Here is a 57671-nt window from a genome sequence, read left to right on the forward strand (position 1 = left end):
TGACCGCATTTAAATCTCAAAATGCTTATGACTTGAATGGAGATGGTGTCATTTCTAATGATATTATGGGAGAAACCAATTGCTATCAAAATGAAACATTGATCTTTAATTCAAATGGAACGGGTGCAAATATGTCAACTTCCTATGCTGAAATTTCTTTAGAACTTGTTGCAGGAACGGCAGACCAGTATGAATATTCAGTTGAATGTATTAATGAAAATTCGACAACTGCTTTCACCTGGTCTCAAAATGGGGATACTGTAACAGTAACCGAATCCGGTCTGACAGCATCGGCTGCTCAAGACGGAAACAAATTAACACTTGTAGTTCCTAATGGTTTTGAAATTGAAGTGGAAGACGAAAATGGAATTGCAACGGTGAATGAAAACTTGACTATTGAATATACAAAACAGTAGAATTGTTTAAATTTATGATAATAAAAGCCCCTTGAGACTTCAAGGGGTTTTTTATGGGTTAAAATTTATCATTTACGGGACTATAAATAAACTTGCAATGGCAACTGCCTCATCCCCTGTTAATATTTCATCATACGCCTGAGTGGAGGCGTCAATTGTAAATGGAGAACCATCCCCTAAATTAGTAACATTTACGCCGCCTTGAATTACATTTTCTTCTCCATTATAAACTGGTTGAGTAGCTTCAGGCATTCCTAAACCTCTTTGGTCACGTGTGATCCAACCGTTTAGACCTCTTAGTCTTCTAATTTCAGAGGCATGTCTTGCTTCAACAGAATGGATCTGCAAGGCTGGAGTTAAAAATTGAGATCCTTGGAGGTTTCCTGCTTGCCCTTTGTAAGCTCTTACGCCCGTATCTTCAAAGGCTTGTGAAAGAGCCAAAAGCTGTGCATAAGCGGCTTCTTGACCAACACCGCTATCATTGAATGGGTCAAAAGCACCGCCTGCAGTAAAATCAAAGGTTGGTTTTTCAACCGGTGTTACTCCGGCTCCTTGCAAACCGGCTTTTAAAAACTCAACGTGAGCTGCTTCATGTTGTGAAATTTGTTGGTAAACAATCTGAGATCTACCACTTGGTATAACACCAGATTGTAAGGCCAACTCGTAAAACTCATCCTCTAGATATTCCAGTGTAAGTGCCAATTGCAATGCAGAAACTGGATCGCCGGATGATTGAGCATAGGTTCGGCTTGGCATAGTTGCAAGTCCGAAAGGTATTGCTGCAAGAGCTGCCTTTTTGCCTAGAGAACCAAAAGTGCCAAATATTTCCCGTCGGGAGGTTGTATCAGAAATTAATTTTTCTGTTGTAAACTCGTCTAAAAATTTTATAATATTCATAATATTGTTTTTAAGGTTAGAAATTAGGATTAAGGTAAGCTGTTAGCAGTAAATTCTGTTACTACAAAACCGGTTGCAACAACATTAGATAAAACTTCTGATGGGTCTAATGCCAAATCCAATCCGGCATCTATCGTGACAACATCATCTCCGGCAAAATCGGCAGAATTTGGATTTATTACAGACCTTATTGCAGAAGCATGTCTGGCTTCTACAGAAACTATCTTTCCTGCAAGTACCAAATAATCCGGATTTGATAATAACCTTCCTGCACCATTATATGCTGATACACCTGTATCTTCCAAAACTTTAGCTGTAGCAAGTACCTGGTTACGGTCATTGAAATTTACACTTCCAAAATCAAATTCTAATGTGGGAAGTTTAGCAGCGGTATTATTTCCTACTGCAGCAGAAATTGCTGCACTAAAAAAATCACGGTGGTTTACCTCATGGTTGTATAAATCCAAAAGCAATTGTTTTTCTGTAGGATTTGCACCTGACCAATAGGAGCCATTGACCACCTTGGTATAAAAATCTGCTTCCAGTTGTTCTAATGCAAAAGCATAATTTAAAACACCTAAATCCCCGGCACCTAAATCAAATACATCATCTTCAGGCGGTGTATACACGTCGTCATCATTACTGCAGGCCATAAAAAGACCTGTGCCCACAAGAGCTAAACCACTTAACTTTAAAAACTGCCTGCGTTGGTTAAATTTTCCCCCCTTGGGTTGAATTACTTTAATCACATTTTTTTTCATAATATTTGTTTTAATTAGTAAATTAAATTTGTGAAAGAAGAGAAAATAATTGTTTAAAAAGGGCAGTAATTTAATTTTAAACTATAGCGAACTAAACTTTCTTTAATATATACGAAATATATAAATTAAAGGTTTTAAGGATCTTACATATATCACATAAGTATGTTACATATATCCCATACTATTGTTTTAGTCACTTCTTTTGACATTTCCTCAATAATTTTTTTAAAAACATAAGGGTTAAATACTTTCGGAAACTGAGGTTTTATTTAGGTGAGTTGTTTATCAGTTAATGATGATGATGAAGGATTTGTCATTGAAGATGTCATGAAAATGATTGCGTGAAATCTCAAAATGCTTACGACTTGAATAGCCATGGCTATTAGGATTTCCAGCTGAAATTGAACAGGAAAATAAAACTAAAGTAATAATTGAAAACTTGACTATTGAATATACAAAACAGTAGAATTGTTTAAATTTTTGATATTAAAAACCCCTTGAAATTTCAAGGGGTTTTTTCTTTTAATGCGCTTCCAACCAGTTATTGCCCTCACCCAAATCCACATCCAATGGCACTTCAAGTTTAAAAGCATTTTCCATTTCGGTTTTGATGAGGGTTTTCACTTTTTCAAGTTCAGGTTTGTAAGCGTCAAAAACCAGTTCATCATGCACCTGAAGCAGCATTTTTGTTTTGTAGTTGCCTTCAACCAGTTTATTGTAAATGTTGATCATCGCTATTTTGATGATGTCTGCAGCGCTTCCCTGAATGGGGGCATTTACGGCATTGCGTTCGGCAGCACCGCGCACCACGGCGTTTTGTGAATTGATGTCTTTTAAATAACGTCGCCTCCCCAAAACGGTTTGCACATAGCCGTTTTCCCGGGCAAAATCAACCTGTTCTGCCATATAGCTTTTTAGCTTGGGGTAAGTTTCATAATAGGTGTCTATTAATTCCTTGGCTTCGGTGCGGTTCAGGTCGGTTTGATTGCTTAAACCAAAGGCCGACACCCCATAAATAATCCCAAAATTGACCGTTTTGGCATTGCCACGCTGTTCGCGGGTCACTTCTTCCAAGGGCACATTAAACACTTTTGAAGCGGTGGAAGAGTGAATGTCTTCGCCGTTTTTAAAGGCTTCCATCATTTTGGGCTCCTTACTCAATGCTGCGATGATGCGTAATTCAATCTGCGAATAATCGGCAGCGAGCAAGGTGTATTCTTCATTTCTGGGAACAAATGCTTTCCGTACTTCGCGGCCACGTTCGGTCCTTATCGGGATATTTTGAAGGTTGGGGTTGTTGCTGCTCAATCGGCCGGTGGCGGCCACGGTTTGCATATAGTCTGTGTGCACGCGGCCGGTGACTTTACTCACCTGGTTAGGCAACGCATCAACATACGTGCTTTTGAGTTTGCTCAATCCACGATATTCCAGGACGTCCCTGATAATTTTATGGTCTTTCGCCAAAACGGAAAGCACATCCTCTGCAGTGGAATATTGACCGGTTTTGGTTTTTTTTGGTTTTTTGACCAGTTGCATTTTTTCAAATAGGATTTCACCCAGCTGTTTTGGCGAAGCAATATTAAAGGTCTCACCGGCTTCCTTGTAGATTTCTTTTTCCAAGTGCAAAATGTCTTCATCCAGCTTTCGCGAAAGCGAGTTTAAGAATTCAGCATCCAGCCTGATGCCTTCCAGTTCCATATGTGCCAGCACAGAAACCAAGGGGATTTCAATCTCATCAAACAGTTTTTGGGTATTGGCCTCGCCCAGTTCTTTTTCAAAATGGGCTTTGAGTTGCAGGGTGATGTCTGCATCTTCAACGGCATATTCGGTTTGCAGCTCCATAGGCACATCACGCATCGATTGCTGATTTTTTCCTTTTTTACCAATCAGTTCGGTGATGGAAACGGGTGTGTAATTTAAATAGGTCTCTGCCAGCACATCCATATTGTGGCGCATATCAGGATTGATGAGGTAATGCGCAAGCATGGTGTCAAACAGTTTTCCTTTTATGGTGACGTTGTATTTGGCCAGTACTTTAATATCATATTTTAAATTCTGACCCACTTTTTCAATGGTTTCGGCTTCAAAAAACGGACGCAATTGCTCAATGATTTCCTGTACCTCTTCTTTATTCTCCGGAAAGGGGAGATAGAATCCTTTACCGATTTCCCAGGAAAAGGCAATGCCCACAAGTTCGGCTTCCAAAGGATCAAGACTGGTGGTTTCAGTATCAAAACAGACTGAAGTTTGTTTCATCAGGTTTTGAAGAAACAATTTGGTGCCCATCCCGGGTTGCACAGTCTGGTAAAAATGGTCTGTGTCCTTAATGGTTTTGCGCGAGGAGGTCATGGTGATGTTTTCTGTTGTGCCGCCTTCTGCATCAAAAAGAGAAAACTGGCCCGCTCCGGCAGCATTTCCTTTTGGAGTGTCAGATGAAGAAGCCGTTTTTTTAGTTTCCTCAGCAGGTGTGTTTGAGCTTTCAGAGCTAAACAATTGTAAAAATTGATCCTTCAGCCTTCTGAATTCCAGTTCTTCAAAGATTTCCTGTACTTTTTCGCCGTCAGGCATCGAGAGTTCATAGTCTTTGGCATCAAAGGTCACGTCACAGTCAATGAGAATTTTTGCGAGTTCTTTGGAGAGCATGCCTAGTTCGGCATTTTCTTCTACCTTTTCTTTCATTTTGCCTTTGAGCTTGTCGGTATTGGCCAAAAGGTTTTCCATGGTTTCAAACTCGGCAAGGAATTTTTTAGCTGTTTTTTCACCCACACCCGGAAGTCCCGGAATGTTGTCTGAAGCATCGCCCATCATTCCCAAAAAGTCAATGATCTGTTCGGGGCGCTTGACGCCAAATTTTTTCTGAACTTCAGGAATTCCCCAGATTTCAATACCATTTCCCATGCGGGCAGGACGGTACATAAAGATGTTTTCGGAAACGAGCTGGGCAAAATCTTTATCGGGGGTCACCATAAACACTTTATAGCCTTCCTTTTCGGCTTGTTTGGCTAAAGTTCCAATCACGTCATCGGCTTCACAACCGGGAAGTACCACCACGGGAATGTGCATCGCCTTTAGAATATCCTGGATATAAGGAATGGCAATCATAATGGGCTCGGGCGTGGCATCGCGGTTGGCTTTGTATTCGCTGTAAAGTTCGTTGCGCACATCGCTGCCCCCTTTGTCAAAACACACGGCCAGATGATCCGGCTTTTCCCTTCTAATGACGTCGAGCAACGAATTCATAAACCCCATAATTGCCGAGGTATCCATCCCTTTGGAATTGATCCGCGGATTCTTGATAAAAGCATAATATCCCCTGAAAATGAGTGCATAAGCATCCAGAAGGAAAAGTCGTTTTTGTTCGGCCATGGGTGATTGAATTTTAGCTTATAAAACTACAAAACTTATGCGGGCAATTAAAATGGAAATTGTTTTTTTCAGACTTAAATTGAAGACGGAAGCTTAGCTTCACTTTGTGACTTTGCCATTTAATACGGAAGGGGTGTATCGTGGGATTAGGACTTCCTGGGGGGAGGATTTGGTTGCTATTAATAAATAAATTTAAAATTAATCTATTTACACTCGGCCCTCTCCTTCCGCCTTCACTTCGACAAGCTCAGTGACCGAGGCGGATTCAGGCGGCGAAGCGTCGGTATGACAAATACACGGGGTTTGTCTCAAAGCGCACCGAAACCTACCACTTACACCCTCCTCTCTAACCCCTTAGATGAAGGGGAGATACTACATATATTCTCTCAACCATCTTTCATCTTTCCTTCGAGTTTCTTTCGATAAAAGTCCCTGTTTGCGGGAGAAACTTGAGAAAAACTCGAAGGATTGACGTTTTAGTATAGGGTAATCCCTTGCGATTGCTACAACAAAGTTAGCGAAATATTTGGAAATAATTAGTTAAATCCCTATGTTTGAGTTGTCTAACCTTGTTTTCTTGCTTTGTAAGGCAATGAAAACTCTTAAAATATCTACTGTTATGGCAATAATTACAAACAATCCATTTGGCTCCATGTCCGGGTCGGTCGGGGAGCTGGTGATGAAAACAAACAAACACGGCAAACAAATTGTAAGTGCAAAACCCGATATGAGCAGGGTCAAACCCTCTGTAGTACAAAAGATTCAACGCAATAAGTTGAAAGTGGCGATGGAATTTCTTTCCCCTTTAAGCGGATTGATGAAAATAGCTTATAAGCCCTTTAGAAAAAACACCTCAGGCTTTGATGCGGCCAAGTCCTATTTCCTTAAGGAAGCCCTTATACCTACCGATGACGGGTATATTATTGATTATGGAAAAGCAATGGTCACGTTTGGGGATTTGCGAATCCCGGAGGGGATCCATATGGTCATAGACGAAGATGACGAAGGCTTTGCCATTAACCTCCAATGGGAAGACAATACCCATCAGGCACTGGCATATCCTGAGGATACCTTGCTGTTGGTGCTGCATGTGCCTGAAGACGGCCGCTTTATTTATTACAGGGATATTGCAACCAGGGTCTCCCTGAGTGCTTCGATTTATCTGGAAAATTACTGGAAGACCAAGGAACTCCAACTCTGGATGGCTTTTATGCAGCCCGAAGCGGAAAGGGCGTCGCCCAGTGTGTATTTGGGGGTGGTATAGTATTGAGTACTTAGTATTGAGTAATTAGACTCGAGCGTTAGTGAACAGCTGAAGCAATTGAGTATTGAGACTTTGTCAGTCACAATATACACTACACACCCTACATTATACAAATTACAGCTTACAGCCTACAACCTAAAGCCTACCGCCTAAGGAAGGGGAGGTCTCTACAACAAACTCTTCACCGCCGGTAAAACCTTTACCGTTCTGTGGTCAACATCATAGCAATCCCCGGCGAAAAGCACATGGGTAATCAGATTGGTCATGGTCAGTGGGATGTTTTCTTTGAGGATGGTGATGTTATTGTGGGTCAATTGCCCGGGGCCAAATACAATGACCATTCCTGAACTGATAACCTCCACCTTGTTACCATTTTTGATAATGAGCCCGGTGTCTTCAGCCAATCCTAAACCGATGCGCCCGGGAAAACTGGCAACCGCTTCAGAAAGTCTTCCAAAACATCCGCATTGAATAAAATGGGTGTCGATGATCAGTTCCGGGACTAAGGCTTTTAATATTCAGGCATCACTTTCGGGATATTTGGATTCTGGGAGTAATGTGAATTATACTTTATATATTGCCAAAAACGGAACGGTATTGCCCTCTACCGCAGTCCAAACCAAATTTGGATACAGCGGTAAAACCACAGAACTTATGTGTGTAAATAAAAATTGATTGATTTAATATTGGGTTTTTTAATCATCAAATAAAGTCAGATTATTTTATTAAGAATGCGTTTATCTAAAAAAAACTTAATTTTCTTATTTATAAATATATATTTCAGATATTTGTACTCCTAAGTCAATAAATACTCAAAATTCTAAGTGTTTTTTAATTTTCAATAAATAAATTAAAAAGCTCATGAATGTTACCAAATCTTTATCCTTTAAAGGATTTTTATTTCTTATTATTTTATCTCATTTTAATTTATTCTCTCAAGTTGGCATTGGTACCGTGAACCCGGATCCAGCTTCTGTTCTGGATGTCTCCTCAGACAGTCATGGTATGCTCATCCCCAGGATGACCACCGTTCAACGCGACGCGATCACCAGTCCGCCGGAGGGTCTTAATATTTATAATCTTACTACAAATACCACTGATATCTTCAGCAATGGATACTGGAAGTCTTTGGCTTATGAAAAGACCTCCAATTTGGTGTTTGTTTATTCTATGGATGACCTTCCGGAACCCACAGGAAATGCAATAACCCTTGATGCCACTAAAATGTATATCTTTTCCGGAATTGTGGATATTTCCCCAAACTATATAGTAATGAATGGAGCGGGCTTGCGGGGTGTAGACCCCCAAAAAGATGGTGTGATGTCGACCGTGGGTGGTGCTGTACTTAGAAGTATTGATACTGGCATATTCATTCAAAACCTTGCGGTGATACCTGCAAGTGGCTCTACAATGGCGTATGAGTTTTCAGATGCTACAGGCACTAAATTTTGTAATATATTTTCGGGGGCTTCCGTAGTTGAAGTCGGTATACCTTCACTTGGAGTGGGAAGTATTACTGGGTTTAAGGCTGTTACTATTGTAAAGAATTACTGGAATGTTACCGATGGTTTAAAAGTGGGTGGTAATGTGGGTAAATTTGCTGCAACTTTAAATTTTATTACTGGAATATCTGCCGGTGCCGGATTGGAATTCAGTAGTGATTTGGTAATCGATGATATTGATCTTACCAGTAATTATTTTGTATATAGCGGGCAGACCGGAATTAAGGTCAATGCCGGTGTCACTGTTGACCGGGCAAGGTTAACCACTAATATGTTTCGGGATGTTGTGACACCATTAACAGGTGTAGATTCTTATTCGCCGGGATGGAGTATGCAACAAAATACCAATATTCCTGATTCAAGAGCCTACTCATATATATATTTCAATAACAATACAACCTCGACAGACTTGACTCTTGTCAATAATTTTTACAAAATCGCCGGAGCAACAACTGTGATTAATCAACAGAGGTTTATAGCGGGGAATAACAAACTCACATACACAGGAAAAGAACCTATAGTTGGAAGAGTCACGGTTATAATAGGAGCAAAAGCCCCGTCAAATAGCGTAGAATTTTCAATCGCTCTGGCAAAGAACGGAGTTGTAATTCCTGTTCCTGCTGCATCCATGGGTGCAGCGACAAATAATCAGGCTTTCCAGATTACTCTAAATACAGAAGTTGATTTGGTCACCAATGATTATATAGAGGTGTTTTTGAGGTCTAATAATGCTGGTGCAGCTTCACTTACAGTGTCTGATATGCAATTTAGCGTCACAGATTAATACCTGGTTAATGAGTCTTTGAATTTGGCCAAAAGATTCTATGATTGTTAGAATACCTATCTTGACAAGATACAATCCGTTAGGGAATTATTATATGATTATTAAAAATTCCCTAAAAATCACCACATTTCACCATAAATACTATATTTGTATAACTTAAAGAGGTTGTACTATGTCAAAATTTGGTGAATTAATCAGTGCTCCGGTTCCTGTTTTACTGGATTTTTATACAGAATGGAACGAACAGTCCACAGCGATGCACCCCGTGTTGAGAGATGTGGCGGCTGCTCTTGGCGATAAAGCCAAAGTAATCAAAATTGATGTTGAAAAAAACAAAGATCTAGCCGAAGCATTAAGAATCAAAGGCCTTCCCACACTCATGATTTACAAAAACGGCGAGATGAAATGGCGCCAAAGTGGTGAGCAGGATGCCAACACGCTCATAGGGCTTGTCAATGAATATGTTTAAATCGCTTTAAACACAAAACCCTTTTCTGAAAAATGCCTTAATACTTCCGGTAAGGCGTATCTTAAGTTTTTTTCTGCTTTCAAGCTGTCGTGAAAAATTACGATACTGCCATTTGTTGCATTAGATAGTACGTTTTTCAGGCAAATTTCAGGGGAAATAGACTGGTCAAAATCTGCACTCAATACATCCCACATTACAATTTGATACTCACTGTTTATAAGAGCCTTTGCTTTTTTTGAATCCAACTTTCCATAAGGTGGCCTGAAAAGTAACGGTTGTTTAAAATAAACTTCCGCTTTTTTAGTGTTTTCCATATATTCATCAAAACTCGTTTTTGAAGCATTGAGGTGATTGAATGTATGGTTACCCAACTGGTGTCCTTCCGCTTTAAGTTGAGCAAATAGTGCCGGATGCTTTTGGATGTTATGACCTATGCAAAAAAAAGTTGCTTTGGCATTGTATTGCTTTAATTGTTGTAATACCCAGGGAGTGACATCAGGAATGGGACCATCGTCAAAAGTTAAATACACCGTTTTTTGCTTACGCGAAAAGTGCCAGATCCGTTTAGGAAACAAGTAGCTTATAAAAAACGGATTTTTTACAACATAGTTTTTCACTAACTTATTGATTCATTGAACGCTCCATAGAGTCAATCATTCTTAAAATCTCATCTTCATCTGGATATTCAAGTCCGGATGTGTCTGGTTCTTCCTCAAATGATTCCTCCTCGATATCGTTGGCATAAAAATGTCTGAACTCTTGCAAATAAGTGTTGAAAGTTTCTGCTTCTTGTTTGAGTAATTCTTCGTTTTCGCTGTAAAGCAAAGTGCCAACAAGACTTCTGTAGCGCTCTACTTCCATCAAAATGGTTTCTATAAACCGCATTTGCAATCCATAATCCATGGTGCTGAAGTAGTCCATCTTTTCCTGGTATTTCTTCGATACCTCTTGATACAATGCAACCCCTTTTGCTTCATTGCCAACTTCAAAATAGCCAGTAATGTAGGGTTCCAGTAAGGTGTAAAACCCATAATATTCAACGGGCATATGTTCCATGGCGAGATCTAAAACTCGTTCAGCTTTTTCAAGCTTTTCTTCCTTTAAAAGTTGCTCTGCCAGACGCGCCAGATTACTTCGGTAACTGATTGCATTTTTTCTGGTTTCGGGGTCGTGGTAGATATCTGGACTACCCGAATTTCCCCAATCCCAATCCATTACAATGGCAAACATTTTTTCGCTGTCAATGCGTCCCATATCAAATGGGTTTTTCTTGTCTATGGGTGTTTTAATGGGCACAAGTTTATAAGCCATACCATCCAATTGCAAATAATCTTTCAACCATAAATATTCTTCATCGTTAAAAGCACCACCTGTAAAATAAATGGGACGTTCCCAGTTGTTGTTGGCTATGATGTCAAACATCATCATTCTGTTTTTATACAGAATATCAGCTTTAATATTTACATCTATATAAGGGACAATGAGGTGAGCGTCTTTTTCATCCACTATGCCATTTCTTAAAACAGCTTCTTTATCAACAGGTATTCTTATGTTTTTTGATGGAAAAGTATGCACCATTTGTCCGCTTTGCATTTCAACTTTTAAACGTTGATCACTGTCATTTCCAATCCAATCCATCCATTGGTTGATTGGAATGGTATCATCTGCTTTTATTTGCGGATGTTTCATGATATAATCCCGTGTTCCATATCTATACTGCTTATGCGTGAGCTGTGAAGGGATTGGCGCACTTTCAAAAGCAGCCTTTTTCATATCATCAATGTACCAGTCTGTATTAAAAAGGCTGGTGTTGATAGGCCTTACGTCTCTTCTGTATTCTTCAATTCCCTGTGCATACCAGATAGCAAAGGTATCGTTGTCGCCAATAGTAAATATAATTCCATTGGGATCAACAGATGCAAGGTATTTTTTTGCCATTGCAGTGGCTGTATATCGATTGGAGCGATCATGGTCATCCCAGTTCTGACTTGCCAGCAATACCGGTGCAGCCAGCAATCCTGTTGCAATGACTAATGGCACTGCAATTTTGGGCTGAATGTATTTTTTTAGGATATCAAAAAGCGCATATACGCCAAAACCCATCCAGATTGCAAATACATAAAAGGAGCCCACAAGAGCATAATCACGTTCTCGCGGTTCAAAGGGCCGTTCATTCAGGTACACTTTTAACGCCAGCCCCGTAAACAGGAAAAAAACCATTAAAACCCACCAGGAGTTTTTGTCTTTTTTATAGTGGAACACGACCCCCAATAAGCCTAAAATTAAAGGAAGGAAGTAATAGGTGTTTCGTGCCTTATTATTTTCAATGTCTGAAGGCAAATTAGTTTGAGGGCCTAAGCGTGCTTCATCAATAAAATTAACACCACTGAGCCAATTTCCATTAAAGATGTCATTTTTCCCTTGAATATCATCTTGCCTTCCGGCGAAATTCCACATAAAATAGCGCCAGTACATATACCCGAACTGGTATTCAAAAAGGTAACGCATATTTTGAGTAAAAGTGGGTTTTTCTATATCGAGAAATTCGCCAAACTGCTGTAAGAAATTATGATAATCCTCACTGTCTAATTGACCTTGCTCATACTGACTTTTAAATGCTGCCACTTCACTTACTAAAGCTTGTTCGCCCTTGTATTGTCGTTTAACATCAAATTCCAAACCACCGGTTATTGCCAGATAGTTGGCTGCGTGTTCTGTGCTCCACATTCTGGGTAAAAAGGTTTTGTGGGCATCATCAAGGTTCATTCTTGCATTTTTATAGTTGTTTATTACAACATATTGTTTTGAATCTTCATCGCGCTCATAGTTTGGTTTATCATCAGTGTAAGGATTGTTTTGATCAATCCCGGCATACATTTCTGTAAACTGAGGCCCATAAAGTAAACTTTGCTCCCCATATTGTTCCCTGTTGTAATAGGCTAATAATTCTTGTGCATCACTGGGTTTGTTTTCATTGATGACAGTGCCTGCATTGGCTCTGATGGGCAACATGATCCAGCTTGAAAAACCAACAAAAATAAACATTATGCACAGCACTAAGGTGTTTAATTTTACATAGCCCTTTGAACGTGTGTATTTTAAAAGTAGCACAAATGCTGCAATCATGATCAAGCCTGCAATGATAGTGCCTGAATCAAAAGGCATACCCATGGTGTTTACAAAAAACAGTTCAGATGCTGATAAAAAGCGCATCGTCATTGGTAAAAGGAATAAGAAAATAAACAAAAGGACACCCACCACGACTAAATGTGCGACAATGAAATTTTTAATAGTAATGGTTTTGTAATTTTTAAAGTAGTATAACAATCCCATTGCAGGTATTGTAAGCAAGCCCATAAAGTGAACTCCAAAAGAGAGCCCAATTAAAAATGCAATTAAAATAACCCAGCGGTTTCCTCTGGGAGTGTTCATGTCTCTTTCCCACCTCAGCGCTAGATAAAAGAGAGCAGCCATAAGAAAAGATGCCATGGCATACACCTCAGCTTCAACGGCACTAAACCAAAAGCTATCTGTAAATGTAAACCCTAACGAACCTACAGCAGCACTTCCTAAGATTAAAATTTCTTTTGATCTGTCAATAGTTTCGTTTTTGGAAATAATGTTTTGAAGAATGATTGTAATGGACCAAAACATAAATAAAATGGTAAATGCACTTGCAAAAACTGACATGAGGTTTACCATCAAAGCAATTTGAGTAACCTCTGAAGCAAATATGGAAAAAAATGCTCCCAATAACTGGTAAAGTGGTGCTCCGGGCGGGTGTCCTACCTCAAGGTTGGATGAGGTGGTAATGTATTCGCCGGCATCCCAAAAGCTTGCTGTGGGTTCAACAGTTAGCCAATAAGTGGTTAGTGCGATTAAAAAAACAAACCATCCACTGATGACATTCCATTTTTTAAAGTCAAAGTTTTTCATCCATTCCAAGGTTTAAAGTGGCGAATTTACACATAATTATCGTATTCTCTTTATTGAAGATAAAAACTAAAAAAAACACTTTTTATTTTTTAAAGCAGTAATTTTTTAATAAATAGTTTGTAGAAGAAAAAGTTTGTTATAAATTTGCAACCGCTAAAAAGCACTGGCTCATGGTGTAACTGGCAACACGTCTGGTTTTGGTCCAGAAGAGTCTAGGTTCGAGCCCTAGTGAGCCAACTTTAGTAAGCCGGTCTGTTAATCACAGGCCGGTTTTTCATTTCTATTGGGTTTAGGGCGAGAAGCATGTCCCGAGCCTGTCGAGGGGAGCACCTAGTGAGCCAACAAAAAAACCGATTAGAACATTCTAATCGGTTTTTTTAATTTATATGGATATGATGTCAAATTTTAAAAGTAATGACGGGTCTCTTAGCGTGATTTACTAAATCTTCACTCACGCTTCCGTTAAAGAAATGAGAAAGCCCTTTTCTGCCGTGCGTGGCCATTCCAATGAGATCTGCGTCAATTGCCTGAGCATAATTCAAGACCCCTTTTTCTACGGAAGTGTCGTTGTAAATATTTAATGAATGGTTTTTAATTTCAATACCGCTTAAAAATTTGTCCATTACTTCTTTTGCTTCAATTGTTGTCAAGAAGTTGGTAGCGGTGTTTATAAATAACAAGTGCATTTTAGCGCCTACACTTTCGGCAAATTTTATGGCTTGTTTAAAAGGCTTTTTGCATTCTTCAGAAAAATCGGTTGCAAAAACAAAATTGTCAATTTTAAATTCTTTGAGTCCATTTTTGATTACTAATACCGGTATATTTGAGGTTCTGACTACTTTTTCGGTGTTACTTCCAATAAACATTTCTTTAAAACCGCTGGCACCATGAGAGCCCATAATGATAAGATCTACTTCATTTTCTTTGGCAACTTCAATAATGCCGTCAAATGCTTCGTGGAATTGAACGGTTTCATACACTGTAATGCCTTCAAGGTAATCAGACTCCAACACTTCTTTGAATCGTTTGTGTGCCAGTTTCATAAAAAACAAAGCTTCGGGTAAACTACCCCCTGAACTTGAATTTGCCTGGTCAATTAAGTTTAATGGAAGTTCTAACATATGAAGCAAATAAATTTCACTTTCGTGTTTTTTTGCCAATTGTGCTGCAACCTTAAGTGCCTTTTCGGCTTGAGGAGAAAAGTCTGTTGGGACTAAAATTTTTTTCATTGAATTGTATTTGAAGAGGTTTAAAATTTAAGTTAAATTACAAAAAAAATTCAACTTCCATCCTTTTTTTTTAATGAGAATTAATTCTTATATTTGCGCCATTGAAAAACAAGGTATTAGGTGAGGGGACGGCGAGTCCCCTCTTTTTATAGATTAAAATGTTGAAAGAAAAAGTTCTGCAGCTATTGGATATAGCATTAGAAGAGCATCCAAAATTGTTTTTGATTGATTTTAATATTGACTTAAATAACGATATTAAAGTAATACTGGATGGAGATGAAGGAGTTTCATTGAGCGACTGCATTGCAGTGAGCCGGGCTATTGAGCACAACATTGACCGCGATGAATTTGATTTTTCACTTGAGGTTGCTTCAGCAGGTGCATCATCACCTTTAACAATGCCACGACAATACAAAAAAAATATTGGCAGAATTTTAGAAGTTAAAACCCTGGATGGTCAGACAGTTGAAGGAACACTCACAGAGGTATCAGAAAATGGAATCAATTTGCAATGGAAAGCAAGAGAACCGAAACCGGTTGGAAAAGGAAAAATCACTGTTGATAAATCACTTGATATCCCCTTTGAAAATATAAAAGAGAGTAAAGTAAAAATAATATTTAACTAAGTACAGATATGGAAAATATCGCATTAATTGAATCTTTTTCAGAATTTAAAGACGATAAATTTATCGATAGGGTAACTCTAATGGCAATCCTTGAAGACGTATTTAGAGCTACTTTGAAAAAGAAATATGGTGACGATGATAATTTTGATATTATCATAAACCCTGACAAAGGAGATTTGGAAATCTGGAGAAACAGAACTGTAGTTCCCGATGGTGAAGTAGAAGACCCAAACCAGGAAATCTCTCTTAGCGATGCAAGAAAAATTGAACCCGATTTTGAAGTGGGAGAAGATGTTCCTGAGGAAGTTAAATTGGTCGACCTTGGAAGAAGAGCAATTTTAGCACTACGCCAAAACCTTATTTCAAAAATTCACGAACACGATAACACCAATATATACAAGCAATTTAAAGACCTTGAAGGCGAGCTTTACACTGCTGAAGTTCATCACATAAGACACCGAGCAGTAATTTTGCTTGATGATGAAGGCAATGAAATTATTTTGCCAAAAGAAAAACAAATTCCCTCAGACTTCTTTAGAAAAGGAGACAACGTTAGAGGTATTATTGAAAGTGTAGAGCTTAAGGGAAATAAGCCTGCCATCATAATGTCAAGAACAAGTAATAAATTTCTTGAGAAACTTTTTGAACAGGAAATCCCCGAAGTCTTTGACGGATTGATTACTGTCAAAAATGTTGTGAGAATTCCCGGCGAAAAAGCCAAAGTATCTGTAGATTCTTATGATGATAGAATTGACCCCGTTGGAGCTTGTGTTGGGATGAAAGGATCAAGGATTCACGGGATTGTTCGTGAACTCGGAAATGAAAATATTGACGTGATTAACTATACTGCAAATACAAATTTGTATATTTCACGCGCTTTAAGTCCCGCAAAAATAACTTCAATTTCAATCAATGACGAAACCAAACATGCTGAGGTAACCCTCAAGCTTGAAGAAGTCTCAAAAGCAATAGGCCGTGGAGGTCACAACATTAGACTGGCAGGACAATTAACCGGCTACGAAATTGACGTGATCAGAGAAGGTGTTGAAGAAGAAGAAGATGTTGAATTAAGAGAGTTCTCAGATGAAATCGAAGGATGGATAATTGATGAATTTTCAAGAATTGGGCTTGACACAGCTAAACAAATATTAGAGCAAGACATTGATGACCTGGTTAAAAGAACCGATCTCGAAGAAGAGACTATCAGAGAGGTGATTAATATCTTAAAAGAAGAATTTGAATAAAAAACACAACAGAAACAATTTCTGAAAATAAAAAAGTAAACATACTTTATGGGTGAAGTAAACACAATGAGGTTAAACAAAGTTTTACGCGAATTCAATATTTCGCTGGATCGCGCCATGGATTTTCTAAAAACAAAAGGTGTAGAAATCGAAGCACGACCCACTACAAAAATATCAGAAGAAGTGTATCAAATTCTCTTTGATGAATTTCAAACTGATAAATCTAAAAAAGTAGCCTCAAAAGAAGTTAGCGAAGAAAAGAAAAAAGAAAAGGAAGAACTTCGCCTGGCTCGAGAAAAAGAACAGGAAGACAAGCAAAAAGCTGCCGAAGCCAAAGAAAAAGAAGTCGTCAAGGCACAATCAAAGCTTGATGGTCCTAAAACTGTTGGTAAAATTGATTTGGACAAACCCAAAAAAGAGCAAACTCCAAAAGAAGAAAAACCTGCTGAAGAAAAACCTGCTGAAGAAAAAATAGCAAAAGAAGAAAAACCTGCTGAAGAAAAACCTAAAGAAGTTGAAGAGCCCAAACCTTCTAAAAAGGAAGCTAAAGAAGAACCAAAAAAAGAAGTAAAAAAAGCAGAACCAGAAACTCCTGCAAAAGAAGAACAGGATGGCTCAGCACTCACAGAAACCAAATACACCAAGTTGGATGGCCCCAACTTTACAGGCAAAACGATAGACTTAGAACAATTTAAAAAGTCAAAAAAGAAGCCCGAAAGACCAAAACCAAGTACCGGTGCTTCTAAAGACTCTAAAGACTCGAAAGATTCAAAAGGCAAAAGGAAAAGAATTACAAAAGAGCCAGCAAGAGGTGGTGCGGCATCGGGCGGTGCTTCCAGGGGCAAAACTTCCAAAGGACGTGGCAGGCAAATAACACATAAGGAAGAGCCAAGCGAAGAAGAAGTGCAAAAGCAAATCAAGGAAACGCTTGAAAAACTTCAGGGAAAATCCTCCAAAGGAAAAGCCGCAAAATACAGAAGAGATAAAAGAGATACACACCGTCAAAAGTCTGAAGATGAACTTGCAAGCCAGGAAGCACAAAGTAAAGTGCTTCAGGTAACAGAATTTGTATCTGTTAACGAACTTTCAACCTTAATGAACGTTCCTGTTACTGACATTATTTCTGCTTGTATGACACTTGGAATGATGGTGACGATGAACCAAAGGCTCGATGCAGAAACATTAACTATTGTAGCAGACGAGTTTGGGTTTGAAGTTAAATTTGTTACGGCCGATTCTGAGGATGCTGTTGTTGAAGAAGAAGTAAACCCAGAAGACCTTGAACCAAGAGCACCCATAGTAACTGTAATGGGACACGTTGACCACGGTAAAACATCTTTATTAGATTACATTCGTCAGGAAAACGTTATTGCAGGAGAGTCCGGGGGAATCACACAGCATATTGGTGCCTATGCAGTTCAGCTTGAAAATGGTCAGAAAATCACATTTCTGGATACACCGGGTCACGAAGCTTTTACAGCTATGCGTGCCAGAGGTGCCAAAGTAACTGACCTTGCCATTATTGTTGTTGCTGCAGATGATGATGTGATGCCTCAAACAAAAGAAGCAATCTCTCACGCCCAGGCTGCAGGAGTGCCCATAGTGTTTGCAATCAATAAAATTGACAGACCCGAGGCAAACCCAGAAAAAATTAAAGAAAAACTTGCCGGAATGAACCTTCTTGTAGAAGATTGGGGTGGAAAAATTCAATCTCATGATATCTCTGCAAAACAAGGAACCGGTGTAAAAGAACTTTTAGAAAAAGTACTCCTCGAAGCCGAGTTACTTGAATTGAAAGCAAACCCAAATAAACCTGCTACAGGAACTGTTGTTGAAGCATTTCTTGACAAAGGAAGAGGGTATGTGTCTACAATTTTAGTGCAATCAGGTACTTTAAATATTGGAGATTATATCTTAGCAGGTCAACATAGCGGAAAAGTAAAAGCGATGCATGATGAACGTGGTCATAATATTAAATCTGCCGGACCGGCATCACCGGTTTCAGTTTTAGGGATTGATGGAGCACCTCAGGCAGGTGATAAGTTTGCTGTTTATGAAGATGAAAGAGAAGCAAAGGCTATTGCAACAAAACGCACCCAATTACAAAGAGAACAATCAGTTAGAACACAACGCCATATTACACTTGATGAAATAGGAAGACGTATTGCTTTAGGCGATTTCAAAGAGCTGAATGTTATTTTAAAAGCAGATGTGGATGGTTCTGTTGAAGCATTAACAGATTCTTTCCAGAAATTATCAACTGAAGAAATTCAAATCAACATTATACACAAAGCGGTTGGTCCAATAACTGAAAGTGATGTATTATTAGCTTCGGCTTCTGATGCTGTGATAATAGGATTTAATGTGCGCCCAATGGGTAATGCCCGACAAATTGCAGATAAAGAAGAAATTGACATCAGAATGTATTCCATTATTTATGATGCGATCAACGATCTTAAAGACGCGATGGAAGGGATGCTGTCACCGGAATTGAAAGAAGAAATTACCGGTACTGCTGAAGTTAGAGAAACATTCAAAATCTCAAAAGTTGGAACCATTGCAGGTTGTATGGTAACTAGTGGAAAAATCATCAGAAATACCGGTATCAGGATTATTCGCGAAGGTGTTGTAATCCACACAGGAACTCTTGCTTCACTAAAACGCTTTAAAGATGATGTGAAAGAAGTTTCTAAAGGCTATGACTGTGGGATCCAGATTAAAAATTACAATGACCTTGTAGAAGGTGATATAATTGAAGGATTCCAAGAGGTTGAAGTCAAGAAAAAACTAAAATAATATATTTAAATAAATCTAAAATAAAAATGCTGTTCAAAACTGAACAGCATTTTTTATGAGCCATCATTTTAGTTTAAAATTTGTAACATTAAAAAAAAGAACCCGTCTTTTACTTAAAGATCTCATTGATGAATAAATTGTTTACGCGATTATTGCTTTCGGTTTTAATTTTAAGCTGCATTCATAGCAGTGCTCAAACAACAGATAGCATTTTTAGAAAAAAAATAGTTGTTTCAAAAGTTTCAACGGCTCCAAAAATTGATGGAATTTTAGATGATAAAGTGTGGGAATCAGCTCCGATAGCTTCAAATTTTATCGAAAGACAACCCGTAAACGGAAAACCAATTCCTGATAGTTTAAAAACCGAAGTAAAAATTATTTACGACGATTTAGGTATTTATTTTGGAGCTGTGATGTATGACCCTGAACCTGATAAAATATTAAAAGAATTAACAGAAAGAGATGAAATTGGCAATGATGATTTCTTTTTTATTCTTTTGAATGGATACAATGACCGGCAACAAAGCTTGCAATTTATTGTTACAGCCGCTGGAGTGCAATATGATGCAAAAATGACCAACGACTCTGAAGATTCTTCCTGGAATGCCGTTTGGTTTAGCGAAGTAAAAATTAATGATGATAATTGGGTTGCTGAACTATTTATCCCCTATTCTGAGCTGCGTTTTCCAAAAAAAGAGGTTCAAACCTGGGGTCTAAATATGGAGCGGGAGTTTAGAAGAACTCGCACTCGTTACAGCTGGAATTATATTGATAATTCAAAAGGCGGGTTTTCTATTTATGACGGCGAAATTCACGGGATTGAAAACATCAAAACACCGGTAAGACTCTCTCTACAACCTTACCTGTCTACCTATGTTAATAGTTTTGACGGTGACTCAGAAGTTGTTTTTAACGGTGGAATGGATTTAAAATATGGAATCAACGATGCATTTACCCTTGATATGGTATTAATCCCTGATTTCGGACAAACAAAATTTGATGAAACCGTTTTAAACCTTTCTGCATTTGAAGTGCAATATGCAGAACAACGACCCTTTTTCACAGAGGGGACAGAGCTTTTTTCAAAGGGCGGCTTGTTTTACTCAAGAAGAGTAGGAGATGCACCTAGTGGTTATCCAAATTTAAATGAAAATGAAACAATCAGTTCTTTTCCATCAAAAGTTGATTTGGTCAATGCCACAAAAGTTTCAGGTAGAACCTCTGGTGGATTGGGAGTAGGTGTTTTCAATGCTGTTACAAAAAATGCATATGCAACCATCCAAAACAGCGAAACTCAGGAAAACAGAGAAGAACTGGTTGAGCCGCTCACAAATTATAATGTATTGGTGCTGGACCAGCGTTTTGGTGACAATAACTCGATTTCGGTTATTAATACCAATGTTTTACGTGAAGGCAGTTTCAGGGATGCCAATGCGACTGCAGCATTACTTAGCATAACTAACAAAAATAATACTTTTAGATATAATGTTGAAGCTAAAAGTAGTTGGGTGCTGACCGATTCTACAAAATTTGGTATGGAAGGGAGAGCACAAGTGGCTAATATTAGTGGTAAACACAGATTCACTACGGCAATAAATTTTAGAACTATTGATTATGATATTAATGACCTGGGCTTTTCTTCAAATACAAACTACATAAATTATTATGGATATTATGGTTATCGATATCTCCAGCCGAGGGGTTTTTTAAATAACTTAAATCTTAATTTTAATCTCAATTTCAATCGAAGACTCCAACCTGACCTTTATTATGCTTACAATTTTAATTTTAATTCAAACTTTGTAACTAAAGACTTTTTAGCATTTGGTGGGGGTTTTGAAATGACTCCCTTTGGAGTAAATGATATTTATGAGCCAAGAGTAAAAGGGTGGTATGTGAAGCAACCGGCATATTATAACCCTTGGGTTTGGATTTCAACAGATTACAGAAAAAAGTTTGCGGTAGATTTAAATACAGATTTTCAAAAGTTTGATGAAAAAAACAGACAGATAGCAGAATTTAGGTTTTCACCAAGGTTTAGGTTTTCTGATAAGTTAAAACTAATCACCAGTGTGTCAGCAATTTTTTCATCAAATGAACAAGGGTTTGTGAGCTTTGATAACAGTCAAATTATATTTGGGCAACGCGATCGAAATACATTAATTACCTCACTGGAATCACAGTATATATTTAACAATAAAATGGCGGCTAATGTCTCCTTTAGGCATTACTTTTCTGAGGTAGATTACCATCAATATTACACCCTTCAACGCGATGGTTCATTAGAGGATAACAGTTTCTATACCAATCCACATGATACAACTTATAATAGCTGGAATCTGGATGTGCGTTACAGCTGGTGGTTTGCTCCCGGTAGTCAATTAACCTTTTTGTATCGAAATTCGATTGAGAGTTTCTTTGAAAATTCAGGATTTAGCTTTTCTGAAAATTTTGACAATCTTTTTGAAAAACCGCAATTCCATAGTTTTTCAATTAGAATTAGTTACTTTTTGGATTATAACAGAACTAAAAATTATTTCAGTAAACCACAGAAAGAGGAGCGTGTGGGGCTTAGATTTCCCCCTAAAATGACATTGGGTAATAACCAAAAAGGTTAATTACGCCTGTCTGGCCTAAAAACAAAGGCATTAGGAAATTCTTTCTGAATCTCCAATAAAGCTCTGTCTGCTTCTAGTCGTGTTACAAAATTTCCAACCCATACTTTATAGTTAGGAGTTTCATATTCAATGGTTGCTTTCCAGAGCGCCCTACTTTTTTGATAATCTTTGATAATGGTGTTTGCTTGTTTTAACTCACCGTAATACAACTGAATGGTAAAGCCATCACTGAGCTTATTTTCCTTTGAAAGCATTGTTTTAAGTCTCAAAAGTTCAGTGATTTTATCGTCTTCATAAATTTCAACAGTGCCTTGTTGTGCATTTGTGACATTGAGGTTAAACACAAATAAAATTAAGGTGATATAAAGTGAATATTTCATATTTGGTAAACTCATTTTTTATTCGTTACAAAGCTAAATCATTATAACTGATTCATGCATAAAATTATTATTTAGAATTAATATAAATTATCTGTTAACGCATAGTTTGAATTCCTAAAATGGACTTAAAATGTTACTTTTGTCCAGTTATTTTGAGGGAAATTTGCTTAACTCTTTTTTTATGAGCACATAAGCTAAATTCCTTCCAATTTTTACACGATAATACATTACAAAGTATGAAAAAGGTGAAATACCCAAATCTATTGTTTAAATTATCTTCCTATGTGTTAGCAGCTATGCTGTTAATTTTCACAAACAATCTTAATGCTCAAGAAGAAACTGCTCAAGATACTACAGAAGTTGTATCAGAAGATACAACAGAAACTGTAGCAGACCTGGGGGGTGATCCTGTGGCCGGAAGACAATTGTTTAATAGTAATTGTGCTGCCTGTCACCAGCTAGACCGCAAAGGTGTAGGTCCAGCTTTAAGGGGCGTGGCTGAAAAGTATGAGAAAGAGTGGTTGTACAGCTGGATTAGAAATAGTCAAGCCTTAGTGAAAGCGGGTGATCCTACGGCAGTTGCTTTGTTTGAAGAATGGAACCAGTCTGTAATGCAGGCATTCCCACAATTGTCAGATGAAGATTTAGATAATATTATAGCATATACAAGCGCGCCCAAAGCTGAACCTGCATCAGCAACGGCAGATACTACCGGAGGGGGAACAACTTCTCAAGATTCTGGGATATCAAATAGCCTGATTTTAGGAGTATTGGCTATTGTGATGTTGATGCTTGTGATTATGCTGTTCCTTGTAAACAATGTTCTTAAGAAGATTGCCGTAGCAAACAAAATAGAATATGAAAGGAAAGAAAAATCAACACCCCTATGGAAGGCCTTTGTGCAAAACCAGTTTTTGGTTTTAGTAACAGCTGTGTTTCTTTTGTTGGCAGGAGGGTATTATGCTTATGGCTTCTTTATGCAGGTAGGAATAGATCAAGGTTATGCACCGGTACAACCCATTCACTTTTCACATAAAATTCACGCCGGTGACAATCAAATTGACTGTAATTTTTGTCACTCTTCTGCCAGAAAAAGCAAGCATTCAGGAATTCCTTCATTAAATGTGTGTATGAGTTGCCACGAAAACATTTATGAGTACAATGGCGAAGAAGATATAGAAAATGGCTACACAAAAGAATTTTATGATGCTGAAATAGCAAAACTATATGATGCAGTAGGTTGGGATGCTGAAGAAAGAACGTATTCTGGTGAGGAGCAGCCCGTCAAATGGGTGAGAATTCACAACCTCCCGGATCTGGCTTACTTTAATCACTCACAACACGTGAATGTAGCTGGTATTGATTGTCAAACCTGTCACGGTCCAGTTGAAGAAATGGAAATCCTTTATCAATATTCTCCCTTAACAATGGGGTGGTGTATTGATTGTCACCGAACAACCAACGTTGATCTGGAAGGAAATGAATACTATGAAAAAATTCACGCTGAACTTTCTAAAAAGTATGGTGTTGAAAAATTAACAGCTGCTCAAATGGGTGGGCTGGAATGTGGTAAGTGCCACTATTAAAATTTAAATAAAGATAAATTTCAATCTAAAATATGGCATCAAGCAAGAAATACTGGAAAAGTGTTGAAGAGCTAAACGAAAATAGCTCAATTGTTGAGACGCTAAAGCAAAATGAGTTTGTTGAGGAAATTCCAACTGACGAATTCCTTGGTAACAAGGAAGCACTGGAAACTTCAACAACCACTCGTCGTGACTTTTTAAAATATGTCGGGTTTACCACGGCAGCTGCATCATTGGCAGCGTGTGAAGGACCTGTCGTTAAGTCCATTCCTTACGTTATCCATCCGGATGAAATTGTGCCCGGACTTGCAAATTTCTATGCAACCACAATTGCAGATGGTTTTGATTTTGCATCTGTATTGGTTAAAACTAGAGAAGGAAGACCCATCAAAATTGAAAACAATACACTCGCCAACACCAAAGGTGGTGCGAATGCAAGAGTCCAGGCATCTGTTTTGTCACTTTATGATAAAAACAGGCTTCAAGGTCCGCTAGCTGAAGGAGAACAAGTAGACTGGGATTATTTCAACCCGCTGGTTGCTTCCAGACTAGACAACCTAGCTGCAAACGGAAGCGAAGTGGTTTTGTTAACTCAAACTTTTGCAAGCCCTTCTACCAGTAAACTTATTAAAGAATTTACAGAGAAATATTCAAACATTCGTCATGTTGTTTATGATACAGTTTCATCTTCTGAAGCTCTTGATGCTTTTCAAATGAAATATGGTGTTAGAGGATTGGCTGATTTTGATTTTTCACAAGCTGAAGTAATCGTTTCAGTTGGTGCTGACTTTCTGGGAGATTGGCAAGGTGGAGGCTATGATGCAGGATATGCCAAAGGACGCATTCCTAAAAACGGAAAAATGTCTCGACACATTCAATTTGAGTCTCTAATGACACTTTCCGGTGCAAATGCTGATAAACGAGTGCCTGTAACGCCTGCACAACAAAAAGAAGTATTGAAGGCATTGGCCGGAAAAAATGCTGATTTACCACAGCATATTCAGGATGCAGTTTCTAACGCAAAAAGACAACTTCAAAAAGCTGGTTCAAAAGCTGTGGTTGTTTGTGGACTGATGGATGTTGAAGCTCAATCAATGACGCTTGATTTGAATGAGTCACTTGGAAGCACTTTATTTGATACAGAACGACCAAGACTAATCAGACAAGGAAACAATCAGGAAGTACTAAATGTTGTTCAAGGTGTAAAATCCGGAGCAATAAAAGGACTTATCACAATGGGTGTAGATCCTTTATATTCTTTACCCAAGAGTGAAGAGTTTTCTGAAGCATACAAAAATTTAGACTTTACCCTTGCATTTGCTATGCGTGAAGATGCAACTGCTTCTGAAGCACAATTAGTTGCTGCCATTCCACACTATCTTGAATCCTGGGGCGATATTCAAATAAAGAAAGGCCACTTTGCACTTTCGCAACCCACCATCAAGCCTTTATTCAACACCCAACAATTTCAGGAAACCTTACTTGCAATTCTTGGAAAAGAACAAAGCTATTACGACTACATTAAAGAAAGTATAGAACCCATACTCGATGGAACTAACTGGAATCAAGCGCTGCACGATGGTGTGTTTGAAAGCACTGCCAGCCTGATGCCTGAGACTGAAGTTGTTTCAGGAACGATGGAGGCTTCTGAATCAAATGGCGCATTTGTAAATCCAATGAATGCTGAAGGTGAGTTTGACTTGATATTCTATACAAAAACTAATATGGGTGACGGGCAAAATGCAAATAACCCATGGCTGCATGAAATGCCCGACCCAATAACAAGAACTTCCTGGGATAATTACCTTACTGTTTCAGCTTCAGATGCAGAAGCATTAGGACTTGTAAACAAACACGTTGCCAATGGAGGTTTGAATGGAAGCTATGTTAATATAACCACAAATGGCACAACGCTTGAACGTGTTCCGGTTTTAATTCAACCCGGCCAGGCTAAAGGTACTGTGGGTCTAGCATTTGGTTTCGGTAAAACTCACAATATTCAAAATGAAATGCAAGTGGGCGTAAATGCCTACACTCTTTATCATAACTTTAAAGGAGTTCAACGCGTTTCACTTGAAAAAGCAACTGGCGAACACGAATTTGCTAGTGTACAGTTGCACAACACTATGATGGGTAGAGACATCATTAGAGAAACCACACTTGAGGTTTTTAACACTGTGGATTACAAGGAGTGGAACCCTAAGCCCAAAGTTTCTTTAAATCATGTCAACACACCTGTAGATTCACCTGATGTAGATTTATGGGAAAGTTTTGATCGTTCTATCGGTCATCACTTCAATCTGTCTATAGATTTAAACGCGTGTACCGGTTGTGGTGCCTGTGTTATAGCATGTCACGCCGAAAACAACGTTCCGGTTGTTGGAAAAACTGAAATTAGAAGAAGTAGAGATATGCACTGGCTGCGAATTGACAGATATTATTCATCAGAAGAAAGTATACTTTCTGATGCCGATAAGAAAAATGCAATTTCCGGTTTAGGAGAATCTCTGAGTCAGTTTGGGGAACTTGAAAATCCTTCAGAAAACCCTCAGGTAGCATTCCAGCCTGTAATGTGTCAACACTGTAACCACGCTCCCTGTGAAACAGTGTGTCCTGTGGCAGCAACATCACATGGACGTCAGGGTCAAAATCAGATGGCCTATAACCGTTGTGTGGGAACAAGATACTGTGCTAACAACTGTCCTTACAAAGTGCGTCGTTTTAACTGGTTCTTGTACAGCCAAAATGATGAGTTTGATTACCACATGAACAATGACCTGGGTAGAATGGTTATCAATCCTGATGTGACCGTGCGCTCACGTGGTGTAATGGAAAAGTGTTCATTTTGTATACAAAAAACACAAAAAACAATCCTTGATGCCAAGCGTGACGGAAGACAGATTACAGATGGTGAATTTCATACTGCCTGTTCAGCAGCTTGTGATAAAGGTGCAATGGTTTTTGGCGATATCAATGATGAAAATGCTGAGATTGTCACCAAATTAAAAGATAAACGTAAGTATCACTTGATTGAGTATTTGGGAACCAAACCAAATGTAATGTATCAAGTGAAAGTAAGAAATACAGAAGAAGTATAATTAGAAACATTTAAAAAAGGATATGTCTCATTACGAAGCACCTATAAGAAGGCCATTAGTTTTAGGAGAAAAAACCTATCACGATGTAACTGTTGATGTAGCCGCACCTGTTGAAGGTAGAGCTAATAAATCTTGGTGGATAGTTTTTTCTATTGCCTTAGTCGCGTTCCTTTGGGGGGTGGGCTGTATAGTATATACCATAGCAACCGGAATTGGCGTATGGGGATTGAATAAAACTGTTGGATGGGCCTGGGATATTACAAACTTTGTTTGGTGGGTAGGTATTGGTCACGCCGGTACACTTATCTCAGCTGTTCTCTTGTTATTCAGGCAAAAATGGAGAATGGCCATTAACCGTTCTGCTGAGGCAATGACAATTTTCTCTGTGATGCAAGCAGGTCTTTTCCCACTCATTCACATGGGACGCCCTTGGTTGGGTTATTGGGTGGTTCCAATTCCAAACCAGTTTGGTTCACTATGGGTGAACTTTAATTCACCTTTGCTATGGGACGTATTTGCAATTTCAACATATCTTTCGGTTTCGCTCGTATTCTGGTGGACAGGATTGCTTCCCGATTTTGCTATGATAAGAGACCGAGCTATAACACCATTTACAAAAAGAATATATAGTATCGTTTCCTTTGGTTGGAGCGGAAGGGCAAAAGACTGGCAGCGATTTGAAGAAGTATCATTGGTCTTAGCCGGTTTGGCAACACCTCTTGTACTTTCTGTTCACACCATTGTATCCTTTGACTTTGCTACTTCGGTAATACCGGGATGGCACACCACTATTTTCCCGCCATACTTTGTTGCAGGAGCGGTATTCTCAGGTTTTGCGATGGTAAATACCTTGCTCATTATCATGAGAAAAGTATCAAATTTAGAAGACTATATTACCATCCAGCATATAGAACTGATGAACATCGTTATTATGATTACGGGTTCTATTGTGGGTGTTGCATATATAACAGAGTTGTTTATAGCTTGGTATTCAGGAGTGGAGTATGAGCAATATGCGTTTCTGAATAGAGCAACCGGTCCTTACTGGTGGGCATACTGGTCAATGATGTTTTGTAACGTAATATCACCACAGGTAATGTGGTTTCCAAAATTGAGGAGAAGCATTATGTTCTCATTTATCATCTCCATTGTGGTAAACATAGGGATGTGGTTTGAGCGTTTTGTAATTATCGTGACCTCGCTTCACAGAGATTATTTGCCCTCATCCTGGACCATGTTTTCACCCACATTTGTTGATATAGGAATCTTTATTGGTACCTTAGGGTTCTTCTTTGTGTTGTTTTTATTATATGCACGAAGTTTCCCTGTAATAGCTCAGGCAGAAGTAAAATCGATATTGAAATCTTCCGGGGCAACATACAAAAAATTAAGGGCTGAACATGGAGATGATGTAGATCATTCAGTTGTTATAGTAAAAGATAATACTAAAAATAAAAACAAAGAATAGCCATGGCATCAAAAGTTATTCATGCAATATATACAGACGATGATGTTTTAATGCAAGCCGTAAAGGATGCTAGAAAGGCACATTATCACATAGGAGAAATCTATACACCATTTCCGGTTCACGGTCTGGACAAAGCAATGGGTCTGGCACCAACGAGACTTGCCATAACTTCATTTATTTATGGGATTATAGGATTGGCAGTTTCTATTGTGATGATGAATTATATTATGATTGAGGACTGGCCTCAGGATATTGGGGGAAAACCCAGCTTTAGTTATATTCAAAACATGCCGGCTTTTGTTCCGGTAATGTTTGAGTTGACCGTGTTTTTTGCAGCTCACTTAATGGTAATTACTTTTTATATGAGAAGTAAGCTATGGCCATTTAAAAAAGCAGAAAATCCGGATGTAAGAACAACAGATGATCACTTCCTTATGGAAATTGATGTTGAAAACCATAGTGTTGAAGAGCTTTCCAAGTTCCTTCAAAATACCGGTGCAATTGAAGTTAATTTAATAGATAAGCAAGAATAATTCCAATGAAAAATAGCGCTTATATATTCGTATTTCTAATCGTTTTAAGCTTGACATCTTGTTCAGACAGCAAGAGCCCAAACTATCAGTTTATGCCTAGTATGTATGAGTCTGCGGCTTATGAGGCATATAGTGAAGGGGAACTATTTGTGAATAACCAGTCAGCAAAACTTCCTGTTGAGGGCACTATACCTAGAGGACATAGTGTTTATGAATATGAAGACTCCCTTGAGGGGCTTACAGACGCAAGAGAAAATTTAAAAAATCCTCTTCCTGTAACTGAAGAAAACCTTGCTGCTGGAAAAGAACTGTATGGATATTTTTGTGCTGTTTGTCACGGAGATAAAGGTGACGGAAAAGGAATTCTTGCTCAACGCGAAAAGTTTTTGGGAATACCCAGCTATGCCGACCCGGGAAGAGTCATTACTGAAGGAAGTATCTACCACGTTCAGATGTATGGACTCAATGCGATGGGTTCATATACAGCTCAAACAACACCTGAAGAACGCTGGCAAATAACCATGCACGTTCAAAACCTAAAGGCTGAACTGGAAGGAAATCCTAAATTAGCAACCATTTCTGAAACGGAAAACGCATCTGCGGAATCTACTTCAGAAAGTGAACAAATAGAAGACTAACAGTAGATTTAAAGAGATAGTTAAAGATATGTACACGCTACCTAATAAACTTAAACTTTTTGCAATTGTATTTATGGTCATTGGTGCCTTAGGTATGGTTGCCGGTTTTGTAAATGCTCCTGGTTCACAAGAGGAAGTAAAAGAAATGTTGGCTCACCATGATGATCACGGAGCAACTGCTGATAGTGAAACAGCTCAACACGATGATGAACACGTTGAACATGTATACCATCAATTACAAAACAGACCTTGGTCTGCCGTATATGTTGCAGCATTTTTCTTCTTTATGATTGCTTTGGGTGCATTAGCGTTTTATGCGATACAACATGTGTCTCAAGCCGGTTGGTCTCCGGTACTCTTCAGGGTTATGGAAGGGATTACCGGTTATCTTGTTCCCGGTTCAATCATTATGTTTTTACTTTTAGTGCTTTCGGCAATGCATGTTAACCACATTTTCCATTGGATGAACGCTGAATTGTTTGATCCTGCAAGTGAAAAATATGATGCCTTGGTTGCTAATAAATCAGCTTGGCTAAATGAAACCTCTTTTTTAATTAGAGCAGCGATTTATTTGCTGGGATGGAATGCATACCGTTACTTATCAAGAAAATATTCATTGAAGCAAGATGAAGAGGGTGGAATGCATTGGTTTAAAAAGAATTTTAAACTTTCTGCCGGGTTCCTTGTGTTTTTTATTGTAACAGAATCAATGATGTCCTGGGACTGGATTATGGGATTTGATCCTCACTGGTTTAGTACATTGTTTGGTTGGTATGTTTTCTCGGGGATGATTGTTTCTGCAATTACTGTGATCGCCATGGTTGCTGTTTACCTGAAATCTCAAGGGTATTTAGAACATTTAAACAATAGCCATATCCACGATTTAGCTAAATTTATGTTTGGATTCAGTATTTTCTGGACCTATCTGTGGTTTTCACAGTTTATGCTGATATGGTATGCCAATATACCTGAAGAGGTTACCTATTTTGTTTCGAGAATTGAAGACTACAACCTCTTGTTCTTTGGCATGCTGGTCCTGAATTTTGTTTTTCCACTTTTATTATTAATGAATAGTGACTTTAAACGTGTTAACTGGCTAGTTATAGGAACCGGAATTGTCATCCTTGTAGGACACTACATCGATGTTTTTGTTATGGTTATGCCTGCAACAGTTGGGGAGTCATGGTTTATTGGCATTCCTGAAATTAGTGCTTTATTGTTCTTTTTTGGACTCTTTATTTATGTGGTGTTTTCTACACTTGCAAAAGCACCCCTTCTGGCAAAAGGAAGTCCGTTTATTGAGGAGAGCAAACATTTTCATTATTAATTAAGAACTGTAAAGAACCAATATAAAAATGACAGTATTTTTAGTTTTAGCCGTATTAGTACTTTTTGCTGTAGCGATTTGGCAAATGAATAAAATATTCCAATTGTCAAAAGTTGGAAAACAAGATAATTCTCAGATAGCGAATGATAAAGACAATAACTTTCAGGGAAAGTTAATGGTCTGGTTTATGGTGTTTTTCTACGTGTTCTTAATCTATGGATTCTGGGAGTGGAGTGATGTTCTCCTTCCTGATGCAGCTTCTGAACATGGAAAAGACATCGACCAGTTAATGTTAATTTCAATGGCTATCATTATGTTGGTGCTGGTAATAACACAATTTTTATTACACTATTTTGCATTTAAATACAGAGGAAGACAAGGTCAAAGAGCTGTTTTCTTTGCCGATAATGATAAGTTAGAATTTATCTGGACAATCATTCCGGTTATTGTCTTAGCAGGCTTAATTATCTATGGATTGTTTACCTGGACAGACATAATGAATGTTAGTGAAGATGATGATCCCCTTATCATTGAACTCTATGCAAAGCAGTTTACTTGGGAAGCCCGTTATGCTGGTGAAGATAATATTTTGGGAGAAGCAAATGTTCGCTTTATTGAGGGAGTAAACACCATTGGTGTTGACGCTTCAGATCCTGATGCAATGGATGATATCGCAACACGTGAGCTGCATTTACCGGTAGGCAGAAAAGTTTTATTTAAAATGCGCTCACAAGATGTGTTACACTCTGCATATATGCCCCACTTTAGAGCACAGATGAACACCGTTCCCGGAATGATTACTCAATTTGCATTTACACCTTCAATTACTACAGAAGAAATGCGTAAAGATCCTGAAGTAATCGAAAAAGTCGAAAACATCAATGCATTGAGAAATGAAAAAAATGTCGAGTTGGAAGCATTAGGTGAAGAAACACTATTGCCATATGAGTTTGATTATTTGCTGCTATGTAATAAAATTTGCGGAGCATCTCACTACAATATGCAAATGAAAATTATTGTTGAAACTCAAGAAGAGTTTGATGCCTGGTTAGCAGAACAAAAAACCATGGAGCAAACACTCAATCAGTAAAATTTAAGATTAAGAAACATCAGATATGTCAACAGAAGCACACAACAATACAGCAGATCACCACGAAGATCACGGGCATCATCATCATAAAGACACCTTCATTACTAAATATATATTTAGTATAGATCATAAAATGATTTCAAAGCAATATCTGCTTACAGGATTGTTTATGGGAATTATTGGTATTGCAATGTCAATTTTGTTTAGAATGCAACTGGCCTGGCCAGATAAGCAGTTTACAGTTTACGAAATTTTCCTTGGAAAATGGGGAGCAGAAGGCATAATGGATCCCAATGTTTACCTGGCCTTGGTTACAATCCATGGAACCATCATGGTTTTCTTTGTTCTCACTGCAGGTTTGAGTGGTACCTTTAGTAACCTTTTGATTCCGCTTCAGATTGGGGCAAGGGATATGGCCTCAGGATTTTTGAATATGATTTCTTATTGGCTGTTTTTCTTATCGAGCATTATCATGTTGATGTCTTTATTTGTAGAAGCAGGACCTGCAGCAGCCGGTTGGACAATTTATCCGCCACTTAGCGCATTGCCACAAGCGATGCCGGGTTCAGGTGCCGGGATGACACTTTGGTTAGTGTCTATGGCAATATTCATTGCTTCCTCATTACTGGGGTCGCTAAATTATATTGTTACTGTAATCAACTTGCGAACAAAAGGTATGTCAATGACGCGTTTACCACTAACGATATGGGCGTTCTTCGTTACTGCAATTATTGGAGTGGTTTCGTTTCCGGTGCTTTTTTCTGCAGCTTTAATGCTTATAATGGACAGAAGCTTTGGAACATCATTTTTCCTATCTGATATTTATATTGCCGGCGAAGTATTACACAACCAGGGAGGTTCGCCTGTACTCTTTGAACACTTATTCTGGTTTCTAGGACACCCTGAAGTTTATATCGTTATTCTACCGGCATTAGGAATTACCTCTGAAATTATTGCAACAAATTCACGAAAACCAATCTTTGGTTACCGTGCTATGGTTGCTTCAATTCTTGCAATTGCGTTCTTATCAACAATTGTTTGGGGTCACCATATGTTTGTTTCCGGTATGAATCCATTCTTGGGCTCAGTATTTACCTTTACAACATTATTGATTGCGATACCTTCCGCTGTAAAAGCATTTAACTATATCACAACTCTCTGGAAAGGAAATCTTCAGTTTAATCCCGCTATGTTATTTTCCATCGGATTGGTTTCTACTTTTATTTCCGGAGGTTTGACAGGTATTATTTTGGGAGACAGTGCACTTGATATCAATGTCCACGACACCTACTTTGTGGTAGCCCACTTCCACCTTGTGATGGGTATTTCAGCGTTGTATGGTCTTTTTGCAGGAGTGTATCATTGGTTTCCTAAAATGTTTGGCAGGATGATGAACAAGAACCTTGGTTATGTTCATTTTTGGGTGACTGTTATTGGTGCCTATGGAATATTTTTCCCAATGCACTTTATTGGAATGGCAGGACTCCCCAGAAGATATTACACAAATACAGCATTCCCTTATTTTGATGACCTCGCAAACATAAATGTGGTAATCACCATTTTTGCTATCATCACAGCAGCCGTGCAGTTGGTGTTCCTCTATAATTTTATTAGCTCCATATTTTATGGAAAGAAAGCGCCACAAAACCCCTGGAAATCCAATACTTTGGAATGGACAACACCAGTAAAACACCTTCATGGAAACTGGCCGGGAGCGATTCCACACGTTTATCGTTGGTCTTATGACTATAGTAAACTAAACAAAGAAGGTGATGATTATGTCATAGCAGGACAGGATTTTGTTCCACAAAACGTTCCACTTCAGGAAGGTGAGGAAGAATTAAACCATTAAAATGACTCTTTTATAAATATGAAAAGCCCTTTGTGAATTCAAAGGGTTTTTTCTTTTTGAACCAAATAAGAGTCGCTTCATTTTTCCCTATCTTTGTTTTTATGAATGAAAACTTAGACCCAACGGGAGAAAATTTCTCTCCTGAAGAAATGGACATTGAACGTAAACTACGTCCGTTAAGCTTTAGTGATTTTACCGGTCAGGAACAGGTGATTGAGAACCTTAAAATATTTGTGCAAGCTGCAAATTTAAGAGATGAAGCTCTTGACCACACCTTGTTTCATGGTCCACCGGGTCTAGGAAAAACTACCCTTGCACATATCCTTGCAAATGAACTTGAAGTGGGTATCAAAATCACTTCAGGACCAGTCTTGGACAAACCGGGTGATTTAGCAGGCTTACTTACTAACCTTGAAGAACGTGACGTCTTATTTATTGATGAGATTCACAGATTAAGTCCCATAGTTGAAGAATACCTCTATTCTGCAATGGAAGACTATAAAATAGATATTATGATTGAAACAGGACCCAATGCCCGTACAGTTCAAATCAATTTAAACCCCTTTACCCTCATTGGAGCCACAACACGATCTGGACTTTTAACAGCACCTATGCGTGCTCGTTTTGGAATTGCCTCTAGATTACAGTATTACAATACAGAACTTTTAACGACAATTGTTCAGCGAAGCGCCGAAATTCTAAAAGTTAAGATTGGAATGGAAGCAGCTATTGAAATTGCAGGCAGAAGCCGTGGTACACCACGTATTGCCAATGCACTTTTGCGAAGGGTGAGAGATTTTGCACAAATAAAAGGTAATGGAGCTATTGATATAAAAATCGCAAAATATGCCCTGGAAGCATTAAATGTTGATCAGTTCGGTTTGGATGAAATGGACAACAAAATTCTCACCACCATCATCGATAAATTTAAAGGAGGCCCTGTTGGGATTACTACCTTGGCAACCGCAGTGAGCGAAAGTGCTGAAACCATCGAAGAAGTGTATGAACCTTTTTTAATTCAGCAGGGATTTATTGTGAGAACACCCCGCGGACGTGAAGTTACTGAAGCAGCCTACAAACATCTTGGAAAACTTAAAGGCCCTGCTCAAGGTGGTTTATTTTAAATCAGTTTCCTAAGATTTACTTTATCAGGGTTTAAACAATACCAAAAAATTTAATTAATTGTATTTAGAATTTTTTAAATGAACGTGAAAGAAACCCATACTTCACTTATAAAAATGGAAGCCAAACGTTTAGGGTTTTTATCCTGCGGAATCAGTAAAGCCGAATTTTTAGAAGAGGAAGCACCCCGCTTAGAGCAGTGGCTGAAAAAAAACAGGCACGGTACAATGCACTATATGGAAAACTATTTTGACAAACGCCTGGACCCAACAATACTGGTTCCGGGAGCAAAAAGTGTTGTTTCATTATTGCTCAATTATTTTCCTGACAAAGTGCAAAATCAGGATAGCTATAAAATTTCAAAATATGCTTATGGTATGGACTATCACTTTGTAATTAAAGATAAACTAAAATCTTTGTTACAATTTATTAATCAAGAAATTGGAGAAGTGGGAGGAAGGGCGTTTGTAGATTCTGCTCCTGTGTTGGACAAAGCGTGGGCAGCAAAAAGCGGCTTGGGATGGATAGGCAAACACAGCAACTTGCTATCTAAAAAAGCCGGGTCCTTTTACTTCATTGCAGAACTCATTATTGACCTTGAGCTAAATTATGATACACCAGTTACAGATCATTGTGGCTCGTGTACCGCATGCATTGATGCTTGTCCCACACAAGCAATTGTTGAACCCTATGTGGTAGACGGCAGTAAATGCATTTCTTATTTTACCATTGAGTTAAAAGATGCTATTCCAAATGAGTTTAAAGGAAAATTTGAGGATTGGATGTTTGGCTGCGATGTCTGTCAGGATGTGTGCCCCTGGAATCGGTTTTCTACACCGCATCAGGAACCCTTATTCAATCCTAAACCTGAGTTATTAGCAATGACTAAAAATGATTGGAACGAAATCACCGAAGAAGTATTTAAAAAACTATTTAAAAATTCAGCTGTAAAGCGCACCAAATTTGATGGATTAAAAAGAAATATAAAATTTATAAGAAGCTCATAATTCCTCATCTATTTATCACTCATAAAGATTAACAATTAAATTTTTCAGATTTCGTGGATAAACTTACCTTTGCTTGTCATACTAACTACAAAACCTTATGAGCAAAGAAAGCAGAAGAAGAGAAGCTTTAGTATATCACGCAAAACCAAAGCCGGGGAAGATACAGGTTGTACCAACAAAAAAATATGCATCTCAGAGAGACTTGTCATTGGCATACTCCCCGGGAGTTGCCGAACCTTGTCTGGAAATTGCAAAAGACAAAAATAACGTTTATAAATATACCACCAAAGGAAACCTTGTTGCAGTTATTTCAAATGGAACAGCAGTTCTAGGGTTAGGGAATATTGGTCCTGAAGCATCCAAGCCGGTGATGGAAGGGAAAGGCTTGTTGTTTAAAATATTTGCTGATATTGATGTTTTTGATATTGAAGTAGATACTGAAAATATTGATGCTTTTATTGAAACGGTTAAAAATATAGCACCCACTTTTGGGGGTATCAACCTTGAAGATATCAAAGCTCCTGAAGCATTTGAAATTGAAAGGCGCCTTAAAGAGGAGCTTGACATTCCAGTGATGCATGATGACCAGCACGGCACCGCAATTATTTCAGCAGCTGCGCTTATCAACGCTTTGGAACTGGCAAATAAAAAAATTCACAAAGTAAAAATAGTTATCAGCGGAGCGGGGGCAGCTGCTATTTCTTGTACCCGTTTGTATAAAGCATTTGGGGCAAAAGCTGAAAATATAGTAATGCTAGACAGCAAAGGTGTGATAAGAAAAGACCACCCCAATTTGAGTCCCGAAAAAGCAGAGTTTGCCACTTCAAAAAAAATAAACACTCTCGAAGAAGCTCTTAAAAAAGCCGATGTATTTGTTGGGCTCTCTGTTCAGGATATCGTAACTCCTGCTATGTTGAAATCCATGAGCAAAAACCCCATAGTTTTTGCGATGGCAAACCCCAATCCTGAAATTGATTATGACCTTGCCATAAAAACCAGAGACGACATTATCATGGCTACAGGAAGGTCAGACCATCCCAATCAGGTTAATAACGTACTTGGATTTCCTTATATTTTCAGGGGAGCACTAGATGTGCGAGCAACAAAGATTAATGAGGAAATGAAAAAGGCTGCAGTTTTGGCCCTCGCCGAATTAGCCAAAGAACCTGTTCCTGAACAAGTTAATATTGCTTATGGCGAAACAAAACTGAATTTTGGAAGAGATTACATCATTCCAAAACCATTTGACCCCCGCCTGATAGCAAAAGTACCACCTGCTGTGGCAAGAGCAGCTATGGAATCTGGGGTTGCGAAAGAACCCATTGTTGACTGGATCAAATATGAAGACGAACTTTATGAACGTATGGGTGCCGATAACAAGATTGTGCGTTTACTTGTTAACAGGGCCAAAACAGATCCCAAACGTGTTGTCTTTGCAGAAGCAGATCATCTGGATGTGTTAAAAGCTGCTCAGATTATATATGATGAAAAAATTGGAATACCCATACTTTTAGGTAGAAAAGAAGTCATTTTAGAATTGATGAATGAAATAGATTTTGATGCACCTATCGAAATTATTGACCCAAAAGCAGACGAAGAAGACACACGGAGAAATCATTATGCAACTAAATATTGGGAAGCTAGAAGGCGCAGTGGAGTGACACTTTATGAGGCCAAAAAATGGTTGCGAGAGCGCAACTATTTTGCAGCTATGATGGTTAATGCCGGTGATGCAGATGCTCTTATAACAGGTTATTCACGCTCTTACCCCTCAGTTTTAAAACCTATGCTGGAAGTAATAGGGAAAATTGAAGGCGTAGATAAAGTAGCAGCCACAAACTTGATGGTCACCAAAAGAGGCCCGATGTTTTTGTCTGACACTTCCATCAATATTGACCCCACTGCAAAAGAACTTGCCAAAATAGCTCAAATGACTGCATTCACGATGAAAATGTTTGGTATGACACCGGTTATGGCTATGGTTTCTTATGCTAATTTTGGTTCTTCAAAACACGAAAAAGCTAGAAAAGTCAAAGAAGCCGTTTCACTCCTGCATAGAACAAGTCCCGATTTGATAGTAGATGGAGAAGTTCAAATGGATTTTGCGCTCAATATGGAATTGCATAAAAAGAATTTTCCATTTTCAAAATTGGCAGGAAAGAAGGTAAATGCATTGATATTTCCAAGTTTAGATTCTGCAAATAGTAACTATAAGCTTTTAAAAGAATTGAACAATGCTGAATCAATAGGGCCAATAATGTTGGGAATGAAAAAACCGGTTCATATACTTCAATTGGGTGCCAGTGTTGAGGAAATTGTAAATATGGCCGCTGTAGCAATTATTGATGCCCAGCAAAAGGAAAAAAGAGCAAACAGCCAAAAGTTAAAACGAAAGAAACGTTAGTGTTTCAAATAGAAAGATTTGTCTTTTTTTAAAAAGGGATTGATAATAAAAATACTATATTTGACGTTTAACACTAAGTTAACAAATGATAGCACACATTAATGGACGGATGGTTGAGAAAAGCCCAACGGGTGTTGTGATTGACTGTGGAGGAGTAGGCTATCAAATACATATTTCATTGCACACATTTTCGACCCTTCCCCAAACTGAAAATGTTAAATTGTACACCCATCTTTTGGTAAAAGAAGATGCCCATACACTCTATGGATTTGTTGAGCAATTTGAGCGTGAAATATTCAGGCTTTTAATATCTGTTTCGGGTGTAGGAGCGGGAACAGCAAGAACAATGCTTTCTTCTTTAACCCCTAACCAGATAAAAGAAGCAATAGCTCTTAATGATGTTGCTACCATTCAGTCAATTAAAGGGATTGGGGCAAAAACAGCACAAAGAGTTATTTTAGATTTGAAAGACAAAATTATAAAAGTATATGCTTTGGATGATGTTTTAAGTCAATCAAGCAATACCAATAAAGATGAAGCGTTATCTGCATTGGAAACGTTGGGGTTTTTGAGAAAACAGGCTGAAAAAGCCTGTGATAAAGTGTTAAGAGAAAACCCTGAAGCCACTGTAGAGACAATAATAAAATTAGCGTTAAAAAACTTGTAAAAAATTGGGCACAAAAAACTATTCTAACAAGAAATTTCAGGTCTTCACCAGTATATTTTTAATAAGCTTTTTCCTATTGAGCATCGCAGCTACTGCTCAAGTTCCAGATCCTGAAGAGAACAATCAAACAGAACAAGACACACTTAAAACCGGCTTTTCGATGGGGCAAATGGATTTGCCTAATCCACCAAGCATAATAGATCTGTATACATATGACCCTGTTTCGGGTATGTACATTTACAATCAAATGTTGGGAAGCTTTTCAATTTCTTACCCGATGGTTCTGACACAGGAAGAATATCAAGACCTGATATTGGAAGAAGAAATGAAAAGCTATTTTAAATCCAAAATCGATGCTGCAGACGGAAGAAAAGAAGGAACTGAGGAAGAACAGAAAAACCTCTTACCGAGCTTTTATGTAGATTCCAATTTGTTTGAAACCATTTTTGGTGGTAATGTAATTGAAGTAATCCCTCAAGGTTCTGTTGAAATGGATCTTGGTTTGCTTTATACAAAACAGGACAACCCTTCCTTTTCACCACGAAACAGAAGTAACCTTACTTTTGATTTTGATCAACGCATCAGCCTTAGTTTATTGGGTAAAGTAGGTGAACGATTGCAGATCACAGCCAATTATGACACCCAGTCAACCTTTGATTTTCAAAATCAGATTAAACTTGAATACACTCCCACCGAAGATCAAATTATTCAAACCATCGAAGTTGGTAATGTGAGTATGCCTTTGAATAGTTCATTAATTCAGGGAGCACAAAGCCTTTTTGGAGTTAAAACCGAATTGCAATTTGGTAAAACAAGAGTAACCGGTGTGTTTTCTGAGCAAAAGTCTGAATCTCGTAGTGTTGTTGCTCAGGGAGGAGGAACCGTAAATGACTTTGATGTTTTTGCACTCGAGTATGATGAAGACCGTCACTTTTTCCTAAGTCATTATTTTAGAGATAAATATGATGATGCACTTGAACAATACCCCTTTGTCAACTCCAATGTGCAAATTTCCAGAATAGAAGTATGGGTAACAAATCTAACCAACACAACTGATAACGTTAGAAATATCGTTGCACTTCAAGATATTGGTGAATCAGATCCCTCAAATATAGGATTGAGTTTTCCTCCGGGAGGTTTTGTAAACCGCCCACCTGGATCATATCCTGACAATGGGAATAACGACTTCAACCCCTTTGGCATTGAAGGCGGTGCACAATCTGTACTCAATCAAAATATACGAAATGTCTCAACAGTTGAATCCGGTTTTGGAGGTGTTCAAGTCTCCCAAGGAAGAGATTACGTAACTTTGGAAAACGCTAGAAGATTGATGCCTAACGAATATACCTTAAACGGACAATTGGGGTATATATCTTTAAATCAAAGACTTAGCAATGACGAAGTGCTTGCTGTAGCTTATCAATACACAGTAAATGGACGCGTTTATCAGGTGGGTGAATTTTCAAATGATGGCATTGAGTCTACACAAGGTGGAAATATTGGTGATCCAAACCCAGATCCAAATCCAGACCCAAATGCTCCACAACCAGGGGAATCACAAAATATCGTGGTTAAAATGCTCAAGAGTAACATTGTAAATGTGAACCAACCTATCTGGGATTTAATGATGAAAAACATCTACAGTCTGGGTGCATTTCAATTGGAGCAAGAGGATTTTAGATTGAATATACTATACACAGATCCATCACCTTTAAACTATATTACTGCCGCAGAAGGAAACTCAGAGTTTCCTGCTACACCACTTCCTGAAGATGTTGATCAAACTACTTTACTAAAAGTTTTTAACCTAGACCGATTGAATTATAATAACGATCCACAACAAGGTGGTGACGGATTTTTTGACTTTTTACCAGGATTGACTGTTGATACTCAAAATGGAAGAGTAATCTTTACAACTGTGGAGCCTTTTGGTGAGCATTTATTTGATGAATTAAGCACGTCTGGAAGTAGTGAAAATTATGACGTTCCTGCAACATACAACGCCAATCAAAATAAATATGTGTTCCGATCACTGTACCGAACAACCAAAACAGTTGCTGAACAAGAGGACAGTGATAAAAACAAATTTCAGTTAAAAGGAACTTATAAGTCATCAGGTGCAGATGGAATTTCTATTGGAGCCTTCAATATTCCACAAGGTTCTGTCACGGTTACCGCAGGTGGTAGATTATTGGCTGAAGGAGTAGATTACACTGTGAACTATCAGCTGGGAAGAGTGCAAATTTTAGATCAAGCACTTTTAAATTCCAACACTCCAATCCAAATCACGACTGAAAACAACACCGTTTTTGGACAACAAACCAAACGATTCACAGGGTTGAATGTGGAACACCAGTTCAATGAAAACTTCCTTATTGGAGCCACTTATTTAAATTTAAACGAGAGACCACTCACCCAAAAAACAAACCTGAGCTCTGAACCAATAAATAACACCATTTTTGGTTTCAACGCTAATTATTCAACTAAAGTTCCATTTTTAACAAGACTGGTTAATAAGCTGCCAAATATTGATACTGATGTTGAGTCAAACCTTTCCCTAAGAGGAGAATTTGCATACTTAATGCCGGGATCCCCCAAAGTAGCAGACTTTGACGGAAAAACCACTGTATATGTTGATGACTTTGAAGGTTCACAAACAATGTTGGATGTTAAAGCCCCTTTATCTTGGCATTTAGCAAGCACTCCTGTTGATTTTGGAGGAGAATTAGAAAACAATAATCCGGCCTATAATTTTAATAGGGCCAAATTAGCTTGGTACACCATCGATCCAATTTTTTATAGCACTCAAAGACCTAACGGTATTTCAAACGACGACCTGTCTTCCTATAAAACAAGACGTCTTTTTATAAATGAAATATTCCCTGATACTGACATCGTTCAAGGCCAAACACAAGCGGTATTTTCATTGGACCTGTCTTATTTTCCTTCCGAAAGAGGTCCTTACAACTATAACCCTGAAACCGGCGGAACAAACGATCTGCCAAACCCATCCTCAAGATGGGCCGGAATTACGAGAGAGCTCAATACAACAGATTTTGAAAAATCGAATGTTGAATACATTCAATTTTGGGTATTGGATCCGTTTATTTATGACGAAAATGCAACTAACAACGGTGGTCAATTGCGTTTTAATTTAGGAAGCATTTCTGAAGACATTCTTAAAACAGGAAGAAAGCAATATGAAAATGGCTTACCCCCTGATGGTGGAACTGAAGGCACAAGAGAAACAGTTTACGGAAAAGTGCCTACCAACCAGTCACTGGTATATGCTTTTGATACCCAAGGACAACAACGAACCAATCAGGACATTGGACTAGATGGAGCGAATGATGCAGAAGAAGCCTCTTTATTTCCATTATTTGGCGGTCTGCCAGATCCAGCCGGTGATAATTATACTTACTTTCTGCAGGCTGAAGGCGATATTGTAACACGTTATAAAAATTACAACGGTACACAGGGGAACTCTCCTGTTGAGGTCACAGATACAAACAGAGGTTCAACTACACTTCCCGATGTTGAAGACTACAACCGAGACAACACAATGAACACGGTGAATAGTTATTTTGAATACGAAATTGATTTGTTTCCGGGAATGAATGTCGACAACAACCCCTACATTACTGATGTAAGAGAACTAGAAGTAAACCTTCAAAACAATGAAACACAATCAGTGAGATGGGTACAATTTAAAATTCCGATTAGTAGTCCAGACCGCGCTGTAAATGGAATTACTGATTTCAGATCCATTCGTTTTATGAGAATGTTTTTAACTGATTTTGAGGAGGATATCACTTTCAGGTTTGGAACACTTGATCTTGTAAGAGGAGATTACAGAAGATACACGCAAAGTTTAAATCCAGCCGGGACGTTACCCGCTAACAGTAACACAACTTTTGAAGTAGAGTCTGTCAGCATAGAAGAAAATGCGGGAAGACAGCCCATTCCTTACGTATTGCCTCCCGGAGTTGAGCGGGAAGAGTTGATCAATAACAATTCAAACATTCGTCAAAATGAGCAGTCACTTGCTTTAAGAGTTTGTGGCTTGGAACCGGAAGATGGGCGTTCAGTTTATAAGAACTACAACATAGACATGCGCCAGTACAAGAACCTGGAGATGTTTATTCACGCAGAATCTCTTGTAAATCAAATTGCGCTAAACGATGGTGATTTGGTAGCTTTTATGCGACTTGGGAATGACTTAAACCAAAACTTTTATGAAGTTGAGATTCCACTAAACCTTACAAATTTTGGAGCAACATCACCCGAAGAAATATGGCCGGTAGAGAACCGAATGAATCTTCCTCTTAAACTGCTTCAGGAAGTAAAGTCTATTGTATTGGGAAATCCAGAAGCCTATGATTTAAGTGAAATAGTTTATTTTAATGAATCGGAGTTGGAGGGAAGTCTTGGTGGCCCCGAAAATGATATGCGAATAGGTATCAAAGGAAATCCCAGTTATGGAAATGTTAGAACCATCATGATTGGAGTTAAAAATGCTACAGATGCAGAAATTTGCGGAGAGGTTTGGGTAAACGAGCTTAGATTGACTGAACTGAATAATGAAGGCGGCTGGGCTGCTGTAGCCAGCATGGATGTAAACCTTGCAGATTTTGCAAGTGTTAGTGCAATTGGAAAACGCACGACTGTTGGTTTTGGCTCGATTGAGCAAGGGCCTAACGAGCGAAGCCTTGAAGACGTGCAACAATATGACGTAGTTACCAATGTAAATGTAGGTCAGCTATTACCACAAAATTGGGGAATCCAGGTTCCATTTAATTATGCAATTGGTGAAGAGTTAATCACACCGCTTTATGACCCGGAATTCCAGGACATCGAACTTGATGCACGAATTGATAATGCCGAAAGCGCTGAAGAGCGGGATCAAATCAGGGATCAATCAGTTGATTACACAAAGCGCCAAAGCATTAACTTTATAGGAGTAAGAAAAGAAAGAACCGGCGATAAAAAGCCACAACCTTATGATGTTGAAAATATCACCCTTTCATATTCTTACAATCAAGTTGACCATAATAGCTTTGAAATAGAAGAGTCCCTCGAACAAAATATGATGTTAGGTGCTACTTATGATTATAGCTTTACACCAAAACCAGTTGAGCCATTTAAGAAAAACGACTCACTTTTCAGAAGTAGTTATTTACAACTTTTAAAGGACTTCAATTTTAATTATTTACCTACCAATATCTCTGCTAGCACAAATATTACAAGACAATATAACGAACAAAAATTCAGGGAAATTAACTTGCTGCCCGGAAACATTGGATTACCAACCTTGTATCAAAGGAACTTTTTGTTTGACTGGCAATATGCGATGAATTATAATTTAACTAACTCATTGCGATTCAATTTTAATGCATCTAACAATAGAATTGTAAAAAATTATATAGACGAAAACGGAATTATAAATAACGAAATAGGTGTTTGGGATGGTCTTTTTGATGTGGGAGAACCTAACCAACACTATCAAACATTACAGGTAAATTATGATTTGCCGTTTAATAAAATTCCTTTTTTAAGATTTATTAGAGCCACTTATTCATATACCGGGAATTACCAATGGCAAAGGGGAAGTGATTTATTTAGAAATATCGAGCTTGAGCTTGAAGATGGAACTACAGGTGTTTTTGATTTAGGAAATACCATTCAAAACTCAAACACACATCGTATTAATTCTACTCTGGATATGAACAACCTGTATCGTTATATAGGTTTGACAAAGCGAAGACCCACTAGAGCATCATCACAAGGGGCCGGAGAAGAAAGTGGTGCAGGTGACAGAGGAGCAGGATCTAGAGCAGATCGCGGAAGAGGTGGTGATGAAAAATCAAATGGTGATGAAAATGAAAGCGGTGAGCAAACTGTTGGCTTTTCAAACAGAGATGGGGAAAGTGGAGCAGGTGGTGCTGCTGGACAAAGAGGACAAGACGGAGCACCTCGTTTAAGTGGAGGCGATAAGACATATAACACTTTAATTGGATTGCTTACATCGGTAAAAAGATTCCAGTTTAATTATCAGGAAAACAACGGTATTTATATGCCGGGTTATTTACCATCAGTTGGATTTATGGGATCATTAAGACCTTCGGCAGGATTTGCTTTTGGTGGTCAGGGTGAAATCAGAGATTTGGCTGCAAGAAAAGGATGGCTCACAATTTACCCTGAGTTTAATGAACAATATACTGAGGTGGAAAATGTGCAGTTTGACTATCAATCAAATATTGAATTGTTTCCTGATTTCAAAATTGACTTAAATGGTAGCAGAACTTATTCAGAATCTTTTGCTGAAAACTATATTGTGAGAAATGATCAGTACAGGTCATTGGCACCACGCACGTTTGGAAACTTTAATATTTCAACCATACTTATTAAAACTGCCTTTGCAACCAGTGATGAAAACAGTTCTGAAACTTTTCAGGATTTCAGGAATAACAGATTACTTGTAGCAAACAGACTTGCAGAAGAATTTTATGGAACTTCAGATTTCCCAGTAGCAGAAGATGGCTATCCTGTGGGCTTTGGCAAAAATAATCAAGCTGTGTTATTGCCGGCATTTATTTCAGCCTATTCCGGAACCGATGCCTCAAGTGTAAAAACGGGAATATTTAGAGATGTACCAATACCTAATTGGGAGTTGAGATACACAGGTTTGATGCGATTGGGATGGTTCAAACAAAACTTTAAGCGTTTCTCTATTCAACATGGTTATCGTGCTGATTATACTGTGAACCAATTTGAAACGAATCTTGATTATGACAGAAATGACCCTACTCAAGTTGACCAAAGTGGAAACTTTAAAAATGAAACACTGCTTTCAAATGTAAACTTGTTAGAACAATTCAGTCCGTTGATCAAATTGGATTTTGAAATGCAAAATTCAGTTCGGATTTTGACAGAAATTCGGAAAGACAGAGCGCTTTCATTAAGTTTTGCCAACAACTTACTAACTGAAATTCAAGGAATGGAGTATATAGTTGGTCTGGGTTACCGCATCAAAGACTTGAGAATAGGAACAAGCTTTGGAGGAACACAGCAAATTTTGAGAAGTGATTTAAACTTTAAATTAGACCTTTCGCTTAGGGATAACAAAACAATTATCAGATATCTCGATGTAGAAAACAGCCAGGTTACAGCAGGACAAACTATTTATGGAATTCAATTTACGGCAGATTATGCTCTTAGTAAAAACCTAACTGCTTTGTTTTACTATGATCATACTTATTCTGAATATGCTGTTTCGACCGCTTTTCCACAAACAACTATTAGAGGAGGAATCACATTAAGATATAACTTTGGAAATTAAAATATAAACTAAATAATACAATACAGAATGAATATTCCAGTAAACCTAAAGTATACCAAAGATCACGAATGGGTGAAAATTGATGGCGATATTGCAACTATAGGCATTACAGATTTTGCTCAAAAGGAGTTGGGCGATATTGTTTATGTTGAAGTAGACACAGTAGATGAAAAAATGCAAATAGAAGACGTGTTTGGTACAGTGGAAGCTGTAAAAACAGTTTCCGACTTGTTCTTGCCTTTATCAGGACAGATCATTGAGTTTAATGAATCACTTGAATCTGAACCAGAAAAAGTAAATTCAGATCCTTATGGTGAAGGTTGGATGATTAAGCTAAAAATTAATGATCATTCAGAACTTGAAAACCTGATGGATAATGAAGCATATAAAAAGCTTATTGGCGCCTAAGCTCTTATTTACAGCAGCACTTTTATATACTTGTTTTATAGCCTATGGGTCATTAGTTAACACTGGTTCATTGCCTAAGCTGGATTATGCAGTTTCTGATAAATTAATTCACGCCCTTAGCTACTTTTTACTCTTCATAGTTTGGTTCTTTTATTTGATTTTTAAATCAAATAAAATATTTTATTTTAAAAAAACAACATTCCTTTGTGTTATTGTTTTTTGTTATGGTATAGTTATTGAGGTTCTTCAGGGCACAGTAACAACAGTCCGGGAAGCTGATTATTATGATGTTATCGCTAATGGAGTCGGTATTCTTTTCGGTTGTTTTGTAGTGATTCTCAGTAAGAATAAAATATTAAAGTTAAAAAATAGTATTTAGCTTTAATATAAAACAGATTTTACATATTTTAGCAACAATTAATTAAGGATAATTATGGAGCCTAAAAAAAATCCAAAAGCCGATTTAAGCAAACGAAGCATATTTTTCTTCCAGATAGGATTGATTATTATGCTTTTTATTACTTGGCAGGCTATTGAATGGAAAACCTATGATAAATCACTTGTTGATATAGGTCAATTAAATTTAGATGATGAAGATGAGGAAGAAATTCCAATCACAGAATTTATTCCACCACCACCACCGCCGCCACCACCACCACCTGCACCTGAAATTATTGAGGTTGTAGATGATGAAGAAGAGATAGAAGAAACAATTATCGAATCTACAGAAACAGACCAATTTGAAGAAATTGTAGAGATAGAAACAATTGAAGAAGCTGTTGAAGAAATCGATGATGTTCCTTTTGCTGTAATTGAAAATGTGCCAATCTATCCGGGTTGTGAAAACATGAAAAATAACCAGCAACGAAAAGATTGTATGTCTGAAAAAATTCAATCATTTGTAACAAGAAAGTTCAACACTGAGTTGGCAAATGACCTAGGGCTTTCTGGAAGACAACGAATTTCTGTGCAATTTAAAATTGATAACAAAGGAAACGTTGTTGAGGTATTGGCTCGAGCTCCACACCCGAGACTTGAATCTGAAGCAAAAAATGTGATCAGTCAGTTACCAAAAATGACTCCCGGAAAACAAAGAGGAAAAGCAGTAAACGTTATGTACAGCTTACCAATACTCTTTCAGGTAGAAAATTAAAAATATAATACATTCAAAATCAAGCCGTCAAACATTATTTGACGGCTTTTTTTATTTCTGGCATTCTTGTTGATTTATGAATTGTATAATTTTAAATCAACTATTATGAAAGCAATTAAAAAATTACTGGACATTTTTAGCAAGAATGAAGAAAATACTCAAAAAAGCAAGAAAGATGCAAATTTAAAGTATAACGGAACACTTGTATTTCAATTCAGTCTTATGGTTTCTATTATTACTGTTGCTTTAGTTATCAACGGTTCATATGGAGTTGAAACAAAACAAATTGCAAACCCCTTGCCAGACGATCCTGAAGTGATTTGGATAAGTGATTTTGTAATTGTTGAACCCAAAAAAGAAGCTCCGGAAGTGAAGGAACAACCGGTAAAAAAAGTAAACCCCACAATTGTACGTATAGTAGAAAAACCCATCGTAAAAGATATTGAGATTGAAACCGATCCTGAACCAAAGGAGGTTTATACTGATAAACCTGTTGACATAATTACTCAACCTAAAACTCCTGTTGCTGATACAGATGTAGTTCATTCATTTTTGGGAGTAGAAAGAGTTCCTGTGTTTCCCGGTTGTGAGTCTTTGACAGACAATGCAAGTCGAAGAGACTGTATGTCTTCTGAAATGGGAAGGTTTATCAATAAGCATTTCAACACTGAAATAGCCAACGACCTTGGATTAAATGGTACTCAGCGAATTTATGTTAGCTTTGTCATCAACAAAAATGGCGATGTAGATCAACTCCAGGTTAGAGGTCCGCATCCACGACTTGAAAAAGAAGCGGGACGGGTGGTCAATCAAATACCAAAAATGCTTCCCGGGATGCAAAACAATAAAGAAGTTGATGTGCGCTTCTCTTTACCAATACTCTTTAATGTAGTTAACTAATAAATATCAAATAAATTTTTAAAACCCGAAAGAATTCTCTTTCGGGTTTTTATTTGCAGCTGTTTTAAAAATCATAAAAAAACGTATCTTTCACTCTCAAAGAATCCAATAAATTGGGCGTTTGGTTTATTCATCTTTATCAACTCAGAAGTTGAAATATAGACGGCCTTTTAAATTAGTTTTAAATGAAAATAAAAGTTTTTTTAATAGGTGCTTTGTTAACGACATTTCTGGCGATTAGCCAGCAAACAAGCACCGAGTTTGAAAAATACCCGGTTTTTACTGAATGTGAAAACACAGAGATTGAACAACTAAAATCCTGTTTTCACAATACCCTGCAAGCATTTATACTCAATAATTTTAAAACACCTCAGATAGTATTTGATGAGAATTATACCGGTCAAATGGTGGTGTTTTTTGAAGTAGATAAAGAAGGAGACTTTAAAACCTTATATGTCGATGCTTTATATCAGGAATTAAAAGATGAAATTGAGCGGGTGTTTGAAGCACTACCGAAAATCAAACCTGCTACATACAATGCCCGCCCCACCTATGTTCAATTTACCATGCCCATTCAAATTCCACTGGAGCAGGGTAGTTTTGAAGTTCCTGTTATGGAGCAACAAAATCAAAACCTGGCTAAAGACAATTCAAAGGAATATGATGAAATTCAGAACCTTGGATATTCCAATAAAAAGTATGAGAGCAGCATCAATATACCTTTGTCACATCAGGAATATGCACGATTTGACTACTATATGAATCAGGTGGGAAACAATGCACATACAGCACAAAAGCCCTATTTATACAAAGATGTAAACAAGTATTTTGATATGCACGCCCGGGACACTTTGTTGTTTAAAAACAAAACTTCTTGGTTTGGTAAAAAACTTTGGAATGAACACATGATAAATTTCACGGGTAAGGGTTATTGGTTTACAATCGATCCAGGAGTGGATTTGCAACTGGGAATGGAAACAGATAGCGATTTTGATTATACCTATAACAATACCAGGTTGGCGGTAGTTCAGGGAGGATTAGGCGAAAAATTAAACTTTCATGCTGTAATTTATGAAAGTCAAGGTCGTTTTGCAAACTATTTTAATCGCTACGCAGAATCGATTGCTGCAGATGGTGGTGGAAATCCGGCCATTATTCCCGGTTTTGGAATTGCAAAAGAGTTTAGGGAAACTGCCTATGATTACCCATTGGCTACAGGATATTTATCATACAGTTCCGGTGAGATGTTTAATTTCCAGTTTGGACATGGAAAAAACTTTATCGGTGATGGTTACAGGTCGCTTTTTATGGGTGATGCTACTAGCCCAAGTCCATATTTCAAAATCAACACTACCTTTTGGAAATTAAAATATACAAACACCTGGATGTCTCTGAGAGATGTTAGACAGGAAGCCACTGAAGACGGTGCTTTTACCACCAAGTACATGGCCACACACTATCTGAGTTATAACATTACCAAACGCTGGAACATCGGTTTGTTTGAAAGTGTTTTGTGGGATAACAGCAATGACCGTGGTTTTGACCTCAACTATTTAAACCCTGTAATATTCTATCGGGCAATTGAATTTTCAACAGGACCTCGATCAGGGAATGCACTGATAGGGATTAGCTCCAAATACAAGTTTTCTGATTCATTTGTAGCCTATGGTCAATGGATTATCGACGAGTTTTCATCAGGAGATATTTTTGGTGGAGAAAAAAGCTGGAAAAACAAACTGGGATATCAGCTTGGCGTGAAATACTTCAGACCCTTTGGAATTAACAATCTCTTTTTACAGTTTGAATACAACCAGGTGCGACCCTATACCTATTCACACAACACTATTGTGTTAAATTATGGACATAACAATCAATCGATGGCGCATCTTTGGGGAGCTAATTTCAAAGAAATAATCACCATTGCCCGTTATGAAAAAGGCCGTTTTTTCGGAAGTGCTAAATTGATTTATGGCGAAAGAGGGTTCGATTTTAATGATGAAGAGGACACCTTTAATTATGGGGGAAATATTTACAGAGACGAACGTGACAGACCAACTGATTTTGGAATTGAAATAGGGCAGGGTAATACTACTACAGTATTCCATGGCGAATTTCAAGCAGGTTATCTCCTCAACCCTTCGACTAACTTTAAGGTGTATGCCAGTTTGATTTATCGCGACTTTAACCCACAGGTAAATACCGCTACAGAGTTTAAAGATTCAACTACCTGGTTTAATTTTGGACTTCGTACAGATCTCTTCAATTGGTATTATGATTTTTAAGTTATCTAGAGGTTTAGTTAAATTAAAATAATCTGTATTGAACTGTTGCGTAGCCTTACTCCTTGAAGTATCTTTGCACCGTTTTACGGAAGCTTGATATTTTCGTAATGGAAATTCATAAAAATTTGGAAACCAAAAATTTGGAGGTTACTTCTCAGCCCTTTTTTAAAGACTTTTTAGCGCTTACAAAAGTGAGGCTTTCGGTGAGTGTTGTGTTTTCATCTATTGCCGGTTATTTGCTGGGTGCAGAAGAGGTGAATGCAGTGTCTATTTTATTGTTAACAATGGGGGGTTATTTTATGGTGGGTGCTTCCAATGCATTCAATCAAATTATTGAAAAGGATTTGGATGCTTTAATGAAGCGCACTCAAAACCGTCCTATCCCTTCCGGAAGAATGACGCCAAATACAGCGTTTGTCATTGCGGTTCTATTTACGGTCCTTGGGATTGCTATTTTATATGCTATCAATCCAAAAACAGCAATGTTTGGTGCTATTTCGATATTTATGTATGTGAGCTTATATACACCATTGAAAACAAAAACACCACTTTCAGTTTTTGTGGGGGCTTTTCCGGGTGCAATCCCGTTTATGTTGGGGTGGGTAGCAGCTACCGGAAATTTTGGCATAGAAGCAGGAACCCTTTTTATGATTCAGTTTTTTTGGCAATTTCCCCATTTCTGGGCCATAGGCTGGTTTCTGTATGACGATTATAAGAAAGCGGGTTTCTTTATGTTGCCAACTGGCAAACAAGACCGGGGGACTGCAATTCAGGTTGTGCTTTATACAGTCTGGACATTGTTGGCTTCACTAATTCCGGTGTTTGGTGTAACGGGAGCATTTTATATCACTCCGCTTACGGCAATTGGAGTTGGCTTGTTGGGAATTTGGTTTTTATATCATTCAGTAAAACTTTTTAGGGAGAAAACACTTGCGGCTGCACGTAAATTGCTCTTTGTGAGCGTGGCATACATTACTTTAATTCAAATACTTTATGTTTTAGATAAATTCATACGATAATGGCTTATACAGACGATACACAGGAAACAAAAAACAGACGCGCAAAAAAAATGATGCTCTGGTTTGCAATGATTAGCATGACAATGAGTTTTGCCGGTTTAACCAGTGCTTACATTGTAAGTAAAAGCAGACCTGACTGGCTCACAGATTTTACAATACCTCAGGCATTTTATGTGAGTTTAGTTTTGGTGCTGGTAAGTAGTGTAACTATATACCTTGCAAGAGTAACCATCCAAAAAGAAAAACATTCTGCTGGGATGGCATTGTTGATTGCAACTTTTGTACTGGGGGTTTTATTTGTCTATTTTCAATTTTTAGGATTTTCACAATTTATTGCAGCAGGCTACTTTTTCACCGGAAGCGAAAGCACCATCACAACTTCATTTATTTATTTAGTAGTGTTGTTGCATGTGGCTCACATTATTGGTGGATTAATAGCGCTTTTAGTTGTAATTTATAATCATTTTAAACAAAAGTACCATAAGGGTCAAACCCTTGGAATTGAACTCGCTGAGACCTTTTGGCACTTTGTTGATTTCTTGTGGATTTATCTGTTTTTATTTTTATATTTCGTTAGATAATAAAAATGCTTATTTTTGACCCTTATTTAAAACTGATATAACTTTATGGAAGCTACTGTTGTTAAAACAGGTACTGAAGGAAAAACCTGGGGTGGAGGTCAAAACCCACCATTAAAAGCAAGTTATGGTAAGTTAATGATGTGGTTTTTCATCCTCTCAGATGCATTGACCTTTTCAGGATTTCTAGCCGCATATGGTTTTTCTCGCTACAAATTCATTGACTCATGGCCTGTTGCTGATGAAGTGTTCAATCACTTCCCGTTTTTGCATGGTGTAGATGCGCCGATGTACTATGTGGCTTTAATGACGTTTATTTTGATTTTCTCTTCTGTAACCATGGTGCTTGCGGTTGATGCAGGTCATCAAATGAAAAAAAGCAAAGTAGTTTTTTATATGTTTCTTACATTGATTGGAGGTATTATCTTCTTAGGTTCACAAGCCTGGGAATGGAAAAACTTTATCCAGGGAACCTATGGTGCCGTTGAAACAAGATCAGGAAACATCATTCAGTTTTTAGATACAGATGGCAAACGGGTTGCATTAAGCGATATTGCTTTAGAATCAACTCAGCGCGCTGTACATGATAGAAGTTCTGGAATCTGGTATACCACAGACGAAACCTTATCTACTTATACCATTGACGACATCAAAAGTGGTTTTGCAGAAAAAGAAAACCTTTTAGTGAGAATTCAAAAACTGGACGAAAATGGTCATCCCATTGTACTTTCAAGAGAAGAATCAATAGCTAAACTTAACGACTCCGGAATTAGAGTTGTTGAGGGAGCTAATTTATATCGTAACGAATATGGACATCCACTGTTTGGAAACTTTTTCTTCTTTATTACAGGGTTTCACGGTTTCCACGTTTTTACAGGAGTACTGATTAATTTAATAATTTTCTTTAATATCCTGTTAGGAACCTATGAGCGTCGTGGAAGTTATGAAATGGTTGAAAAAGTTGGTCTTTACTGGCACTTTGTAGATTTAGTATGGGTATTTGTATTTACCTTCTTCTATTTGGTTTAATAAAATAAAATTTTAGATATGGCACACGGAGCAACACATGAAAGTTCAACTAAACGCATTTGGTATGTGTTTACATTGCTTTCTATTGCAACAATTGTTGAAGTAGTTTTGGGGATTATTAAACCTCAGTTTCTTGTTGAAACCAAGTTTCTTTCCATGAAATTACTCAACTGGATATTCATTTTACTTACAATTTATAAAGCTTACTATATTACCTGGGCATTCATGCACATGGAAGGTGAAACAAAAGGATTGAGACGCGCTGTAGTTTGGACTGCAGTATTTCTAATCTCTTACCTGGTCTTTATTTTGCTCGTAGAAGGTGATTATATCTATGAAGTTTATAAAAGTGGTTTTGTTAAATACAACTTTTAATCTTAGTTAAATATATAGTTAAAAGCCCTCAGTTTTGAAGGGCTTTTTTTTATTTTTGTACTCCAATATATTATACCCCTTTATTTTGAAAAAAATTATTGTCTTAGTTGTTTTGTTTGTCCTTCCAATAACGATTTACTTGTTTTTTTCTTCCGGCAAGAATCATTTTGCAAAACTACCAGTCCTCACTGAAAATGTAAGTGAATTGACGAATCTAAAATCCCTTAACGGTGAAAAGGTCCAGCTTGAAGGCAACATAACTGTCCTCAGTTTTTTTGGGAGTGACATCAAGTCCAAATATGGCAATGTATTTAATCTAACACATAAAATTTATAAACCATACCATCAATTTGAAGACCTTCAATTTGTTTCAGTTCTTGAAAGTGGCAATGAAAAATTGGTAGAAGCTTTGTTGGTTGAACTCAACAAAATTACCGACGCCGATAAATGGAAATTTGTCTATGGTTCGCCTGAAGAAATCAAGGCGCTATTTAAGTCTTTGAATTCAAATATACAACTGGATGCCAAACTGGGAGCATCAGAAGTATTCATTATTGATAAAGACCGAAACTTAAGGGGAAGAATTGATGATAAAGACACAGGCACACTTTATGGGTTTGATACATCCTCAGTTGCAGAATTAAACAATAAAATGGAAGATGATATTAAAATCATTCTTGCAGAATACAGACTCGCTTTGAAAAAAAACAATAGAAATTAGTATGAAAAAATATTCTTACGTAGGCATATCTTTTGTAATCCTGATTTTTGGAATCTGGGCAGTCAATGAATTGAGTAACCGACTCAGTGGGCCTGATTTTTATGAAGGAGAAACAGTTCCCGATTTTTCATTCACTAATCAACACGGACAAACAATTACAAACAAAGACTTTGAAGGAAAAGTGTATGTACTGGAATTCTTCTTTACAACCTGCCCTAGCATTTGTCCCATTATGAATCAAAATATGAAAAAAATTCAGGACTCATTTTATGGTAATCCTGAATTTGGTATTGCTTCAATAACTATCGACCCCCAACACGACACTCCTGAAGTCATGAAAAAATATGCTGAGAACTATGGGGCCAAACACCCTCACTGGCATTTTTTAACAGGTGATAAAGAAACAATTTATAAACTCTCCAATGAAGGTTTTAAACTCTATACTGCCGAAGAAGAAAGTGCGCCCGGTGGTTTTGAACATTCTGGATTGTTTGCACTCATTGATAAAGATGGAAATATTCGCTCGCGTTATGATGAATTTGGAAATCCAAAAATTTATTATAACGGCCTCGAAGACAACGAGATTGAAATGCTAAAAGAAGACATTAAAAAACTGCTTAAATGACAAATACATTAGCTCAAAAAGAAAAAATATACAATAGATGGATAGTGGCACTTTCTATATTGATTCCAGTAGCAGTAGCCGTTTTATTTACTGTAAAAGTTGAAATTCCCGGTGTAGACCGCTTGGGGTTTTTACCACCCATCTATGCTACCATCAATGCATTGACAGCAATTATTTTGGTATTGGCTGTCATTCAGATAAAAAAGGGTAACCGCAAAACCCACGAGAATCTGATGAAACTAGCCATTGGTCTTTCAGCACTGTTTTTGGTGATGTATGTCATTTACCATATGACCTCCTCTTCCACTCCATTTGGAGGTGAAGGAAACATCAGAACGATTTACTTTTTTATTCTGATTTCACATATTTTGCTATCAATAGCTGTTATACCGCTTGTGTTAATTAGTTTTGTGAGGGCACTGTCACAACGTTTTGATAAACACAAAAAAATTGCAAAAATCACCTTTCCCATTTGGTTGTATGTAGCCGTTACCGGAGTAATAGTTTATATAATGATTTCACCTTATTACTAATGAAAAAACAATATTTCATAACCCTGATTTTAATGCTCTTTTTCCTGCCGGAAATCTACGCACAATGTGCCATGTGTCGTGCTGTCTTGGAATCTGACGCAGATGGGTCAACTGCAGAAGGCATCAATAACGGCATTTTATACTTAATGGCTTTCCCATATCTTTTGGTAGGTGTGATTGGTTATATGATATACAAAAGCAGACAAAAAGCAAAGAAAGAAGAACGTGTATAGTGTTCTTTTTAGCTTTTTTATTAACACCACTTTCACATATTTTTATGTAACTATCTATAATATTGTAGACTACTAAAGGCAGCTACCAACATTTTAACATTTCATAAATATGATTGAAATAAAATCACTTCATAAATCGTATAAAACCGGCAGTACTTCTCTGCATGTTTTAAAAGGTATTGACTTTAGTGTAAAAGAAGGAGAAATGGTTTCAATTATGGGTTCCTCAGGTTCAGGTAAATCAACACTCTTAAATATATTAGGTATACTCGATGAAGCTGATGAAGGCACATACACTTTAGACGGTGTTCTCATAAAAAACCTCAATGAAAAAATTGCAGCCCGCTATCGTAATAAATTCCTTGGATTTATATTTCAGTCTTTCAACTTGATTAATTATAAATCGGCTCTTGATAATGTAGCGATGCCTCTCTATTATCAGGGTGTGAAACGCGCTGAACGCCTAGATAGAGCCATGCACTATCTCGAAAAAGTAGGACTCGCAGAATGGGCTACTCACTTACCTAATGAACTTTCCGGAGGTCAAAAACAACGGGTGGCCATTGCGCGTGCACTGGCATCAGACCCAAAAGTACTATTGGCAGATGAACCTACAGGAGCACTGGATAGCAAAACGTCTTATGAGGTGATGGAAATCATTCAAACCATCAATGATGAAGGTAAAACCATTTTGCTGGTTACCCACGAAGATGATATTGCACATATGACAAAGCGTATCGTGCATCTTAAAGATGGAATTATAATAGATGATTCACCGGTAAAACAACAACGCGCCAAAACTGCACTCCATGTTTGATTTAGAACGCTGGCAGGAAATATTTGAAGCCATCCGTAAGAATAAGCTTCGTACCTTTTTAACGGGACTTTCGGTAGCCTCCGGAATCTTTATTCTGGTAATTCTACTTGCTACCGGAAAAGGAATTGAAAACGGTGTGGCTAAACAATTTGAACGCGATGCTGCCAGCAGGATTAGTGTATGGACTGGAGTGACTTCACAAGGGTATAAAGGCTTAAACCCCGGAAGATTTATTCAGTTAAAAAACAACGACTTTGATCAAACGGTTTTAAAATATCAGGATCAACTGGAGTACAAATCTTCTATATATCGTATTTGGTCAGGCTTGACTACTTACAACAATGAAAATGGCAGTTACCGTATTGAAGGGGCACTGCCCGACTATCAGTTTTTGGAAAATGAATCAATGACTGCGGGTCGGTTTATAAACAACTATGACCAAGAGAACTACGAAAAAGTAGCCGTGATTGGTCAAAAAGTTTATACAGATCTATTTAAGGGAAAGAAAGCCATTGGAGAATATATTGACATAACAGGAATCAAATTTAAAGTAATTGGCGTTTTTACAGATCCGGGAGG

Annotated in this window: 45 protein-coding genes and 1 tRNA gene (2 of these 46 running past the window's edge); 38 read left to right on the forward strand and 8 right to left on the reverse strand. The window is 37.8% G+C overall.

Features of this window, described 5'->3' with window-relative positions:
- A protein-coding gene (locus IEV69_RS01870; protein ID WP_188438881.1) for a hypothetical protein crosses the window boundary here: on the forward strand, positions 1-416 show its 3' portion. The gene continues 97 nt to the left of window position 1, outside the view; the window shows 416 of its 513 coding nt (coding positions 98-513); its start codon lies beyond the left edge, outside the window; its stop codon occupies positions 414-416.
- 72 nt (positions 417-488) lie between these two features.
- On the opposite strand, the gene IEV69_RS01875 is transcribed toward IEV69_RS01870, so the two are convergent.
- The 3 genes from IEV69_RS01875 to polA form a co-directional block, all read right to left on the reverse strand.
- Positions 489-1313, reverse strand: a complete 825-nt coding sequence (locus tag IEV69_RS01875) for a ferritin-like domain-containing protein (RefSeq protein ID WP_188438883.1) — start codon at positions 1311-1313, stop codon at positions 489-491.
- A 29-nt stretch (positions 1314-1342) separates the two neighbouring features.
- Entirely contained in the window at positions 1343-2074 is a 732-nt protein-coding gene (locus IEV69_RS01880; protein ID WP_188438884.1) for a ferritin-like domain-containing protein, read from the reverse strand.
- Positions 2075-2596: 522 nt separating this feature from the next.
- On the reverse strand, positions 2597-5440 hold the full coding sequence (gene polA / locus IEV69_RS01885) for a DNA polymerase I (protein WP_188438886.1): 2844 nt from the start codon (positions 5438-5440) through the stop codon (positions 2597-2599).
- 619 nt (positions 5441-6059) lie between these two features.
- Between polA and IEV69_RS01890 the strand changes: the two genes are divergently transcribed.
- Entirely contained in the window at positions 6060-6704 is a 645-nt protein-coding gene (locus IEV69_RS01890) for a DUF6266 family protein (protein ID WP_188438888.1), read from the forward strand.
- A 167-nt stretch (positions 6705-6871) separates the two neighbouring features.
- Here the strand turns inward: IEV69_RS01890 and IEV69_RS01895 are convergent, their stop codons facing one another.
- Positions 6872-7108 (reverse strand): hypothetical protein, encoded by a 237-nt coding sequence (locus tag IEV69_RS01895; RefSeq protein ID WP_188438890.1) that lies wholly within the window; start codon positions 7106-7108, stop codon positions 6872-6874.
- Between the two features lie 82 nt (positions 7109-7190).
- Between IEV69_RS01895 and IEV69_RS01900 the strand changes: the two genes are divergently transcribed.
- The 3 genes from IEV69_RS01900 (at position 7191) to IEV69_RS01910 (ending at position 9459) form a co-directional block, all read left to right on the forward strand.
- Positions 7191-7379 (forward strand): hypothetical protein, encoded by a 189-nt coding sequence (locus IEV69_RS01900; protein WP_188438892.1) that lies wholly within the window; start codon positions 7191-7193, stop codon positions 7377-7379.
- A gap of 186 nt (positions 7380-7565) precedes the next feature.
- The gene (locus IEV69_RS01905; protein WP_188438893.1) at positions 7566-8990 is read left to right on the forward strand and encodes a phage tail-like protein; all 1425 of its coding nucleotides are present in this window, start codon (positions 7566-7568) and stop codon (positions 8988-8990) included.
- A 172-nt stretch (positions 8991-9162) separates the two neighbouring features.
- Positions 9163-9459: a thioredoxin family protein gene (locus tag IEV69_RS01910; protein WP_188438895.1), complete on the forward strand. Its 297-nt coding sequence runs from the start codon at positions 9163-9165 to the stop codon at positions 9457-9459.
- Here the strand turns inward: IEV69_RS01910 and IEV69_RS01915 are convergent.
- Both IEV69_RS01915 and IEV69_RS01920 read right to left on the reverse strand, forming a co-directional pair.
- Entirely contained in the window at positions 9456-10076 is a 621-nt protein-coding gene (locus tag IEV69_RS01915; RefSeq protein ID WP_188438897.1) for a polysaccharide deacetylase family protein, read from the reverse strand. The genes IEV69_RS01910 and IEV69_RS01915 overlap by 4 nt on opposite strands.
- A gap of 4 nt (positions 10077-10080) precedes the next feature.
- Positions 10081-13395 carry a glycosyltransferase family 117 protein gene (locus tag IEV69_RS01920; RefSeq protein ID WP_188438899.1) on the reverse strand — a complete coding sequence of 1105 codons (3315 nt, stop codon included), beginning with the start codon at positions 13393-13395 and terminating at the stop codon, positions 10081-10083.
- Positions 13396-13559: 164 nt separating this feature from the next.
- Here IEV69_RS01920 and IEV69_RS01925 point away from each other — a divergent pair.
- A tRNA-Gln gene (locus IEV69_RS01925) sits at positions 13560-13632 on the forward strand.
- A gap of 161 nt (positions 13633-13793) precedes the next feature.
- On the opposite strand, the gene IEV69_RS01930 is transcribed toward IEV69_RS01925, so the two are convergent.
- The gene (locus IEV69_RS01930) at positions 13794-14624 is read right to left on the reverse strand and encodes a universal stress protein (RefSeq protein WP_188438902.1); all 831 of its coding nucleotides are present in this window, start codon (positions 14622-14624) and stop codon (positions 13794-13796) included.
- 158 nt (positions 14625-14782) lie between these two features.
- On the opposite strand from IEV69_RS01930, the gene rimP reads away from it, so the two are divergent.
- From rimP to IEV69_RS01950, 4 genes are all read left to right on the forward strand, one after another.
- Positions 14783-15250: a ribosome assembly cofactor RimP gene (rimP, locus tag IEV69_RS01935; RefSeq protein WP_188438904.1), complete on the forward strand. Its 468-nt coding sequence runs from the start codon at positions 14783-14785 to the stop codon at positions 15248-15250.
- Positions 15251-15258: 8 nt separating this feature from the next.
- Complete coding sequence (gene nusA / locus IEV69_RS01940; protein ID WP_188438906.1) at positions 15259-16494, forward strand: transcription termination factor NusA; 1236 nt, start codon at positions 15259-15261, stop codon at positions 16492-16494.
- Between the two features lie 48 nt (positions 16495-16542).
- On the forward strand, positions 16543-19290 hold the full coding sequence (gene infB / locus IEV69_RS01945; protein WP_188438908.1) for a translation initiation factor IF-2: 2748 nt from the start codon (positions 16543-16545) through the stop codon (positions 19288-19290).
- A 128-nt stretch (positions 19291-19418) separates the two neighbouring features.
- On the forward strand, positions 19419-21908 hold the full coding sequence (locus IEV69_RS01950) for a DUF5916 domain-containing protein (RefSeq protein WP_188438910.1): 2490 nt from the start codon (positions 19419-19421) through the stop codon (positions 21906-21908).
- Here IEV69_RS01950 and IEV69_RS01955 read toward each other — a convergent pair.
- Entirely contained in the window at positions 21905-22288 is a 384-nt protein-coding gene (locus IEV69_RS01955) for an SPOR domain-containing protein (RefSeq protein WP_188439025.1), read from the reverse strand. The genes IEV69_RS01950 and IEV69_RS01955 overlap by 4 nt on opposite strands.
- A gap of 236 nt (positions 22289-22524) precedes the next feature.
- Here IEV69_RS01955 and IEV69_RS01960 point away from each other — a divergent pair, with 236 nt between their 5' ends.
- The 28 genes from IEV69_RS01960 to IEV69_RS02095 form a co-directional block, all read left to right on the forward strand.
- A complete protein-coding gene (locus IEV69_RS01960; RefSeq protein ID WP_188438912.1) occupies positions 22525-23874 on the forward strand; it encodes a c-type cytochrome in 1350 nt (449 codons plus the stop codon).
- Positions 23875-23906: 32 nt separating this feature from the next.
- Positions 23907-26972 (forward strand): TAT-variant-translocated molybdopterin oxidoreductase, encoded by a 3066-nt coding sequence (locus IEV69_RS01965; RefSeq protein WP_188438914.1) that lies wholly within the window; start codon positions 23907-23909, stop codon positions 26970-26972.
- A gap of 22 nt (positions 26973-26994) precedes the next feature.
- Positions 26995-28440, forward strand: coding sequence for an NrfD/PsrC family molybdoenzyme membrane anchor subunit (gene nrfD, locus IEV69_RS01970; RefSeq protein WP_188438915.1), 1446 nt, complete (start codon positions 26995-26997; stop codon positions 28438-28440).
- A 2-nt stretch (positions 28441-28442) separates the two neighbouring features.
- Positions 28443-28973, forward strand: a complete 531-nt coding sequence (locus IEV69_RS01975; RefSeq protein ID WP_188438917.1) for a DUF3341 domain-containing protein — start codon at positions 28443-28445, stop codon at positions 28971-28973.
- Between the two features lie 92 nt (positions 28974-29065).
- Positions 29066-29611, forward strand: coding sequence for a c-type cytochrome (locus IEV69_RS01980; RefSeq protein ID WP_229741265.1), 546 nt, complete (start codon positions 29066-29068; stop codon positions 29609-29611).
- Positions 29612-29639: 28 nt separating this feature from the next.
- Entirely contained in the window at positions 29640-30938 is a 1299-nt protein-coding gene (locus IEV69_RS01985) for a quinol:cytochrome C oxidoreductase (protein ID WP_188438921.1), read from the forward strand.
- 28 nt (positions 30939-30966) lie between these two features.
- Positions 30967-32028, forward strand: coding sequence for a cytochrome c oxidase subunit II (locus IEV69_RS01990; protein WP_188438923.1), 1062 nt, complete (start codon positions 30967-30969; stop codon positions 32026-32028).
- A 25-nt stretch (positions 32029-32053) separates the two neighbouring features.
- Complete coding sequence (locus IEV69_RS01995) at positions 32054-33880, forward strand: cytochrome c oxidase subunit I (protein ID WP_188438925.1); 1827 nt, start codon at positions 32054-32056, stop codon at positions 33878-33880.
- A gap of 101 nt (positions 33881-33981) precedes the next feature.
- Positions 33982-35004: a Holliday junction branch migration DNA helicase RuvB gene (ruvB, locus tag IEV69_RS02000; protein WP_188438928.1), complete on the forward strand. Its 1023-nt coding sequence runs from the start codon at positions 33982-33984 to the stop codon at positions 35002-35004.
- Between the two features lie 78 nt (positions 35005-35082).
- Entirely contained in the window at positions 35083-36009 is a 927-nt protein-coding gene (queG, locus tag IEV69_RS02005; RefSeq protein WP_188438929.1) for a tRNA epoxyqueuosine(34) reductase QueG, read from the forward strand.
- Positions 36010-36106: 97 nt separating this feature from the next.
- Entirely contained in the window at positions 36107-38413 is a 2307-nt protein-coding gene (locus tag IEV69_RS02010; protein WP_188438931.1) for an NADP-dependent malic enzyme, read from the forward strand.
- Positions 38414-38498: 85 nt separating this feature from the next.
- Complete coding sequence (ruvA, locus tag IEV69_RS02015) at positions 38499-39080, forward strand: Holliday junction branch migration protein RuvA (protein ID WP_188438933.1); 582 nt, start codon at positions 38499-38501, stop codon at positions 39078-39080.
- Positions 39081-39084: 4 nt separating this feature from the next.
- A complete protein-coding gene (sov, locus tag IEV69_RS02020; protein ID WP_373283637.1) occupies positions 39085-46419 on the forward strand; it encodes a T9SS outer membrane translocon Sov/SprA in 7335 nt (2444 codons plus the stop codon).
- 27 nt (positions 46420-46446) lie between these two features.
- The gene (gene gcvH / locus IEV69_RS02025) at positions 46447-46827 is read left to right on the forward strand and encodes a glycine cleavage system protein GcvH (protein WP_188438935.1); all 381 of its coding nucleotides are present in this window, start codon (positions 46447-46449) and stop codon (positions 46825-46827) included.
- On the forward strand, positions 46796-47206 hold the full coding sequence (locus tag IEV69_RS02030; protein ID WP_188438936.1) for a VanZ family protein: 411 nt from the start codon (positions 46796-46798) through the stop codon (positions 47204-47206). The genes gcvH and IEV69_RS02030 overlap by 32 nt, the downstream gene beginning before the upstream one ends.
- A 54-nt stretch (positions 47207-47260) precedes the next feature.
- Positions 47261-47980 carry an energy transducer TonB gene (locus tag IEV69_RS02035; protein WP_188438938.1) on the forward strand — a complete coding sequence of 240 codons (720 nt, stop codon included), beginning with the start codon at positions 47261-47263 and terminating at the stop codon, positions 47978-47980.
- 105 nt (positions 47981-48085) lie between these two features.
- A complete protein-coding gene (locus IEV69_RS02040; RefSeq protein ID WP_188438940.1) occupies positions 48086-48880 on the forward strand; it encodes an energy transducer TonB in 795 nt (264 codons plus the stop codon).
- Positions 48881-49065: 185 nt separating this feature from the next.
- Positions 49066-51162: a gliding motility outer membrane protein RemB gene (gene remB / locus IEV69_RS02045; RefSeq protein WP_188438942.1), complete on the forward strand. Its 2097-nt coding sequence runs from the start codon at positions 49066-49068 to the stop codon at positions 51160-51162.
- Positions 51163-51269: 107 nt separating this feature from the next.
- Complete coding sequence (gene cyoE / locus IEV69_RS02050) at positions 51270-52181, forward strand: heme o synthase (RefSeq protein ID WP_188438944.1); 912 nt, start codon at positions 51270-51272, stop codon at positions 52179-52181.
- Positions 52181-52762: a cytochrome c oxidase subunit 3 gene (locus tag IEV69_RS02055; protein ID WP_188438946.1), complete on the forward strand. Its 582-nt coding sequence runs from the start codon at positions 52181-52183 to the stop codon at positions 52760-52762. Before cyoE ends, IEV69_RS02055 begins: the two co-directional genes overlap by 1 nt.
- A 45-nt stretch (positions 52763-52807) precedes the next feature.
- Positions 52808-53788 (forward strand): cytochrome c oxidase subunit 3, encoded by a 981-nt coding sequence (locus IEV69_RS02060; RefSeq protein ID WP_188438948.1) that lies wholly within the window; start codon positions 52808-52810, stop codon positions 53786-53788.
- 18 nt (positions 53789-53806) lie between these two features.
- Positions 53807-54163: a cytochrome C oxidase subunit IV family protein gene (locus tag IEV69_RS02065; protein WP_188438950.1), complete on the forward strand. Its 357-nt coding sequence runs from the start codon at positions 53807-53809 to the stop codon at positions 54161-54163.
- An 85-nt stretch (positions 54164-54248) separates the two neighbouring features.
- Complete coding sequence (locus IEV69_RS02070; RefSeq protein ID WP_188438952.1) at positions 54249-54884, forward strand: hypothetical protein; 636 nt, start codon at positions 54249-54251, stop codon at positions 54882-54884.
- Between the two features lies 1 nt (position 54885).
- Positions 54886-55509, forward strand: a complete 624-nt coding sequence (locus IEV69_RS02075) for an SCO family protein (RefSeq protein WP_188438954.1) — start codon at positions 54886-54888, stop codon at positions 55507-55509.
- The gene (locus IEV69_RS02080) at positions 55506-56042 is read left to right on the forward strand and encodes a DUF420 domain-containing protein (RefSeq protein WP_188438956.1); all 537 of its coding nucleotides are present in this window, start codon (positions 55506-55508) and stop codon (positions 56040-56042) included. Before IEV69_RS02075 ends, IEV69_RS02080 begins: the two co-directional genes overlap by 4 nt.
- Positions 56042-56275, forward strand: a complete 234-nt coding sequence (locus tag IEV69_RS02085; RefSeq protein WP_188438958.1) for a CAMCR motif-containing small membrane protein — start codon at positions 56042-56044, stop codon at positions 56273-56275. The genes IEV69_RS02080 and IEV69_RS02085 overlap by 1 nt, the downstream gene beginning before the upstream one ends.
- A 109-nt stretch (positions 56276-56384) precedes the next feature.
- Entirely contained in the window at positions 56385-57092 is a 708-nt protein-coding gene (locus IEV69_RS02090) for an ABC transporter ATP-binding protein (RefSeq protein ID WP_188438960.1), read from the forward strand.
- Positions 57085-57671 carry the beginning of an ABC transporter permease gene (locus tag IEV69_RS02095; protein WP_188438962.1) on the forward strand. Its footprint extends 658 nt past the window's final position, so 587 of the gene's 1245 nt are visible here — the first part of the coding sequence; it begins with the start codon at positions 57085-57087; the stop codon falls past the right edge of the window. The genes IEV69_RS02090 and IEV69_RS02095 overlap by 8 nt, the downstream gene beginning before the upstream one ends.

The sequence above is a fragment of the Planktosalinus lacus genome, from assembly GCF_014640155.1.
Taxonomy (GTDB): domain Bacteria; phylum Bacteroidota; class Bacteroidia; order Flavobacteriales; family Flavobacteriaceae; genus Planktosalinus; species Planktosalinus lacus.

Bases quoted from the DNA above. Each gene is read 5' to 3' on its own strand.
- queG (WP_188438929.1), top strand. From the start codon at position 35,083: ATGAACGTGAAAGAAACCCATACTTCACTTATAAAAATGGAAGCCAAA.
- remB (WP_188438942.1), top strand. From the start codon at position 49,066: ATGAAAATAAAAGTTTTTTTAATAGGTGCTTTGTTAACGACATTTCTG.
- ruvB (WP_188438928.1), top strand. From the start codon at position 33,982: ATGAATGAAAACTTAGACCCAACGGGAGAAAATTTCTCTCCTGAAGAA.
- IEV69_RS02035 (WP_188438938.1), top strand. From the start codon at position 47,261: ATGGAGCCTAAAAAAAATCCAAAAGCCGATTTAAGCAAACGAAGCATA.
- nusA (WP_188438906.1), top strand. From the start codon at position 15,259: ATGGAAAATATCGCATTAATTGAATCTTTTTCAGAATTTAAAGACGAT.
- rimP (WP_188438904.1), top strand. From the start codon at position 14,783: ATGTTGAAAGAAAAAGTTCTGCAGCTATTGGATATAGCATTAGAAGAG.
- cyoE (WP_188438944.1), top strand. From the start codon at position 51,270: ATGGAAATTCATAAAAATTTGGAAACCAAAAATTTGGAGGTTACTTCT.
- polA (WP_188438886.1), bottom strand. From the start codon at position 5,440: ATGGCCGAACAAAAACGACTTTTCCTTCTGGATGCTTATGCACTCATT.
- IEV69_RS01990 (WP_188438923.1), top strand. From the start codon at position 30,967: ATGACAGTATTTTTAGTTTTAGCCGTATTAGTACTTTTTGCTGTAGCG.
- IEV69_RS02030 (WP_188438936.1), top strand. From the start codon at position 46,796: ATGAAGCATATAAAAAGCTTATTGGCGCCTAAGCTCTTATTTACAGCA.
- IEV69_RS01930 (WP_188438902.1), bottom strand. From the start codon at position 14,624: ATGAAAAAAATTTTAGTCCCAACAGACTTTTCTCCTCAAGCCGAAAAG.
- IEV69_RS01900 (WP_188438892.1), top strand. From the start codon at position 7,191: ATGATCAGTTCCGGGACTAAGGCTTTTAATATTCAGGCATCACTTTCG.
- IEV69_RS02055 (WP_188438946.1), top strand. From the start codon at position 52,181: ATGGCTTATACAGACGATACACAGGAAACAAAAAACAGACGCGCAAAA.
- IEV69_RS02090 (WP_188438960.1), top strand. From the start codon at position 56,385: ATGATTGAAATAAAATCACTTCATAAATCGTATAAAACCGGCAGTACT.
- IEV69_RS02065 (WP_188438950.1), top strand. From the start codon at position 53,807: ATGGCACACGGAGCAACACATGAAAGTTCAACTAAACGCATTTGGTAT.
- IEV69_RS02060 (WP_188438948.1), top strand. From the start codon at position 52,808: ATGGAAGCTACTGTTGTTAAAACAGGTACTGAAGGAAAAACCTGGGGT.
- IEV69_RS01950 (WP_188438910.1), top strand. From the start codon at position 19,419: ATGAATAAATTGTTTACGCGATTATTGCTTTCGGTTTTAATTTTAAGC.
- gcvH (WP_188438935.1), top strand. From the start codon at position 46,447: ATGAATATTCCAGTAAACCTAAAGTATACCAAAGATCACGAATGGGTG.
- IEV69_RS01980 (WP_229741265.1), top strand. From the start codon at position 29,066: ATGCCTAGTATGTATGAGTCTGCGGCTTATGAGGCATATAGTGAAGGG.
- ruvA (WP_188438933.1), top strand. From the start codon at position 38,499: ATGATAGCACACATTAATGGACGGATGGTTGAGAAAAGCCCAACGGGT.
- IEV69_RS01890 (WP_188438888.1), top strand. From the start codon at position 6,060: ATGGCAATAATTACAAACAATCCATTTGGCTCCATGTCCGGGTCGGTC.
- IEV69_RS01960 (WP_188438912.1), top strand. From the start codon at position 22,525: ATGAAAAAGGTGAAATACCCAAATCTATTGTTTAAATTATCTTCCTAT.
- IEV69_RS01910 (WP_188438895.1), top strand. From the start codon at position 9,163: ATGTCAAAATTTGGTGAATTAATCAGTGCTCCGGTTCCTGTTTTACTG.
- IEV69_RS01880 (WP_188438884.1), bottom strand. From the start codon at position 2,074: ATGAAAAAAAATGTGATTAAAGTAATTCAACCCAAGGGGGGAAAATTT.
- IEV69_RS01975 (WP_188438917.1), top strand. From the start codon at position 28,443: ATGGCATCAAAAGTTATTCATGCAATATATACAGACGATGATGTTTTA.
- IEV69_RS01920 (WP_188438899.1), bottom strand. From the start codon at position 13,395: ATGAAAAACTTTGACTTTAAAAAATGGAATGTCATCAGTGGATGGTTT.
- infB (WP_188438908.1), top strand. From the start codon at position 16,543: ATGGGTGAAGTAAACACAATGAGGTTAAACAAAGTTTTACGCGAATTC.
- IEV69_RS01965 (WP_188438914.1), top strand. From the start codon at position 23,907: ATGGCATCAAGCAAGAAATACTGGAAAAGTGTTGAAGAGCTAAACGAA.
- IEV69_RS02010 (WP_188438931.1), top strand. From the start codon at position 36,107: ATGAGCAAAGAAAGCAGAAGAAGAGAAGCTTTAGTATATCACGCAAAA.
- IEV69_RS01875 (WP_188438883.1), bottom strand. From the start codon at position 1,313: ATGAATATTATAAAATTTTTAGACGAGTTTACAACAGAAAAATTAATT.
- IEV69_RS01985 (WP_188438921.1), top strand. From the start codon at position 29,640: ATGTACACGCTACCTAATAAACTTAAACTTTTTGCAATTGTATTTATG.
- IEV69_RS01905 (WP_188438893.1), top strand. From the start codon at position 7,566: ATGAATGTTACCAAATCTTTATCCTTTAAAGGATTTTTATTTCTTATT.
- IEV69_RS02075 (WP_188438954.1), top strand. From the start codon at position 54,886: ATGAAAAAATATTCTTACGTAGGCATATCTTTTGTAATCCTGATTTTT.
- IEV69_RS01995 (WP_188438925.1), top strand. From the start codon at position 32,054: ATGTCAACAGAAGCACACAACAATACAGCAGATCACCACGAAGATCAC.
- nrfD (WP_188438915.1), top strand. From the start codon at position 26,995: ATGTCTCATTACGAAGCACCTATAAGAAGGCCATTAGTTTTAGGAGAA.
- IEV69_RS01955 (WP_188439025.1), bottom strand. From the start codon at position 22,288: ATGAAATATTCACTTTATATCACCTTAATTTTATTTGTGTTTAACCTC.
- IEV69_RS02080 (WP_188438956.1), top strand. From the start codon at position 55,506: ATGACAAATACATTAGCTCAAAAAGAAAAAATATACAATAGATGGATA.
- IEV69_RS02040 (WP_188438940.1), top strand. From the start codon at position 48,086: ATGAAAGCAATTAAAAAATTACTGGACATTTTTAGCAAGAATGAAGAA.
- IEV69_RS02085 (WP_188438958.1), top strand. From the start codon at position 56,042: ATGAAAAAACAATATTTCATAACCCTGATTTTAATGCTCTTTTTCCTG.